This is a genomic window from Roseibium aggregatum IAM 12614, assembly GCF_000168975.1.
Classification (GTDB): domain Bacteria; phylum Pseudomonadota; class Alphaproteobacteria; order Rhizobiales; family Stappiaceae; genus Roseibium; species Roseibium aggregatum.
The window spans coordinates 111,438-167,261 of record NZ_AAUW01000016.1 but is presented as its reverse complement, the minus strand read 5'-3'; the positions used below and the strand labels follow the sequence as shown (position 1 = coordinate 167,261).

The 55,824-nt window shown below is 60.6% G+C and carries 55 protein-coding genes (2 of these 55 running past the window's edge); 28 read left to right on the top strand and 27 right to left on the bottom strand.

Annotated features, from left to right (window positions below; genetic code table 11):
- Together SIAM614_RS20980 and SIAM614_RS20975 are read right to left on the bottom strand one after the other, a co-directional pair.
- On the bottom strand, nt 1-913 hold the 5' portion of the coding sequence (locus tag SIAM614_RS20980; protein ID WP_006937685.1) for a DUF58 domain-containing protein. It extends 23 nt beyond the left edge of the window; 913 of the gene's 936 nt are visible here — the first part of the coding sequence; its start codon is at nt 911-913; its stop codon lies beyond the left edge, outside the window.
- Between the two features lie 34 nt (nt 914-947).
- Nucleotides 948-1,967: an AAA family ATPase gene (locus SIAM614_RS20975; protein ID WP_006937683.1), complete on the bottom strand. Its 1,020-nt coding sequence runs from the start codon at nt 1,965-1,967 to the stop codon at nt 948-950.
- Nucleotides 1,968-2,248: 281 nt separating this feature from the next.
- On the opposite strand from SIAM614_RS20975, the gene SIAM614_RS20970 reads away from it, so the two are divergent.
- The 5 genes from SIAM614_RS20970 (at nt 2,249) to SIAM614_RS20950 (ending at nt 6,276) form a co-directional block, all read left to right on the top strand.
- A complete protein-coding gene (locus tag SIAM614_RS20970; RefSeq protein ID WP_006937681.1) occupies nt 2,249-2,857 on the top strand; it encodes a DUF1285 domain-containing protein in 609 nt (202 codons plus the stop codon).
- A 39-nt stretch (nt 2,858-2,896) separates the two neighbouring features.
- Entirely contained in the window at nt 2,897-3,547 is a 651-nt protein-coding gene (locus SIAM614_RS20965; RefSeq protein WP_006937679.1) for a CoA pyrophosphatase, read from the top strand.
- On the top strand, nt 3,547-3,807 hold the full coding sequence (locus SIAM614_RS20960; RefSeq protein WP_006937677.1) for a DUF6111 family protein: 261 nt from the start codon (nt 3,547-3,549) through the stop codon (nt 3,805-3,807). Before SIAM614_RS20965 ends, SIAM614_RS20960 begins: the two co-directional genes overlap by 1 nt.
- 5 nt (nt 3,808-3,812) lie before the next feature.
- Nucleotides 3,813-5,057 carry a CCA tRNA nucleotidyltransferase gene (locus SIAM614_RS20955; protein WP_006937675.1) on the top strand — a complete coding sequence of 415 codons (1,245 nt, stop codon included), beginning with the start codon at nt 3,813-3,815 and terminating at the stop codon, nt 5,055-5,057.
- 109 nt (nt 5,058-5,166) lie between these two features.
- Complete coding sequence (locus SIAM614_RS20950) at nt 5,167-6,276, top strand: HD-GYP domain-containing protein (RefSeq protein ID WP_006937673.1); 1,110 nt, start codon at nt 5,167-5,169, stop codon at nt 6,274-6,276.
- Between the two features lie 9 nt (nt 6,277-6,285).
- Here SIAM614_RS20950 and hemF read toward each other — a convergent pair whose 3' ends face one another.
- Both hemF and SIAM614_RS20940 read right to left on the bottom strand, forming a co-directional pair.
- Nucleotides 6,286-7,212 carry an oxygen-dependent coproporphyrinogen oxidase gene (gene hemF, locus SIAM614_RS20945; protein ID WP_006937671.1) on the bottom strand — a complete coding sequence of 309 codons (927 nt, stop codon included), beginning with the start codon at nt 7,210-7,212 and terminating at the stop codon, nt 6,286-6,288.
- Between the two features lie 78 nt (nt 7,213-7,290).
- A complete protein-coding gene (locus SIAM614_RS20940; protein WP_006937669.1) occupies nt 7,291-7,764 on the bottom strand; it encodes a tRNA (cytidine(34)-2'-O)-methyltransferase in 474 nt (157 codons plus the stop codon).
- Between the two features lie 266 nt (nt 7,765-8,030).
- Here SIAM614_RS20940 and SIAM614_RS20935 point away from each other — a divergent pair, with 266 nt between their 5' ends.
- The 14 genes from SIAM614_RS20935 to SIAM614_RS20870 all read left to right on the top strand — a co-directional run bounded on the left by SIAM614_RS20935 (nt 8,031) and on the right by SIAM614_RS20870 (nt 22,992).
- Nucleotides 8,031-9,818: an ABC transporter ATP-binding protein gene (locus SIAM614_RS20935; RefSeq protein ID WP_006937667.1), complete on the top strand. Its 1,788-nt coding sequence runs from the start codon at nt 8,031-8,033 to the stop codon at nt 9,816-9,818.
- A gap of 103 nt (nt 9,819-9,921) precedes the next feature.
- Nucleotides 9,922-10,320 carry a DUF2177 family protein gene (locus SIAM614_RS20930; protein WP_006937665.1) on the top strand — a complete coding sequence of 133 codons (399 nt, stop codon included), beginning with the start codon at nt 9,922-9,924 and terminating at the stop codon, nt 10,318-10,320.
- 179 nt (nt 10,321-10,499) lie between these two features.
- The gene (locus SIAM614_RS20925) at nt 10,500-11,819 is read left to right on the top strand and encodes a methyl-accepting chemotaxis protein (protein WP_006937663.1); all 1,320 of its coding nucleotides are present in this window, start codon (nt 10,500-10,502) and stop codon (nt 11,817-11,819) included.
- 133 nt (nt 11,820-11,952) lie between these two features.
- Entirely contained in the window at nt 11,953-13,815 is a 1,863-nt protein-coding gene (locus SIAM614_RS20920) for a putative bifunctional diguanylate cyclase/phosphodiesterase (protein WP_006937661.1), read from the top strand.
- A 396-nt stretch (nt 13,816-14,211) separates the two neighbouring features.
- On the top strand, nt 14,212-14,640 hold the full coding sequence (locus tag SIAM614_RS20915) for a hypothetical protein (protein ID WP_157139992.1): 429 nt from the start codon (nt 14,212-14,214) through the stop codon (nt 14,638-14,640).
- Between the two features lie 2 nt (nt 14,641-14,642).
- Complete coding sequence (locus tag SIAM614_RS20910; protein ID WP_006937658.1) at nt 14,643-16,481, top strand: ABC transporter ATP-binding protein; 1,839 nt, start codon at nt 14,643-14,645, stop codon at nt 16,479-16,481.
- 307 nt (nt 16,482-16,788) lie between these two features.
- The gene (gene petA, locus SIAM614_RS20905; RefSeq protein WP_006937655.1) at nt 16,789-17,349 is read left to right on the top strand and encodes a ubiquinol-cytochrome c reductase iron-sulfur subunit; all 561 of its coding nucleotides are present in this window, start codon (nt 16,789-16,791) and stop codon (nt 17,347-17,349) included.
- Between the two features lie 25 nt (nt 17,350-17,374).
- Nucleotides 17,375-18,640 carry a cytochrome b gene (locus SIAM614_RS20900; protein ID WP_006937653.1) on the top strand — a complete coding sequence of 422 codons (1,266 nt, stop codon included), beginning with the start codon at nt 17,375-17,377 and terminating at the stop codon, nt 18,638-18,640.
- 30 nt (nt 18,641-18,670) lie between these two features.
- Nucleotides 18,671-19,555 (top strand): cytochrome c1, encoded by an 885-nt coding sequence (locus SIAM614_RS20895; RefSeq protein ID WP_006937652.1) that lies wholly within the window; start codon nt 18,671-18,673, stop codon nt 19,553-19,555.
- Between the two features lie 71 nt (nt 19,556-19,626).
- The gene (locus SIAM614_RS20890; RefSeq protein WP_006937651.1) at nt 19,627-20,118 is read left to right on the top strand and encodes a GlcG/HbpS family heme-binding protein; all 492 of its coding nucleotides are present in this window, start codon (nt 19,627-19,629) and stop codon (nt 20,116-20,118) included.
- Nucleotides 20,119-20,179: 61 nt separating this feature from the next.
- Complete coding sequence (locus SIAM614_RS20885; protein ID WP_006937648.1) at nt 20,180-21,058, top strand: S-methyl-5'-thioadenosine phosphorylase; 879 nt, start codon at nt 20,180-20,182, stop codon at nt 21,056-21,058.
- A gap of 118 nt (nt 21,059-21,176) precedes the next feature.
- Nucleotides 21,177-21,725: an adenine phosphoribosyltransferase gene (locus SIAM614_RS20880; RefSeq protein WP_006937647.1), complete on the top strand. Its 549-nt coding sequence runs from the start codon at nt 21,177-21,179 to the stop codon at nt 21,723-21,725.
- Nucleotides 21,726-21,732: 7 nt separating this feature from the next.
- Nucleotides 21,733-22,395, top strand: a complete 663-nt coding sequence (bluB, locus tag SIAM614_RS20875) for a 5,6-dimethylbenzimidazole synthase (protein ID WP_006937646.1) — start codon at nt 21,733-21,735, stop codon at nt 22,393-22,395.
- 117 nt (nt 22,396-22,512) lie between these two features.
- Nucleotides 22,513-22,992, top strand: coding sequence for a GNAT family N-acetyltransferase (locus tag SIAM614_RS20870; protein WP_006937645.1), 480 nt, complete (start codon nt 22,513-22,515; stop codon nt 22,990-22,992).
- A 75-nt stretch (nt 22,993-23,067) separates the two neighbouring features.
- Here SIAM614_RS20870 and SIAM614_RS20865 read toward each other — a convergent pair whose 3' ends face one another.
- A complete protein-coding gene (locus SIAM614_RS20865; RefSeq protein WP_040440747.1) occupies nt 23,068-23,964 on the bottom strand; it encodes an agmatinase in 897 nt (298 codons plus the stop codon).
- A 294-nt stretch (nt 23,965-24,258) separates the two neighbouring features.
- Between SIAM614_RS20865 and SIAM614_RS20860 the strand changes: the two genes are divergently transcribed.
- A complete protein-coding gene (locus tag SIAM614_RS20860; protein ID WP_006937642.1) occupies nt 24,259-25,281 on the top strand; it encodes a methyltransferase in 1,023 nt (340 codons plus the stop codon).
- Nucleotides 25,282-25,405: 124 nt separating this feature from the next.
- Nucleotides 25,406-25,648, top strand: a complete 243-nt coding sequence (locus tag SIAM614_RS20855) for a hypothetical protein (protein ID WP_006937641.1) — start codon at nt 25,406-25,408, stop codon at nt 25,646-25,648.
- Between the two features lie 113 nt (nt 25,649-25,761).
- Here SIAM614_RS20855 and SIAM614_RS20850 read toward each other — a convergent pair whose 3' ends face one another.
- From SIAM614_RS20850 to SIAM614_RS20835, 4 genes are all read right to left on the bottom strand, one after another.
- Nucleotides 25,762-26,241, bottom strand: a complete 480-nt coding sequence (locus tag SIAM614_RS20850; protein WP_006937637.1) for a MaoC family dehydratase — start codon at nt 26,239-26,241, stop codon at nt 25,762-25,764.
- Nucleotides 26,238-26,696: a MaoC family dehydratase gene (locus SIAM614_RS20845; RefSeq protein ID WP_006937635.1), complete on the bottom strand. Its 459-nt coding sequence runs from the start codon at nt 26,694-26,696 to the stop codon at nt 26,238-26,240. Before SIAM614_RS20845 ends, SIAM614_RS20850 begins: the two co-directional genes overlap by 4 nt.
- 72 nt (nt 26,697-26,768) lie before the next feature.
- Nucleotides 26,769-27,131, bottom strand: coding sequence for a hypothetical protein (locus SIAM614_RS20840; protein ID WP_006937634.1), 363 nt, complete (start codon nt 27,129-27,131; stop codon nt 26,769-26,771).
- A gap of 118 nt (nt 27,132-27,249) precedes the next feature.
- Nucleotides 27,250-28,149: an NAD-dependent epimerase/dehydratase family protein gene (locus tag SIAM614_RS20835; RefSeq protein WP_006937632.1), complete on the bottom strand. Its 900-nt coding sequence runs from the start codon at nt 28,147-28,149 to the stop codon at nt 27,250-27,252.
- A gap of 187 nt (nt 28,150-28,336) precedes the next feature.
- Between SIAM614_RS20835 and SIAM614_RS20830 the strand changes: the two genes are divergently transcribed.
- On the top strand, nt 28,337-29,236 hold the full coding sequence (locus SIAM614_RS20830) for an AraC family transcriptional regulator (RefSeq protein WP_006937631.1): 900 nt from the start codon (nt 28,337-28,339) through the stop codon (nt 29,234-29,236).
- An 8-nt stretch (nt 29,237-29,244) separates the two neighbouring features.
- On the opposite strand, the gene SIAM614_RS20825 is transcribed toward SIAM614_RS20830, so the two are convergent.
- From SIAM614_RS20825 to ychF, 4 genes are all read right to left on the bottom strand, one after another.
- On the bottom strand, nt 29,245-31,020 hold the full coding sequence (locus SIAM614_RS20825) for an SLC13 family permease (protein WP_040440746.1): 1,776 nt from the start codon (nt 31,018-31,020) through the stop codon (nt 29,245-29,247).
- Between the two features lie 246 nt (nt 31,021-31,266).
- Nucleotides 31,267-31,950: a fumarylacetoacetate hydrolase family protein gene (locus SIAM614_RS20820; protein WP_006937629.1), complete on the bottom strand. Its 684-nt coding sequence runs from the start codon at nt 31,948-31,950 to the stop codon at nt 31,267-31,269.
- A gap of 184 nt (nt 31,951-32,134) precedes the next feature.
- Complete coding sequence (locus tag SIAM614_RS20815; protein WP_006937628.1) at nt 32,135-33,412, bottom strand: MFS transporter; 1,278 nt, start codon at nt 33,410-33,412, stop codon at nt 32,135-32,137.
- A 163-nt stretch (nt 33,413-33,575) separates the two neighbouring features.
- Nucleotides 33,576-34,676 carry a redox-regulated ATPase YchF gene (gene ychF, locus SIAM614_RS20810; RefSeq protein WP_006937627.1) on the bottom strand — a complete coding sequence of 367 codons (1,101 nt, stop codon included), beginning with the start codon at nt 34,674-34,676 and terminating at the stop codon, nt 33,576-33,578.
- Between the two features lie 231 nt (nt 34,677-34,907).
- On the opposite strand from ychF, the gene SIAM614_RS20805 reads away from it, so the two are divergent.
- Both SIAM614_RS20805 and SIAM614_RS30745 read left to right on the top strand, forming a co-directional pair.
- On the top strand, nt 34,908-36,602 hold the full coding sequence (locus tag SIAM614_RS20805) for a DUF4384 domain-containing protein (protein WP_006937626.1): 1,695 nt from the start codon (nt 34,908-34,910) through the stop codon (nt 36,600-36,602).
- A 17-nt stretch (nt 36,603-36,619) separates the two neighbouring features.
- The gene (locus SIAM614_RS30745; protein WP_006937624.1) at nt 36,620-37,204 is read left to right on the top strand and encodes an OmpA family protein; all 585 of its coding nucleotides are present in this window, start codon (nt 36,620-36,622) and stop codon (nt 37,202-37,204) included.
- A gap of 51 nt (nt 37,205-37,255) precedes the next feature.
- Here the strand turns inward: SIAM614_RS30745 and pth are convergent, their stop codons facing one another.
- Both pth and SIAM614_RS20790 read right to left on the bottom strand, forming a co-directional pair.
- On the bottom strand, nt 37,256-38,059 hold the full coding sequence (pth, locus tag SIAM614_RS20795) for an aminoacyl-tRNA hydrolase (protein WP_040440703.1): 804 nt from the start codon (nt 38,057-38,059) through the stop codon (nt 37,256-37,258).
- Between the two features lie 160 nt (nt 38,060-38,219).
- Nucleotides 38,220-38,843, bottom strand: a complete 624-nt coding sequence (locus SIAM614_RS20790; protein ID WP_006937619.1) for a 50S ribosomal protein L25/general stress protein Ctc — start codon at nt 38,841-38,843, stop codon at nt 38,220-38,222.
- A gap of 346 nt (nt 38,844-39,189) precedes the next feature.
- Here SIAM614_RS20790 and SIAM614_RS20785 point away from each other — a divergent pair, with 346 nt between their 5' ends.
- Nucleotides 39,190-39,537, top strand: coding sequence for a hypothetical protein (locus SIAM614_RS20785; RefSeq protein ID WP_006937610.1), 348 nt, complete (start codon nt 39,190-39,192; stop codon nt 39,535-39,537).
- Between the two features lies 1 nt (nt 39,538).
- On the opposite strand, the gene SIAM614_RS20780 is transcribed toward SIAM614_RS20785, so the two are convergent.
- Both SIAM614_RS20780 and SIAM614_RS20775 read right to left on the bottom strand, forming a co-directional pair.
- Nucleotides 39,539-40,225 (bottom strand): MOSC domain-containing protein, encoded by a 687-nt coding sequence (locus SIAM614_RS20780; protein ID WP_006937608.1) that lies wholly within the window; start codon nt 40,223-40,225, stop codon nt 39,539-39,541.
- On the bottom strand, nt 40,222-40,788 hold the full coding sequence (locus SIAM614_RS20775) for a MarR family winged helix-turn-helix transcriptional regulator (RefSeq protein ID WP_006937607.1): 567 nt from the start codon (nt 40,786-40,788) through the stop codon (nt 40,222-40,224). The genes SIAM614_RS20780 and SIAM614_RS20775 overlap by 4 nt, the downstream gene beginning before the upstream one ends.
- Nucleotides 40,789-40,875: 87 nt before the next feature.
- Between SIAM614_RS20775 and SIAM614_RS20770 the strand changes: the two genes are divergently transcribed.
- Nucleotides 40,876-41,646 carry a hypothetical protein gene (locus SIAM614_RS20770; protein ID WP_006937606.1) on the top strand — a complete coding sequence of 257 codons (771 nt, stop codon included), beginning with the start codon at nt 40,876-40,878 and terminating at the stop codon, nt 41,644-41,646.
- An 832-nt stretch (nt 41,647-42,478) separates the two neighbouring features.
- Here the strand turns inward: SIAM614_RS20770 and SIAM614_RS20765 are convergent.
- The 5 genes from SIAM614_RS20765 to SIAM614_RS20745 all read right to left on the bottom strand — a co-directional run bounded on the left by SIAM614_RS20765 (nt 42,479) and on the right by SIAM614_RS20745 (nt 48,450).
- Nucleotides 42,479-43,771, bottom strand: a complete 1,293-nt coding sequence (locus tag SIAM614_RS20765) for an amidohydrolase family protein (protein WP_006937605.1) — start codon at nt 43,769-43,771, stop codon at nt 42,479-42,481.
- Between the two features lie 9 nt (nt 43,772-43,780).
- The gene (locus SIAM614_RS20760) at nt 43,781-44,725 is read right to left on the bottom strand and encodes an ABC transporter permease (protein WP_006937604.1); all 945 of its coding nucleotides are present in this window, start codon (nt 44,723-44,725) and stop codon (nt 43,781-43,783) included.
- The gene (locus tag SIAM614_RS20755; RefSeq protein ID WP_040440702.1) at nt 44,722-45,804 is read right to left on the bottom strand and encodes an ABC transporter permease; all 1,083 of its coding nucleotides are present in this window, start codon (nt 45,802-45,804) and stop codon (nt 44,722-44,724) included. The genes SIAM614_RS20760 and SIAM614_RS20755 overlap by 4 nt, the downstream gene beginning before the upstream one ends.
- Nucleotides 45,801-47,348 carry an ABC transporter ATP-binding protein gene (locus tag SIAM614_RS20750; protein WP_006937602.1) on the bottom strand — a complete coding sequence of 516 codons (1,548 nt, stop codon included), beginning with the start codon at nt 47,346-47,348 and terminating at the stop codon, nt 45,801-45,803. The genes SIAM614_RS20755 and SIAM614_RS20750 overlap by 4 nt, the downstream gene beginning before the upstream one ends.
- A gap of 94 nt (nt 47,349-47,442) precedes the next feature.
- Nucleotides 47,443-48,450 (bottom strand): BMP family protein, encoded by a 1,008-nt coding sequence (locus SIAM614_RS20745; protein ID WP_040440701.1) that lies wholly within the window; start codon nt 48,448-48,450, stop codon nt 47,443-47,445.
- 415 nt (nt 48,451-48,865) lie between these two features.
- On the opposite strand from SIAM614_RS20745, the gene SIAM614_RS20740 reads away from it, so the two are divergent.
- Both SIAM614_RS20740 and SIAM614_RS20735 read left to right on the top strand, forming a co-directional pair.
- A complete protein-coding gene (locus SIAM614_RS20740; RefSeq protein WP_040440740.1) occupies nt 48,866-49,435 on the top strand; it encodes a PDC sensor domain-containing protein in 570 nt (189 codons plus the stop codon).
- Between the two features lie 94 nt (nt 49,436-49,529).
- On the top strand, nt 49,530-51,656 hold the full coding sequence (locus tag SIAM614_RS20735; RefSeq protein ID WP_157139991.1) for a methyl-accepting chemotaxis protein: 2,127 nt from the start codon (nt 49,530-49,532) through the stop codon (nt 51,654-51,656).
- Between the two features lie 73 nt (nt 51,657-51,729).
- Here the strand turns inward: SIAM614_RS20735 and SIAM614_RS20730 are convergent, their stop codons facing one another.
- The 5 genes from SIAM614_RS20730 to SIAM614_RS20710 all read right to left on the bottom strand — a co-directional run.
- Nucleotides 51,730-52,662 (bottom strand): ribose-phosphate pyrophosphokinase, encoded by a 933-nt coding sequence (locus SIAM614_RS20730; protein ID WP_006937598.1) that lies wholly within the window; start codon nt 52,660-52,662, stop codon nt 51,730-51,732.
- A gap of 239 nt (nt 52,663-52,901) precedes the next feature.
- Entirely contained in the window at nt 52,902-53,423 is a 522-nt protein-coding gene (locus tag SIAM614_RS20725) for a hypothetical protein (protein ID WP_006937597.1), read from the bottom strand.
- A 92-nt stretch (nt 53,424-53,515) separates the two neighbouring features.
- Nucleotides 53,516-54,673 carry a M24 family metallopeptidase gene (locus SIAM614_RS20720; RefSeq protein ID WP_006937596.1) on the bottom strand — a complete coding sequence of 386 codons (1,158 nt, stop codon included), beginning with the start codon at nt 54,671-54,673 and terminating at the stop codon, nt 53,516-53,518.
- Between the two features lie 9 nt (nt 54,674-54,682).
- On the bottom strand, nt 54,683-55,447 hold the full coding sequence (gene pgeF, locus SIAM614_RS20715) for a peptidoglycan editing factor PgeF (RefSeq protein WP_006937595.1): 765 nt from the start codon (nt 55,445-55,447) through the stop codon (nt 54,683-54,685).
- A gap of 56 nt (nt 55,448-55,503) precedes the next feature.
- Nucleotides 55,504-55,824, bottom strand: the end of a protein-coding gene (locus SIAM614_RS20710) for a class I SAM-dependent methyltransferase (protein WP_006937594.1). The gene runs 768 nt beyond the window's last position; only the last 321 of its 1,089 coding nucleotides appear in the window; the start codon falls outside the window, past its right edge; it ends in the stop codon at nt 55,504-55,506.

Sequence of the window (55,824 nt, the reverse complement as noted above, 5' to 3'; positions counted from 1 at the left end):
CATCCAGCGCGCCGGACAGGGCGCTGTGAAGCACGAGCAAGGGTTCGGACGCCGGGCGGTCCGTGTGGTGCAGGACATAGGTCCAGCCGGCCCGCCTGGCGATGTCGCGAATTTCCGCCCGGTGAGCTTCCAGTCGGTTGCGGTAATCCTCTCGCCACTTTTCCGCACGCCCGGCCGTCAGCCTGACACCCTGTTCCGGATCCGTAAACTCCACCCTGCCGTCGAACGGGAAGGTTTCTTCGATGGGGTCAAGCACCTGCACCAGGTGACCGCGCGCACCTGTACCGGCAACACGGGCAACCCATGTCGCGATTTCCTCGATCGGATCGAGAAAGTCGGAAACCAGCACAATATCGGCAAAACGCTGCACGGCGATGGTGTCCGGATAGGCGATGGGCTTGGAAAGATGGGTGAGCGCATCTGCCAGTCGCTCGGCGGCGCGGCGGTCGGAAAAGGGCCGTGTCAGGCCGGGCAGTCCGATCCGCTCGCCGGTTTCCGCCAGCATGTCTGCAAGGGCCAGCATCACGACGATGGCCCGGTCACGCTTGGAAACACCTGCAAGGCGGGAGCGGAACACCATGGACGGCGACAGATCCGCCCAGAGCCAGACCGTGTGTGCGGCCTCCCATTCACGTTCGCGGACATAAAGATGGTCATCGCGCGCGGAGCGGCGCCAGTCGATGCGCTTTGCAGGTTCGCCCATGTTGAACGGGCGGAACTGCCAGAAGCTTTCGCCCGGGCCCGCGCGGCGTCTGCCATGCCAGCCGGCGATGACGGAACTGGCGACATGGCTCGCCTCGACCAGCAGGTCCGGCAGGGCATCCGCGACCGACCGTGCCTCGCCGATGACATTCGGCCAGTTGTCGGCATCGATGCCTGTCTGGTTGCTGCCCTGAGTGCTGCTTGAATCCATGCGGCCGGCTTCCTGGCTGGTTAGGGGGAGGGGGTCAGGCGATCAGGTCCTTGACCCGGCGAATGACGTCGCGAACGGTGTGTCCGTCCGCCCTTGCTGCAAACGTCAGCGCCATGCGGTGCTGCAGGACGGGTTCGGCAAGAGCCAGCACGTCATCCACGGAAGGTGCGAGACGGCCGTCGACCAGCGCGCGAGCCCTGACCGTCAGCATGAGCGCCTGACTGGCGCGCGGCCCGGGTCCCCAAGCGATCAGGCTGGTCACATCGGACGGCGCCGAGCTGTTGTCGGGGCGGGCGGACCGCACAAGCTTGAGGATGGCTTCCACCACGGATTCGCCAACCGGCATGCGCCGGACCAGTTGCTGATATTCCATCAGTTCTTCGGCACGCATGGCAACCTGGGCCGTGGCCTGATCGGCGCCGGTGGTCTCCAGCAGAATCCGGCGTTCGGCTTCAAGATCCGGATAGTGGACGTCAATCTGCATCAGGAACCGGTCGAGCTGGGCTTCCGGCAGCGGGTAGGTGCCTTCCTGCTCAAGCGGGTTCTGGGTGGCGAGCACGTGGAAGGGGCGCGGCAGATCGTGCGGGTGGCCGGCAACGGTCACATGGTATTCCTGCATGGCCTGCAGGAGCGCCGACTGGGTGCGAGGGCTGGCGCGGTTGATTTCGTCGGCCATCAGAAGCTGTGAGAACACGGGACCCGGAATGAAGCGGAAAGAGCGGCTGCCATCAGCGCCTTGTTCCATCACTTCGGCGCCCAGAATGTCGGACGGCATCAGGTCCGGCGTGAACTGGATGCGGCGGGCGTCGAGGCCCAGAACGGTGCCGAGCGTTTCCACCAGCTTGGTTTTGGCAAGGCCGGGCACGCCGACCAGAAGGCCGTGACCGCCCGCCAGAATGGTGACCAGCGATTGCTCCACCACATTTTCCTGACCGAAGATGATCCGGGCGATATCGACCTTGGCATCGCTGATGCGGCTGACGGCACGTTCTGCTTGCTCGGCGACGGCGGCGAGATCTTCTTCGCTTGGGCTGGAGGGAGAAATAACGCTCATGGATCACCTTTCCCGCAATCTGCGTTTCGACTGCCTGTCCGGCCCTCGGGCAAACTGCGCCCCTGACCTTTGTTGCTGCGACTCAAGCAGTCTGACACCATATAAATCAGTAGATAAGGCGCAATTGTGCGCCATACAGTGGAAAGGTCCAAGATTCTTTCCAACCTTTGGGGAAAAGGCCGGGTCCACAGACACCTTTGGCCGGGCGATCGATTTCCGTGCAGTGCCGGAATTGTCAAAAGTTCCGGTGCCTTGATGAAGAAAGCAAGGGCGAAATATCCATGGCGGAGACAACCGCAAAAACAGACGCGACATTACCGGAAGGTCTGAAGGCCCTGATCAGCCGGGCGGACACAGGCGGCAAGGGACCGCCGCCGGTGGAGAAGTGGAATCCGCCGTTTTGCGGGGATCTGGACATTCGCATCGCCCGCGATGGCACCTGGTATTATCTCGGATCGCCCATTGGCCGCATGCCATTGGTGAAGCTGTTTGCCTCGGTGCTGCGCAAAGACGAGGACGGCAGGCATTATCTGGTCACGCCGGTCGAAAAGATCGGTATCACCGTTGAAGATGCACCGCTTCTGGCTGTCGAAATGGCCGTCGAAGGCGTAGCGCAGGAGCAGCAGCTCACGCTGCGGACAAATCTCGGTGATCTGGTTGCCGTTGGACCAGATCATTTGCTGCGATTTGAAAAAGAACCGGACAGCGGCGGCCTGAAACCCTATGTTCACGTGAGAGGGCGCCTGGAGGCCTTGTTTACCAGAGCGCTTATGTATCAACTGGCGGATCTTATGGAAGAACGGGAAACAGATGACGGTACCCGGATAGGGGTCTGGAGTGGTGGCCGGTTCTTTCCGGTCGATCCTGCCTTCCTGAGCGTTCAGGACTGACCGAATGATCTGTTGCGCACGACTGGACACCCCGATTGCATGACTGCCTTCCCGACGAAATCCCTTGTCGATCCCGCGGACTGGCCAACCCTGTTCAGGACGCGGCTGGACGATGCGGCGATCCGAGGTTTCGAGCGCGAAACAGGCGACCACATCCTCAACCCCGATCTGGGCCCATATGCAAAATGGGAGGGGCCGCCACGCGATGCCGCGGTTCTTATCGGGATCGTGGAGCGTGGCGATGGCCCCAATGTGGTGCTGACACAGCGTACCGGGCATCTGAAGTCGCATGCCGGACAGGTGGCTCTTCCCGGTGGCAAGATCGATCCGACGGACAACGGGCCGGTCGAGGCGGCGCTGCGCGAGGCGGATGAGGAAATCGGCCTTGCACCTGAGCGCGTCGAGCTTATCGGCAATCTGGCACCCTATCTTACGGGGTCGGGATATCGGGTGGTGCCGGTGGTCGGCACCATTCAGGAGGGGGCGGTCTTCCGTCCCAATCCCGGCGAGGTTGAAAGTGTTTTCGAAGTGCCGTTGGGTTTTTTGATGGATCCCGCGAACCATCAGAAACTCAGCCGCGAGTGGCAGGGGAAACGCCGATACTTCTACGCAATGCCCTTTGGAGAACGTTATATCTGGGGCGTCACCGCGGGCATTATTCGCTCCTTATATGAAACGGTTTACCGCTGATGGTTCGTGTGTTCATTCTACATCTTCTGCTTTTCCTTCTGCCGTTCATCACCTACGGTTTATGGCTGTGGCTGAGCAAACGTAACACCGACCCCGGCCGTTGGTCCGCCAAGCCGTTGGCATGGCTCACGCTTGCCGGCCTGTTGCTGGTGATTGTCGGCCTGGTTGGCATGGCATCCTTCGACCATGCCCCGGAAGGGGCCAACTGGCGGCCGTCGGAAATGCGGGACGGCGTGTTTGTTCCCGGCCGGTACGAATAAACGTCATGAGCGCGACTGCGGATCAGATCCTTCAACAGGCCGATTGGTTGAAATCGCCGGGCATTCAGGCGGTGTTCGCGGCCATTGAGCAAGATGGCGACGAAGCCCGGGTCGTCGGCGGCGCCGTGCGCAACACCCTGCTCGGTCATCCTGTACCGGATGTCGATATCGCGACCACCGCATCGCCCGAAATGGTGATGAAGCGTGCGCGGGCGGCTGGTCTGAAGCCGATCGGAACCGGTATCGATCACGGCACGATCACCGTTGTCAGCAGCGGCTATCCTTATGAGGTTACGACGCTGCGGGAGGACGTGGAAACCTTCGGGCGTCAGGCACGGGTTGTCTTCGGGAGAAACTGGACGCGCGACGCCGAACGCCGGGATTTCACGCTCAACGCACTCTATGTGGACCGTCATGGCCGGTTGCACGATCCGCTTGGCGGATTGGATGATTGCCTCAACAGGCATGTGCGTTTCATCGGCGATCCGGATACGCGCATTCGCGAAGACTATTTGCGCATCCTGCGGTTCTTCCGGATTTATGCGGCCTATGGCGCTGGAGACATGGACGCGGACGGGCTCGGAGCGTGTCTGCGTCAGCGCGACGGCCTGCGGCATCTCTCCGCCGAACGTATCGGCCACGAGATGCGGCGGTTGTTGCGGGCGCCCCTGGCTGCGACGGCGCTGAAACTGTTGAACGATTGCGGTCTTTGGGAAATCGCGACCGGCGGGCTGGCCCGGATAGAAGATTACCTCGCCCTGCGCAGCCTGGAAGGCTCCGCCAGCGAGGTGACCGATCCGGAGCTGGGACTGGTGGTGCTGACCGGTTTTGTGCGCGAAGACGTGGAGCGCGTTTGTGACAGGCTGCGGCTGTCGAATGCAGAACGCGATCGAATGCGCACTGCCTGGGCAGCAATGAGATGTCTTCGCCAGGCGGACAAGCTGCCGGAAGCCGAGGACATGGTCTATCAGTTTGGCCGCCAGGGTGCGATCGACGGCCTACTGGGGCGCTGGGCGGGCTTGCGGGCACAGGGCAAGGATCCTGGCGATGCGTTTGCCGGTTTGCTGGACAGGTTGAGGGAGGTGCCGGTGCCGCAATTTCCCATCAAGGGGGCCGACCTCATTGCGGCCGGTCATGCCCCCGGCCGGGCGCTTGGCGACAGCCTCAAGGCCCTGGAAGCAGATTGGCGCGATAGCGGTTTTTCCCTCACGAGAGATGAGTTGCTTGTGCGTGCCGAGCAGGTGATTTAAGGAAATTTTAGGAGGCACTCCGTCACATCGTCATCGTGATTTCCTTTTGGAAAGGTCTTACGGCTAATCTGCCGTGAGAAAGCGTGTGCGGAAGACTGCGAGGCGGTGAATGGAAATTGTTCTGATATCAGACGGACCGCTTCCGCTTGATTCACCAGTCAGAAAACTTCCGTTTTTCTTTCCGGCGCGCCTGATCGACATGTCCAAGGTGTCTGCAAGGACGGTCGGGGATGGCCGGGCCGCCGTGGTGGAGTTGCTGGATGCGACCGACGCCGGGTTGACGGCTCTCAAGACATCATGGGCCAGCATTGCCGAGATTCCCGTCATCTGCCTGGCGTCCAAGAAAAACCGCCGCGAAGTCATTCAGGCATCCGCACTCGGCAAGACCGAAATCATGGACCGCGACACGCCGCTCGCGCTGCTGGTGCGCAAGCTCAAGCTGATCCTGCACGACGATCCCATTGCCAACGTACCTAGCGGACTTCCGGCAAAGACGCTGGAGGCCTACAAGAAAGGCAATGCCTTTCTGGAAAGCCTTGCGCTGTCTGCAACGGAAGGCTCTAACATTCAGATCAGCCTGATGAACGAAGGGGCGGCAGAAATTCTGTCGGCTCTGGCGCTCGATGGTCTCTCGCCGTGGCTGGACGCCGTGCAGTCACACCACAGCGGCACTTATTGTCATTCCCTGATGGTGGCCGGCATTGCCGGGTCTTTTGCGCAGTATCTCGGCTGGAGCAAGCAGGACTGTCAGGAAGCGATTGCCGGCGGATTGCTGCATGACGTCGGCAAGATGCGGATCCCGCTGACCATCCTCGACAAAGCCGACAAGCTGACGGACACCGAGCGCGCGATCATCGACAAACATCCCAATTTCGGCCGCGAGATCCTGAAGCCGCGGCTCGAGGTGTCTGTCGACATCAAGAAGATGGCCATCCAGCATCACGAGCTTCTGGATGGCTCGGGATATCCGGACGGACTAAAGGGGGAGAGGATCTCGCCCAAAGTCCGGCTGATGACCATTTGCGACATTTTCACCGCGCTTACCGAGAAACGGGCCTACAAGGAAGGCATGCCGGTTCGTGTCGCCATTGGCGTGATGCTGGACATGGGCCGGAAACTGGACCAGGCCATGCTGAAACAATTCGCGCACATGGTTCTGGACCGGGATATGGGAGAAGTCAGCCGGCCGCAGAAAGCGACCGGCACACAGGCCGTTTGAGCCCGCCTCCTAAGGCCACTTTACCACAGGCGGCATGGACGAGAGGATCGAGGCGACGTTGCCGCCGGTCTTCAGGCCGAAAATCGTGCCACGGTCATAAAGCAGATTGTATTCAACATATCGGCCCCGGCGAATGAGCTGTTCCTCACGCTCCGCGTCGCTCCAGGACTTCTGGAAGTTGCGCCGGACCAGTTCCGGATAAATATTGAGAAAAGCCAGGCCGACGTCCTTGGTGAAGGCAAAATCGTCTTCCCAGGTTCCGCTGTTCAGGTAATCGTAGAAAATGCCGCCGATGCCGCGCGCTTCGTTGCGATGCTTCAGGAAGAAGTAGTCGTCACACCAGGCCTTGTAGGCGTCATAGTCGGCAATGGCGTGTGCGTCGCAGGCAGACCGCATGGCCTCGTGAAAGGCAATGGTGTCGGGGTCGTCCTGTGTCCGCCGTGCATCAAGCACAGGCGTCAGGTCTGCGCCGCCGCCGAACCACTGGCGGGTGGTGACCACCATGCGGGTGTTCATGTGTACGGCGGGAACATGCGGGTTCTGCGGATGAACAATCAGACTGATGCCCGACGCCCAGAAGCGGGGATCTTCGCTGGCACCGGGAATCTGGCCGCGAAACTCGGGTGAGAATTCGCCATGAACGGTCGAGATGTGCACGCCGGCCTTCTCGAAGACACGGCCATGCATCATCGACATGACGCCGCCGCCACCTTTTGCGCCCGTGCTGTCGGTGCGCTCCCAGGGGGTGCGCTCGAACCGGCCGGCCGGTTGGTCCGCCAGAGGGCCGGACAGTTCGCCGATCTCGTCTTCCAGATCCTCGAAAGACTTGCAGATCCGGTCTCGCAGCTCCTTGAACCAGGCAGGTGCCGTTGCCTTCTTGTCCTCGATGCCGTCCGGAATGGGACCGCCGCGGTTTTCGGGTTTGGGTGCGTTCATGTGACTGCCTGGACTGGTTGGAGCCTGCCGGACCGGCGGGCACGTAACTGACTTCTATCTTTGGGTATACCCTATGGGTCAACACCCTAGGCTTTTAGGAAATGTGCCTGATTGCCGCAAGGCTTCACCCAGCACCATGCCAGTTGAAACGGCAACATTGAGTGAGCGCATGCCGTCGGCCATGGGGATGGTCAGCCGGGCATCTGCAAGCGCGTGCACGTCTTCCGGCACGCCCGAACTTTCCCGGCCCATCATGAGAATATCGTCGGTTTCGAAAGTGAAATCCGCATAAGGCAGGTCCGATTTCGTCGTCAGAAGGACCAGCCTGCGCCGCTCGGACCGCCGCCAGTCATCGAAAGCGGCAAACGAGATATGACGCACCATCGCAGCCCGTTCCAGATAGTCCATGCCCGCCCGCTTCAGCGCCGAGTCTGAGATTGGAAATCCCGCAGGCTCGATCAGATGCACGGTTACGCCCATGCAGGCAGCAAGACGCAGGATCGTGCCGGTGTTTTGCGGGATGTCCGGCTGGTAAAGGGCGATGTCTGGCATGTGTGTCCACGTTTGTTTCGAAGCAGCGGCTCAATAGCAGCAGGTGCGGCTTTTGTCACAGGATGGCGCAGTCTTGGGCCCGGCTGGAACCCTGAAGGCGCGGGCCGACTGCAAAATCGTCAGATATTTTTACTGGGCCAATTTCACGCCTGGCGCGTAGGATGCCATGAAGATTCGCTCCAGCTCCATGGAGACGCACCGTGTCCCCGCTCTTTCGCGTTTTTGAAACCTGGATAGATCCTTTCCGGGAGCCGCCCAGATCCGACATGCCCCGTGGCGGGTTTGCCTTCCTGATGTATTTTGTCACCCAGGTGCGTTGGCCGTTTTTTGCCATGCTCGCGCTCGGCGGTGCGGCCGCCTTTGTCGAAGTGACGATCTTCAACTTTCTCGGCCGGATTGTGGACCTACTGGAAGAAGGCAATCGAGCAACTTTCTTCTCCGACCATTTCTGGACCCTCATGACCATGGCCTTCGTGGTGCTGGTCGTGCGCACGCTAACAAACTCGCTGATGGCGCTGGTGGAAGAGCAGGCAATCGTCCCCGGGTTCTTCAATCTCGTGCGCTGGCAGTGCCACCAGCGGGTGATGCAGCAAAGCCTTTCCTATTTTCAGGACGACCTGGCCGGGCGCCTTTCGCAGAAGGTGATGCAATCGGGCATGTCGGCGGGCGATTTCATGACCAACCTCTTGCAGGTGGTCTGGTTTATCGTCGTCTACGCCATGACGACCCTGGTGCTGATCGCGGATCTGGATCTCTGGCTGGGGGCACTCGTCGCCGTCTGGCTGCTCTTTTTTACCGTAACGGCCGTTGTCTTCGTGCCAAGGGTTCGCGCCGCGGCCAAGGACACCGCCAATGCCTATTCCGGTGTGACGGGACGTCTGGTGGATACCTACACCAATATCCAGTCGGTCAAGCTGTTCGGCTCGTCGGAGGAAGAGAGCCGGGGGGCGCGGGCTTCGGTAGAGACGATGATCGCCAAGCTGCATGTCTTCACGAGGCTTCTGACCAGCATTCGCATGATCATGACGATGGTCAACGGCGTGATGATCGTCACCATCTCTGGCTTGGCACTGTCAATCTGGCAGGATGGCGGCATCAGTGCTGGTCATGTTGCCTTCACGCTCAGCCTGATTCTGCGCCTGAATATCCTGCTGAACCGCCTGTTCAACCAGCTCAACGGCCTGTTCCGCAACTTCGGTTCTCTTCAGGACAGCATGGAAACCATCGTCAAACCGGTGACCCTCACGGACAAGCCGGACGCGCCGGCGCTGAAGGTGACCGCCGGGGAGGTCCGGTTCGAGCATATCCGGTTCCACTACGGGAAGGCAGGAGGGGTAATCGATCATCTCGATCTGACGATCCGCCCCGGTGAGCGTGTCGGTATCGTGGGCCCGTCAGGGGCGGGCAAGACAACTCTGACAAGTCTCCTGCTGCGGTTCTTCGACGTGGAGGCGGGACGCGTTCTCATCGATGGACAGGATGTCAGGGATGTGAACCAGGAATCCCTGCGCCGGTCGGTCGGGATGGTAACCCAGGACCCCTCGTTGCTGCACCGGTCGATCCGAGAGAACATCCTCTATGGGCGGACCTCGGCCAGCGAAGAGGAACTGCTGGAAGCAACCCGCAAGGCCCATGCGTCCGGCTTCATCAGGAAGCTGGAAGACAGGCGCGGCCGCAAGGGGTTCGACGCCTTTGTCGGCGAACGCGGCGTCAAACTCTCCGGTGGCCAGCGCCAGCGTATCGCCATTGCAAGGGTGCTGCTGAAGGATGCGCCGATCCTTGTGCTGGACGAAGCAACCTCCGCGCTCGATTCGGAAGTCGAGGCAGCCATCCAGGAGAACCTGCAAGGGTTGATGACAGGAAAGACGGTGATCGCCATCGCCCACCGCCTGTCGACCATCGCGGCCATGGACCGGCTGATCGTGATGGACAGGGGCCGGATTGTTCAGCAGGGCACGCATGAGACGCTGCTGGAAGATGCTGACGGCCTTTATGCGCAGCTCTGGCACCGTCAGTCCGGCGGTTTCCTGGAGGCGGAAGACGCATTTGCCTGAGCGGGGGCGCCACAAGGCGCAGCCAATATTTTAGGGATGATCCATGGCGAGAGCGGCGTCGTAGATCAGTCAGGCAAATCAATGGCAAAGACAGGGGGCCATCTTGAAATACGTCACGGCATATATCGCAACAGTTCTCGTCTTTCTTGCCGTGGACTATGTCTGGCTAACCCAGGTGTCCACCCGGTTTTATGTCGACCGCATCGGCCACCTGATGATGGAACGGCCCAATATAGCCGCAGCCGGTGTTTTCTATCTGTTTTATGTCGCAGGCATCGTGATCTTTGCGGTTGCGCCCGCGCTGAAGGCCGACAGTCTGTCGACGGCCATCATCCTGGGCGGGCTGTTCGGACTGTTCACCTACGGCACTTATGACGTGACCAACTATGCGACCCTCCGGGACTGGCCGGTATCCGTTGTTGTGGTCGACGTTGCCTGGGGCACAGTGCTTTCGGCGGTTTCTGCGACCGCGGGCTATACCATCACACGGTTGATGTCCTGATCCGCCGCAAGCGGACTCAGGCAGGTGGTCGCATTGTAAGAAATGTCAATACTACGTATTTCCCCGAAGACTGGCCGTTACTGAATTTTTACGTGCAGAGCGATAGTATTGCCGCTTGCGAGAACGGCGCTGATGGAAGGCGGCGGTAAGCGGGATGAAAATACTGTCGGGGTTTCAACGTGACGCTTTCAATCAAGGGCCGGTTTGTCGCCATGGTTCTGACGGCTGCCGCCATCATGATGGCCGGTACCGCATTTGCTTTCTATACCTTCCGCCAGGCCTTCATGGAAAAGCTCGGCACGCCCGCTGGAGCGCAGGACTTTCTGACCGGAAATATCGCTGACAAGATCGATGGCCTGATCCTGGATCAGATGATCACCATCGGCCTTGTTGTTCTGCCTGTCGGGCTCGCCTTTCTGGCGTTTGCGGTCATTCTGGCCGTCGGTCTCGCGCGGCCCATGAACCGGCTGCAGGCCGGCCTCGACATGTTGTCGCAGGGCAATCTCGATATCCAGATCGACGGCGCCCAGCGAAGTGACGAGATCGGCGCCATCGCCCGGTCCGTGACCGCTTTCCGTGCCAATCTTGCCGAACGTGCGAAAGAGCAGGCAAGACAGGAACTGGCGCACCAGGAGGCGCTCAGCGAAGAACGCAAGGCGTTGATGCAGGACGTAGCGGACGACTTCGAAAAGTCCGTTATCGGTGTGGTGTCCGCGCTTTCGACAGCCGCCAATAGCGTTGCAGGCAATTCTGCCGATCTCAACAGGGCGGTGAATTCTTCCATTCAGGCCGTCCAGCAAGTCCATCAGGCGACGTCGGAAGCCAGCAGTTCCGTTGCTATCGTAACCAATTCGGCGGACCGCCTGTCCGGTTCGTTGAGCCGTGTGCGCGAAGATGTCGACCAGGCAACGGACATTGCCAGCACCGCGGTTGCGGAGGCCCGGAAAACCGACGAGATCGTCGGCAGGCTTGCCGAGACGGGCCGCGCCATCGGAGAAATCGTCGAATTGATCAGCCAGATCGCGAGCCAGACAAACCTGCTTGCGCTGAATGCGACCATAGAGGCCGCCCGTGCCGGTGAAGCGGGCCGCGGATTTGCCGTTGTCGCCAACGAGGTCAAGGCTCTGGCGGAGCAGACGACACGGGCCACCGAGGATATCTCGGCACAGGTGTCGGCCGTTCAGGAAGTTGCCGAACTCTCCGAAACGGCCATCCGCTCGATTGCGGAAACAATCGGCCGTGTCAGCGAGATTTCCGGAAAAATCCGCGAAGCGGTCGAAGAGCAGACAACGGCCACACAGGAAATCAGCAGCAATGCCCTGACGGCGCGTGCAAGTTCCGATCAGGTGGCCGGAAACGTCGATACCTTGAGTGACGTGATGGAGACCAGCCGGACGGCAACCGAGGAAATGACTGGTGCGGCCGATGAACTCGGACAATTGTCGAACAGCCTTCAGGAACAGGTCAGGCAATTCCTTCAAAGCGTGCGGGCTGCCTGACCGGGAAAGCCGGCTGATTGCAGCTATTGGTATAAATGCCAGTATATTGCTAAATTATATTGCGGTTTAGAGATTGATTCAGCTTTACTCTCGTAGAGTAAGTAAAATCAAATCTCTGAGCTGAAGACGGAATATGGCAGAATTCTTAGGGAATGTGCCGGGTCAACATCTACTGTTCGTTCTGGGAATCGCCTCGGCTCTCATTGCCGCGAGCTATTTTTGCGGGCGGCGGCGGGTCTCGAATTCGGTTTCGTCCGGCGTTTCCGGCTTCGGAAACGATGCTGCAATCCTTCAGCTTGTCGTGGAACACGCCCATGAAGGCCTGGTCATGCAGGATATCTATGGGCGCATCGAATGGACCAATCCTGCCTATTCCCGCATTACCGGATACAGCGCCGAGGAAGTTCGCGGCCGCCGACCTCAGGAATTCATCTTGCCACCGGCCAACCAGCTTTCGGCGGAGGAGGTTGAGACCTTCCGTTATGATCTGACGAGGTTCCGGTCGGGCACGGAAGAACTGATCCTCAACCGCCGGAAGGACGGAGAGCTTTTCTGGAACCAGCTCACGTTTGCGGTGGTCGAGGGAAAGACGCTGGAAGACACCAAGATCATTCTCATCTGCCGCGATGTGACCAGCCAGGTCGAGCATGTGAAGGAACTGGAAAACGCGCGGACGCGCTTGAAGCAGCAGGCGGAGCACGACGACCTGACCGGCGTTGCCAACCGGTCCAAGCTGAATTCCTATCTGATGGAGCGGATCGCTGAAGGGGTGGACGGAAGTGCCCGGATCGGCATCATTCATTTCGATCTGGATCACTTCAAGGACATCAACGACAGCCACGGCCATAGTGCCGGCGACACCGTGCTGCGCCATGTGGCCATGGTGATGAGCCGTGTTCTGGGCAACAGGGGACTGGTCGCGCGCATCGGTGGCGACGAGTTCGTCGCAGTGGTTTCCGACCCGCAAGGGCCGGAGGAAATGGAAGATCTGGGCACGCGAATTCTCGAGGGGCTGGCCAAGCCCGTCCGGGTGGATCGTCACGAGGTGCGGGTTGCGGGCAGCGTCGGGCTCGTGCTGGCTGATGCCGCGACTGCAAGCGCATCCGAACTGATAAATTGCGCGGATATCGCACTTTATGCCGCCAAGCGTTCAGGCCGCAGCCAGATTTCCTGGTACACGGATGCGCTTGGCGCAGCCCATCGCCACCGCCGCATGATCCTGGCCCAGCTCGATGAGGATCTTGAAAACGACGGCCTGTCGCTGATGCTGATACCGCAATACGACCTGGAGAGCCGGCGGATCATCGGTTACGAGGCGGCCGCCTGCTGGCTTCATCCGTCGGAAGGGCTTGTCGATCCGGTGAGCCTGCTGTCGGCGCAGGATGATGCGAGAAGGATCACGCAGATCGAGCGCTTTGCGCTGCGTGAAGGTCTTTGCGAGGTCAAGCGACTCCGGGAAGTGTCGAATTCGGCTTACTTCGTATCAGTGAACCTGAGCGGGGCCAGCCTGAAGGAGGCCGGTTTTTTGGTGCAACTTCGGCAAGCTGCCTGCGAAGCGGGGTTCAAAACCAGCGACATCGTTGTCGAGCTGGACGAAAAGATCATTCGTTTCGACGAGCCGGACGGTCTTGCCGGATCGGTCGACCTCTTGAAGGAGATCGGTTGCCGGGTTGCGCTGGACAAGTTCGGCAGCGGACATGGCGGTGCCGGTCAGCTCATCTATCTCAACGCGGATCAACTGAAGCTGTGCCCGATGCTCGTCGCCGGCCTGGAAGAGAGCAACGAAAAACGGCAACTGGTTCAGTCGATCATCAGACTTGCCGGCAATCTGGGGCTCACGATTTCGGCGGCGGGGGTGGATACGGCAAGGCAGGTCGATATGCTCAGGCAATTCGGCTGCACCATGGTCCAGGGCAAGGTTATCGCCGATCCGCTATCTGCGCATGAGGCGGAAATTCATATGCGCGAATTCGAGCTTCTGGAACATCAGGCGTAACTTTCGCAGCGCGGCGCAGCGAGGCCTGTCTGTGGCCAATGGGCAACAGATGGGCATTTCGTGCTCCAATTCGGTGCATTTCTGCTTTTCAAGTTCGACGAAAGCAGGTACCAAAACGACCAGTCAACTCATGGTGGTTGGCATTGTTTCCCCAGCAGCCGCCCGGCTGCGCAACCAGGAGGGCACCAAATGACAGATCGCTGCATGATCCACCCATATGCCGCTCTCCGGAGTTGCCAAGGCGTTGGTGTCCGCTTCCGCTAGGAAGCCACATCCCCCTTCTTCAATTTCCTTAGCTTATGCGGTGACCGGCTGAAGCCGTTCCCTTTGAGCTGCATGCGTTGCCGCGCATGTCTGCCGTCACCACGTTCATGATCCCATTTCGGAGATGATCCGATGTCATTTCATTTCACGCCGGACTTGTCCCCAGCGACGGGGCGTCCGGACATAGAAGTGTCTTTACCGGAAGAGCCGCGGCAGACCTTTTTCAGTCGTGCGATGCGCGCCGCTGTGGTTGCCGGCGTCTTTCTGGGAGCCACCTTCGCGGTTGCCGTTGTGTTCTTCATTCCGGTGATTGTCTTCAATGTGAGCCGGGTCGAGGCTCTGGAAATCGCCGGGCGTCATATGCCGGTGACACAGTTCGCCGATGAACTCGGCGCGCTTTTCTGGGGCACCCTCATCGTGGCTCTCGCCTTTACAAGTTTCATCGCCAGTCTGCTGCTGTTTGCGACTGGCAGCATCATTCGCCCGCATAGCAAGCCTGTGCACACAGACGATGCCCTGGTGCATCTCAACGTGCTACGGTTGAGCGGGGCCGAGAGGTAATCATGTTCGAGCGTTTCGAAAAACTCGTGGATCCCTTCGAGAAGACAGTTCTCGAAGTGCCCCCGAAGGGCTTTTGGGCCTTCTGTTGGTATTTCACCAAACCCGTGTGGCCGATCCTGGCCGGCGTCTCGCTTCTGGGGACGCTGGTCGCCATCGTGGAAGTGTATATCTTCACCTTCCTGGGCGATCTGGTCACCTGGCTGGAAAAATCCGATCCGCAGACTTTCGTCAGTGAGAACTGGCATACGCTTTTGCTCATGCTGGTGGTTCTTCTGGTGTTGCGTCCGCTGCTGGAGGTCGTCTGGCAGTTGCTGTTTCACCAGGGACTGATGGGCAACTATCCGATGTCCATCCGCTGGCGTGTCCATCGCTACCTGCTGCGCCAGAGCGTGTCGTTCTATCAGAACGATTTCGCGGGCCGGATCGCGACCAAGCTGATGCAGACCGCACTTGGCGTGCGCGAAGTCGTCTCGCGTATGGCCGATATCATGGTCTATGTCGCGGTCTATTTCACCGCCGCCGTGTTCGTGGTGGCGGGCGCCAATGTCTGGCTGAGCCTGCCGTTCCTTGTCTGGATCTGCGCGTATCTGATCACGATCCGCTTCTTCATTCCCAAACTGCGGGATGTTTCGAAGCAGCAGGCCGATGCGCGTTCGCTGATGACCGGGCACGTGGTTGATGCCTATACCAACATCACCACGGTGAAGCTGTTCTCCCATGCGGAGCGTGAAGAAGCCTATGCACGCAACTCCATGCTTGGCTTCCTCAAGACGGTCTTCCTGCAGATGCGGTTGGTGACAGGGCTGAATATTGTCCTGGTGTTCATCAACATGCTGCTGTTGACGTCCGTCGGCGGTCTTGCAATCGTTCTGTGGCAGGCCGGCACGGTTACCATCGGCGAAGTCACCATTGCCGTTGCCTTCGTGCTGCGTCTTCAGGGGATGTCCCACTGGATCCTGTGGGAGCTTGCGGGTCTGTTCGAGAACATCGGTACCGTGCAGGACGGTATCTCGACCATTTCGCGGGAACGCGAGGTGGTGGATGTCAAGGACGCCAAGGCGCTTGCGGTCAATCAGGGCGAGATCCGTTTCGAAGGCATCTGCTTCCATTATGGCAAGGAGGCCGGGGTCATCGAGGATCTGAGCCTGACGATCCAGCCGGGCGAGAAGATCGGTCTGATCGGTCGTTCGGGTGCAGGCAAGTCGACCCTGGTCAACCTGCTGCTGCGTTTCTACGACCTGGAGGGCGGGCGGATACTGATCGACGGGCAGGACATTGCCCATGTCCGCCAGGACGACATCCGGGCGAAGGTCGGTGTGGTGACGCAGGATACGTCGCTGCTGCACCGTTCGATCTTCGAAAACGTGGCCTATGGCCGTCCGGATGCAACGCGTGAACAGGTGCTGGCCGCTCTCGAAAAGGCGCACGCACTGTCCTTCGTCTACGACCTGGAGGACATGGAGGGCCGCAAGGGTCTCGATGCCCATGTCGGCGAGCGGGGTGTGAAGTTGTCCGGCGGGCAGCGTCAGCGCGTGGCCATCGCGCGGACCCTGCTCAAGGATGCGCCGATCCTGGCTCTGGACGAGGCAACATCCGCTCTCGACAGTGAGGTGGAGGTCGCCATTCAGGAGAGCCTGTTCGACCTGATGAGGGGCAAGACGGTGATTGCGATTGCCCACCGCCTGTCCACCATCGCGGCCATGGACAGGCTGATCGTGATGGACAAGGGTCGAATCATCGAGGAAGGCTCCCACCAGGAGCTTCTGGAGAGCGGCGGACTTTACGCACAGCTCTGGGATCACCAGTCGGGCGGCTTTCTTTCTTCGGTTGAGGCCGCCTAAATCCAAAGACCAATGGCAAGAGCGGGATTCAATCGATTTCCGCTCTTGCGCTCGTTCCCCAAAAAAGGGCAGAAAAGCGGCGCGGCAGTGGATTTGCCTGCGACATATGCGTTTTGAGGCGTTTGTTGAACTGGACAAGCGTTTCGAAGGGTGCAAAAAGACAAGCCGCTTGGCCGGTGCGGAATAGCCCGTACCCGGCCCCCGATAAGCCCGGCATGGTTCCGTTCCCTTCTTGGCCAAAAGTAGGGGCCTCGGACGTGATGCGGGCTTTCGGTACAGGTTGAACAGGTTTCGAGAGGACGCGACCTTGGCACATACGGATCAGGCGGAACCGACCCGCCGCGATTTCCTCTATATTGCGACCGGCGCCATGGGCGTCGTTGGCGCTGGCGCGCTGGCATGGCCGTTCATCGACCAGATGAACCCGGATGCCTCCGCATTGGCTCTGGCTTCCATCGAGGTTGATATCTCTGCTGTGGAAGAGGGGCAGTCGATTACAGTCAAATGGCGCGGTAAGCCGGTATTCATCCGCAACCGTACCGAAACGGAAGTGGAAGAAGCCAAGGCTGTTCCTGTGGCTGATCTTCCCGACCCGCTTGCACGAAATTCAAACCTGCCGGCGGACGCGGAAGCGTCTGACGCCAACCGCGGCGTCGAAGGCAACGAGAAGTGGCTTGTCCAGGTTGGTATCTGTACCCACCTCGGCTGCGTGCCGATCGGCAGCTCCGGCGACTTTGGCGGCTGGTTCTGCCCGTGCCATGGCTCTCACTACGACACCGCCGGCCGTATCCGTAAGGGCCCGGCTCCCGAGAATTTGCTGATTCCGCCGCTCGAGTTCGTCAGCGACTCGACGATCAAGATCGGCTAACGGCATAGATTTTTAGGAGACAGCCATGGCTGGACATTCAAACTATGTACCGCAGAGCGCTCCGGCGAAGTGGCTGGAAAGCCGCCTGCCGGTCATCTCGCTCGTACGCGGCTCTTTCGTTGATTTCCCGACGCCGAAGAACCTGAACTACTGGTGGACCTTCGGCGGCATCCTGTTCTTCGTGCTGATCGCGCAGATCATCACCGGCATCGTGCTGGTGATGCACTACACGCCGAGCACCACGGCAGCCTTCAACAGCGTCGAGCACATCATGCGCGACGTGAACTTCGGCTGGATGCTGCGTTACCTGCACGCAAACGGCGCGTCGATGTTCTTCATCGCCGTGTACATCCACATCTTCCGTGGTCTCTATTACGGCTCCTACAAGGCGCCGCGCGAGATCTCCTGGATCCTCGGCGTGATCATCTTCCTGATCATGATGGGCACTGCCTTCATGGGCTACGTGCTGCCGTGGGGCCAGATGTCCTTCTGGGGCGCAACGGTTATCACCAACCTGTTCTCGGCCATTCCGCTGGTCGGCGAGGAAATCCGCACCTGGCTGTGGGGTGGTTTTGCGGTCGACAACCCGACCCTGAACCGCTTCTTCTCGCTGCACTACCTGCTGCCGTTCATGATCTTCGGTGTCGTTATACTGCACGTGTGGGCCTTCCACACCACGGGCAACAACAACCCGACGGGCGTTCAGCCGAAGACCAAGCAGGACACGGTTCCGTTCCACCCGTACTACACGATCAAGGACCTGTTCGCGATCATCGTGTTCATGATCCTGTTCGCCTGGTTCGTCTTCTACGTGCCCAACTACATGGGTCACCCGGACAACTACATCGAGGCAAACCCGCTCGTGACCCCGGCGCACATCGTTCCGGAATGGTACTTCCTGCCGTTCTACGCGATCCTGCGTGCCATCCCGGACAAGCTCGGCGGTGTTGTCGCCATGTTCGGTGCCATTGCAGTGCTGTTCGTTCTGCCCTGGCTGGACACGTCCAAGGTTCGCTCCGGCGCCTATCGCCCGCTGTTCAAGCAGTTCTTCTGGATCTTCGCTGCCAACGCCGTTGCGCTTGGCTACCTTGGCGCCATGCCGGCCGAAGGCACCTACGTTCTGCTCGCCCGGGTCTGCACCGCCTACTACTTCGCCCACTTCCTGATCATCCTGCCGATGCTCGGGTTCCTGGAAAAACCGCGGCCTTTGCCGGCCTCGATTTCCGAAGCGGTTCTGAAGGGCGGAGCCGGCAAACCGGCTGGTGCCACTGCAGCACCGGACACGAAGTAACGCGGCCCGGATCAGGAGTTAATTGAGACAATGAGCACCATGATCAAAATGGTTCGTTCCTTCGCTGCGGTGGCGGCTGTCGCCATCGCGACCCCGGCCTTCGCGGCAGGCAACGCTCCGCACATCGAGCGGCAGCAGTGGTCCTTCTCGGGTCCCTTCGGTTTCTATGACCGTGGCCAGTTGCAGCGCGGCTTCAAGGTCTACCGGGAAGTCTGTTCTTCCTGTCATGGCCTGAAGCAGGTTGCTTTCCGCAACCTCGCCGATGAGGGTGGTCCGAGCTTCACCGAAGAACAGGCGAAGCAGATTGCGTCCGAGTACACCGTCGAAGACGGTCCGAACGATGACGGCGACATGTATGAGCGTCCGGGTATCCTGGCGGACAAGTTCCCGTCTCCGTTCCCGAACGAGCAGGCAGCGCGCGCATCGAACGGTGGCGCCTATCCTCCGGACTTCTCGCTACTGGCAAAGGCCCGTGCGGGGCACCGCGGTTTCCCGTGGTTCGTCTTCGATGCCTTCACCCAGTATCAGGAGCAGGGCCCGGATTACATCTATGCGCTTCTCACCAGCTATCCGGAAGAAAACCCGCAATGTCTGGGCGAGGACTTCTCCGGCTACTTCAACCCGGCATTCCTGGGTGGTTCGGTTACGGCTGAAGCCTGTGCACATGAGAACCTGACCGGTGGCCCGATCGGCATGGCTCCGCCGCTGTCCGACGAACTGGTGGAATACACCGACGGCACGCCGATGACGGTCGACCAGTACGCGCATGACGTTGCTGCTTTCATGATGTGGGCCGCTGAGCCGCACCTGGAAGAGCGCAAGAAGATCGGCTTCCGGGTCATGGTCTTCCTGATCGTCTTCGCTGGTTTGCTCTACTTCACCAAGAAGAAACTCTGGCGCAACGTTGAGCATTGATTGATTGCCGCCTAAGTGCATGATGAAAGCCGCCGGTTCTTCCGGCGGCTTTTTCTTTGAGGGGTAATGCAATGCGCCGTGCATTGATGTTTCTGGCAATTCTTCTGCTTCCGGTCCCCGCAATTTCCCAATCGGCCGCAACCCACGTGGTCGAGGTTCTGGACATGCATCTAGCCATGCGCGCAGCGCTGCGTGCGGTAGAGGTCTGCAACGAGGCAGGCTTTCAGGCCGGGGCGTCCGTGGTCGACCGCTTCGGTGTCGAGCAGGTGACCCTGCGCAGCAACATGGGCGGTGCGCATGTCGCTGAAACCGCCCGCCGCAAGGCCTGGACCGCCGCTTCGTTCAATCTGCCGAGTTCCGACCTTGGCCCGCTCACCGATGAAGGGGGAGAGGGAAATCTTGCTGCCATTCCGGGGGCATTGCCGCTCGGCGGTGGTCTGCCGATCGTCTCGAGGTCGGGCATGTTGCTGGGCGGCATCGGCGTTGCCGGAGGTGGCGGCGGAGAGAATGAGGCCAAATGCGCCAAGGCCGGGCTTGACGCCATCGCAGATCAATTGAAATAAACCATCGATGACGCGGGCTCTTGTCCCGCAGATTATTGTTTTGCACCTGTTTGGAGCGGTTATGGCAGACGCAGTATTGGGCATTATCGGCGGGTCCGGCATTTACGATCTTCCGGGGCTGGAAAACTCCGAATGGATTGCCGTCAACAGCCCCTGGGGCACGCCGTCCGACGAGGTGCGCATTGGCACCATCGACGGTCTCAAGGTGGTGTTCCTGCCGCGCCATGGGCGCGGACACGTCTATTCGCCGACCACGATCAACTACCGCGCCAACATCGACGTGATGAAGCGGTGCGGTGTCACCGATCTTCTGTCCGTCTCTGCCTGCGGATCGCTGAAGGAAGAGCACGCACCCGGCACTTTCGTGCTGGTGGACCAGTTCATCGACAGAACCTTTGCGCGGGAAAAGAGTTTCTTCGGCACGGGCTGCGTTGCCCATGTATCGATGGCGACCCCGGTCAGCCCGAAGCTGGTCGATGCGGTGGCAGCGGCCGCGGAAGCGGAAGGACTTTCGTATGCCAAGGGCGGCACTTATCTCGCCATGGAAGGTCCGCAGTTCTCGTCGCTGGCGGAAAGCCAGCTCTATCGCTCCTGGGGGTGCGATGTCATCGGCATGACCAACATGCCGGAAGCCAAACTGGCCCGGGAAGCCGAGATTTCCTATGCGACCATCGCGATGGTCACCGACTATGACAGCTGGCATCCGGACCATGGCGAAGTCGACATTCAGGCGATCATCAAGGTTCTGCACGAGAACGCGGAAAACGCTCAGCGGCTGGTTGCCCGTGTGGCGCGGGATCTGCCGCGCGAACATCAGTCATGCCCGGCCGGGTCCGACACCGCTCTGGAATTTGCGATGATGACGGCGCCTGATAAACGCGATCCGGCGCTGGTTGCCAAGCTGGATGCCGTCGCAGGGCGGATCCTGAACCGGAGCTAGGGTGTGGCCCGCATAACCCCTTGAGACAAAGCGAAATTGCTTCGACCGGCAGACCAAACTTGCTATAACCACCGGCCGGGGCAGATACCCGGATCCGTTTCAACAGAGAGATATCCCGATGACCGCACAGACCATTCAGGATGAACTTGTCGGTGCCATCCGCACGATCAAGGACTATCCGAAAGAGGGGATCCTGTTCCGGGATATCACGACGTTGCTCGGCGACGCCCGTGCGTTCCGCCGGGCGGTCGATGCTCTGGTGCAGCCCTGGGCGGGGTCGAAGGTCGACCAGATTGCCGGCATCGAGGCACGTGGATTCATCCTGGGAGGCGCGGTTGCCCATCAGTTGTCCGCCGGCTTCGTGCCGATCCGCAAGAAGGGCAAGCTGCCGCATGAAACCGTGCGGGTCGCCTATTCTCTGGAATACGGCCTCGATGAGATGGAAATGCACAAGGATGCGATCAAGCCGGGCGACCGTGTCATCCTGGTCGACGACCTGATTGCCACCGGGGGCACGGCCGAGGCTGCCTGCAAGCTGTTGCGGTCCATGGGGGCGAATATCGAGTCTGCGTGTTTCATCGTCGATCTCCCGGATCTCGGCGGGCGCAAGAAACTGGAAGCGATGAACGTTCCAGTGCGCACTCTTGTGGAATTTCCGGGTCACTAGGTCTGTCATGGCGGGAGGAGCCGAGGGCAGCAACGTGAAACCGGAATTTTCGGAAAAGTTTCAGAAGGATTTCGAAACGCTTCTGAAATGGCGCCGCGATGTGCGCCGTTTCAAACAGGCGCCTCTTCCGGAAGGCGCTCTCGATCATCTGCTGCACCTGGCGGATCTCGCGCCGTCCGTCGGCAACAGCCAGCCCTGGCGGATCGTTGTCGTTGACAGCGCCGAGGCGCGCGCCGGCATCATTGAAAGCTTCGAGGCCGAGAATGAAGAGGCCGCCCGGACCTACAGCGACGACAAGGCGCTTATCTACCGCCAGCTCAAGCTGGCAGGGCTGAAGGAAGCGCCCGTCCATCTGGCGATTTTCTGTGACGATGACCCCGAGCAGGGACATGGGCTCGGCCGGCTGACGATGCCGGAGACGCTGGCCTATTCCACGGTCAGCATGATCCACACCTTCTGGCTTGCTGCGCGCGCCGAAGGTATCGGTGTCGGCTGGGTGTCGATCCTCGATCCCGACGCGGTCGCCACGGCCCTTCAGGTTGACGCTGGCTGGCGCCTCGTGGCTTATCTATGCGTCGGTTATCCGGAAGAAGAGCATGTCGATCCGGAGCTGGAGCGAGCGCGTTGGCAGGCGCGCACGCCACTGGCTACCCGCATCATTCACCGATAGGGCATTCTGCGCTCCCCGGGGCGCAGACAAGAGGCCCGCAAAGTATGGAATCGATCAGCGACAGGCTGTTCAATCGGGTTCGATAGAAAAGCCGCTGATCTGGAGGCAGGGCAAACCATGAGCGTGATCATCCGACGGATCAACGAGGAAGACAAGGAAGCTGTGTTCCAGCTTCTGGCAGACAGATGGGCCGGCCCCGAAATGCTGCTGGACGGCGAGATCGTCGATGCATCGAGCCTGCCTGGCTATGTGGCCTATGCGGGCAACGAACTGGTGGGGCTCGTCACGCTGATCAAGCGGGACAGTGAATGGGAAATCCTGACACTCGACTCGCTGAGCCGCTGGAGCGGCACCGGAACGCTTCTACTGAACGCAGTGGTCGATGAGGCAAGGGCCAGCGGTATCCACCGTCTGACGGTGCGCACTTCCAACGACAACCTTGATGCCTTCCGCTTCTATCAGCGCCGCGGATTCCGCCTGGAACGGGTCGCACAAGGTGTCATCGATCTGGAGCGCGAGAAGAAGCCGGAGATTCCGCTGCGCGGCGATTACGGTATCGAAATTCGCGACGAAGTCCTGTTTGCCCGCAGCCTTTGAGCTGTGGGTGCCAATCCCTTTCTTTCAACGCCTTATCAGCTCCGATCAGCGGAACGGGGGATGATCCGTGTCTGGCTATTGCCGGACGATCGCGCCGATGGCATTGACTACGAGCCGTGAGGCGGTCAGCGCGGTCAGGCCGTTGATGTCGTTCGGCGGATAGAATTCGACCAGGTCGAACCCTGCAATTGTCGCCCGCCTGCCCACGCCCGCAATCAGATCGATCACCTGTGTGTAGGTGAGCCCGCCGGGTGTGCGTGCGGCTACGCCCGGCATGACAGCCGGGTCGATCCCGTCGCAGTCCAGTGTGACGACGCAGCGCGCGCCTTCCGGGATATGCTTCAGCGCGGCTGAGGCTCCTTTGGAGTGGATGTCGCGTGCCGTGACGAAGTGGCTGCCATAGCGGCGCGCAGCCTCGATTTCGCTGTTGCCGGCACTGCCGACGGCGCGCAGGCCGACCTGCACCATGCCTGCGACATGCGGCATTTCGCTGACGCGGCGCATCGGGCTGGAATAGCCGTAGCGCTCGCCGTCGACCTCGTCGCGCCAGTCAATATGGGCATCGATCTGAAGCAACCAGACGGGGGCCTGATCCGAAAAGGCGGCGAGGAAGGGGATTGGAAGAGAATCATCCCCGCCAAGCAGGATCGGTACGGAAGGCAGAGCCAGGATCGACCGCGTTTGTGCCTCGATCCGGGCGCGGTTGCCGGCGTTGTCATGCATCAGCGTGACGACATTGCCGATGTCAGTGCAACACGCGGGCTTGCTATCGAAAAGTGGGCCGCCAAGATCGAAGTCCCAATTGTCGACGAGGTCGGCGTCCTCCTGACTGGCCGCGCGGATGGCATCGGCTGCCCCGGTGTATCCGTTGCTGTCCCTGCCGGGATAGGTGCTGCCGTGCCCGGCACCGAAGATGACCGCACGTGGCGTCCGGTTTTCCGGAAGGTTTGCGGGAAAGTCGAGAAAAGGCACTCGGTCGGTCCTGTTCGGTTTCTTTCGGGGAATGGCAGCAGGCGGAAAGGGATGCTTTCGGCCTGTCTGGGAAAGCTTCTCGGGTGCCTGGCGGCGCCGGCTCCACCATACCTGAAGACCGGTTTCTGCCAAAGCTCCTGGAAAAAATACGGGTGCCGGCAGGCGGTTTCGGGTCGTAGGGCCGGAATTTGCATTGCGTCGCACAATAGTTATAATTGCTCATTCCCAAGTTCATTTTTCCTGATCGGAAAAATTTCGCACATTCGTGCTCAGAAATCCTGAGGAGGATAATTAATGCCTGTCGCCAGGTCCTTGGAAACGGCTGAGGAAATTTCAGATATTGCTTTTGGGTTCATGGGCTCGAAAGCCCTTTTTTCTGCACTTCATGTGGATTTGTTTTCACTTCTTTCCGAAAAGACCTTGTCTCCAGACGAAGTTTCTCGGAAAAGCGAACTTGATCTTGATCGCGCGACAACCTTGCTGACTGCTCTCGCCAGCCTTGGGCTGGTGCGCCGGGAGGGAACCGGCTTTACCAATTCTCCTGCGGCGGAAGCATTTCTGGTGAAGGGCCGGAAATATGATTTCGGCGACTATCTGCGGTTCCAGATCGACAAGCAGATGTATCCCTTCATGACGCAGCTCAACGATGCGCTGACCGACAGCCTGGAGGATGGACAGGTAGCCTCCTATGAGGACTGGTTCAGCGACCCGGAGGAAGCGCGGCTTTATTCAAGGTCCCAGCACGCTGGCTCGCTCGGGCCCGGGCGGGGGCTCGCCAAGCTTGTGGATCTGTCCGCTGCCAAGCAGTTGCTGGACGTCGGCGGCGGCACCGGGGCGTTCTCGATTTCGCTCTGCAAGGCTTATCCCGGATTGCGGTCAACCGTTCTGGACTTCCCCAATGTTGCCAAGGTGGGCGAGGAGTTCATTGCCGAGGAAGGCTTGCAGGATCGCATCCAGTATGCGCCGGGCAATGCCCTGAAGGACCCTTGGCCGGATAGCGCGGACGCGGTGCTGATGTCTTACCTCTTTTCCGGTGTGCCGGGCACGGCCATTCCGGGGCTTGTGCGCAAGGCGTTCGAGGTTCTGACACCGGGCGGCGATTTGATGGTCCATGACTTCATGGTCGACGAAAATCGCGACGGGCCGAAGCTGGCTGCACTGTGGCAATTGCAGCATACCGCCTTCAATCCGGAAGCCCGCTCGATCACGAGTTCCTATGTTGCCGGTTTGATGGAAGCTGCCGGCTTCATCGATATCGCGGTTGAGGTGATGATCCCGGGAATGACGATGCTGGTGCATGGCCGCAAGCCGGACTGACGTTCTTCGGCAAACATCGGCAGACTGCGGCAAATGGGCATGATGTCCGTTTGCCGCAGTGTCTGCAGCAGGCAAACGGATTAGGGAGACGGTCTACGTATTTTCCCTAAGATCCGGAGAAAAGATGTCTGCTTCATCTGCCCCCAAGGAAGTTCTGGTGCTACGGCTGCTTCTGGTCGTGCCGATCTTGAACCTGTTTCTCAAGGAAGCGCTTTATGGCGCGGAAGACGCCAAATACTGGTTCATCGCCAATCTGGCGATGATCTGGGCGGTGTCGATCTATGCCTTCGGGTACCCGGCCATTATCGTGCCCGCGCTGACCATGGTGCCGATGGCCTTCCTGTGGATCCTCGACGTCTGCCGCTGAGGCGGATGAGCGAGTGGGCCCGGGAGCGCAGGGCAGCCATATGAAAAGCGTGCTGCGGTCTTCAGGAAGGCAGCGCGCTTTTTGCTTTTGTACGCACTGGCCGACTGCCGCGATCAGCCCTTGCGGCGTTCGACAAACACCGTGCCCTTGAACGAGAACACCAGCGTGCCATCCTGATTGAAGGCTTGCATGTCGGAATGAACGAGGCCCCAGTCCGGGCGGGTGCGGCTTTCGGTTTTGCCGGTCACGACACGCCGGTAGCGCAACGTATCGCCGACGAAGACCGGTCTGATCCACTTGAGGTCTTCGAACCCGGGCGAGGGGCCGAGTTTGGCCGGTGTCTGTCCGGCGGCAAGCGCTTCTTCCTGAAGAGCCTGGTGACGCGTGACCCAGAGCTTCATGAACACGGCCGCGGTATGCCAGCCGGAGGCGCACAGGCGGCCGAAATGGGTCTGCGCGGCAGCTTCTTCGCTGAGGTGGAAAGCCTGCGGGTCGTATTTTTCCGCAAAACGCACGATATCTTCCCGGGCGAAGGTGTATTCGCCCAGTTCAAGCGTGTCGCCAACTTCAATATCTTCAAAAAAGGCACTCACCGGGCAACCTCCCGTCTTGCGAACAGGTTCGGGTTTTCCCAGACGAGCACTTCAATGCCCTTCTGGTTTCTGGCTGTCACGCGAATGTTGACGAGGCCAAGGTCCGGTTTCGAGCGCAAGTCTCTTGTGTCGAGTATTTCGACCCTGGCCGTCAGGCAATCACCTGGATGAACGGGGCGCTTCCACTGCAGCCTGGTGATGCCCGGCGAGCCGCGGCCGCTTGTCTTGTTCAGGAGGTTTTCAGCTAGCAGGCGCATCACCATTGCGCCGGTGTGCCAGCCGGAAGCGGCAAGACCACCCAGGATGGACGCCTTGCCGGCCTCTTCGTCGAGGTGGAACGGTTGCGGGTCAAACTCGGCGGCGAAATCGATGATTTCGTCCCTGCTGACAGTCAGGGAGCCTAGCTCGAAGACCTGACCAGGTTCGAAGTCTTCAAAATAAAGGAGATCGGTCATGAATTCCGGTGGGGTTGGCACTTCGCGGAAACGCGATGCGCCGCGTTTCCGCCTCGAGAAGGAAGGCTGAGATCAGTCGTAATAGATCTCGTTATCGTCCATATAGACGTTGCTGGCTTCGCAGATATCGATGTCGATGGGATCGTCCATCACTTCGGTGTCGTCGTCGGCCAGCCATCCGACCTGGAAGGTCTGCGCGCAGTGGCCGGTATCTGCCTCGAACTCGGCCCTTGCGCTTTCGCCGGGACCGAGCGGTCCGGACAGCCAGTTGTCCGACCAGCCGTTGCCGTCGTTGGTGTAGAAACCGACAACAACGTTCTCTTCGGTGTTGTTGTAGATCTGGAAGTACCCTTGCGAGCCGGTGCCCTGCGCGGCGGCTGCAGTCGCAGACGCCAGAACGGCAAGGCCGAAAGCGGCAGATTTCAGTAGCTTCATAGCACGTTTCCCAGGAGGGCAGCGCTGCTGCCCGACAGTGTTGCGACCCGAAGCTAGTCTCAGCCGGTTCGGAAGTAAAACTAAATCCGCCGGTCTTCGGCCTTGTCCGGAAAGCCGGTCAGACCTTCACGTATTTGCGCCAGTTGTGCTCTTCTTCAAAGCCCAGAACCTCGCGGATCTTGCGGTTGGAAAAGAGGGCTTCATGCTCTCCGAGTTCCCGGCTCAACGGCACATCGGGGAAGAAGCGCCTGAGGATTTCCGCGTTCGGAATATCGACGGAATTCGTGCCGTTGCCGGCGTTGAAGATCTGGAAGCCGAGGCCATCCTTTTCCAGGCAGCGGTCGACGATCTGTCCAAGGTCACGGGCGTCGATATAGCAGAAGATGTTTCTGCGGCGCTGTGCCGGATTTGCAAAGAAATCCGGGAACCGGTCATATTCGTGCGGCTCGATGACGTTGCCGATCCTGAGTGCATAAATGTCGAAGCCGGAGCGGCGCTGGAAGGCGCGGGCGGTCTTCTCGTTGACAACCTTGGAAAGACCGTAGCTGTCCATCGGGTCGACGTCGTAGTCCTCTTCCACGGGCAGCACCTTCGGGTCGACCACCCCATCGGCGAAACAGACGCCGTAAGTGGTTTCCGACGAGGCAATCACGATCTTGCGGATGCCGAGCTTCACGGCAGCTTCCACGACGTTGTATGTGCCCATCGTATTGACTTCGAACGTCCTGTTGTCCGGATGAATGAGAATGCGCGGTACCGCCGCGAAATGCACCACGGCATCGAAGGACGGTATGCCGTTGCCCGGCTCCAGTTCATCGAAGTTGGCGTAACTGGTCATGACGTTGAACATCTCACCCGACGAGGTGATGTCGGCAATGAGGTTGTCGACGCCGGGGTGGTCAAGCGGCTTCAGGTCGACGTTCACGACACGATGCCCCTGCGCCAGCAGGTATGGAATGACATGCCGCCCGGCCTTGCCGGAACCGCCGGTGAACAGAATGCGCTTTTTGGTGCTCATGGTTCGATTCCCCTGTTCTTGAGTTGCGTACATCATGGCCAAACCGGCACGGGAAACCAGTGCCGGTTTTGTTTTTCTGAAATAAAGACCTTTTTCGTTTCAAGCGGACCGGTGAGGCGAGGTCAAGTCAGCAAGATTTATCAGAAACCATGGTGCTAGGGTCCCTTCAATCGAACGGGGCCCGGACATGACCAATCACGAAAAGCTCAGACTTTCGCCGCGGGACAACGGCTATATCCGTCGCTTCACAAGGGTGATTGAATATATCTACGCCAATCTCGATGAGGATCCTGACCTTGCAACACTTGCCGAGGTTGCCGCCCTTTCTCCCTCACACTGGCACAGGATCTGGCAGGCGACCTATGGCGAATCCATCTTCGCGACGGTCAAACGCCTGCGTCTTCACAGGGCTGCGGGAGATCTCACCTATACCGACCTGGCGCTGCCCGTTGTCGCAAAGCGGGCCGGTTACGGCAGCCTGGAGGCCTTTTCGCGCAGCTTCAAACAGGCTTACGGCCAGGCGCCGGGCACTTATCGCACTTCCCTGACATCGCACCGCTTCCAGCCGGCCAATGGCGGTGCGCCTCTTCCCAAGCAGAAAGGACCTGCCCTAATGCATGACGTTGCCATCAAAACCCTGCCGTCCGAAACCCTGGCCGTGCTGCCTCATCGAGGGGCCTACATGGAAATCGGCAAGGCCTTCGAAAAGCTTTTCGGCATTCTGGTGAGCCGCCAGGTCATCGGTCAGATCGGTGCGATGAAGGCGCTCTATTATTCCGATCCGACCCATGTCGCTGAAGACGATCTGCAATCGGCTGCCGGAGCGGTTATCGGCGACGGCTTTCCGGTTGAGGCTCCGCTGGAGACGCGGGAAACGCGCGGGGGCGATTATGCGGTGCTGCGTTACAAGGGGCCCTATGCAGACATGAAATGGGCCTATGAATGGCTTTACGGCGAATGGCTGACGCAGTCGGGCCGCGAGCCGGACGATGCGCCCTGTCTGGAGGTCTATCTCAACAACCCGCGCGACACCGCGCCGGCTGATCTCCTGACCGACATCTGCCTGCCCTTGAAACCGGCTGCCTGAGTGTCACCTCAAAGCGGCCAGAACACCAGGATGGCCGGGATGCTGACCGCCAGTACAAGCAGTTCCAGCGGCAGGCCCATTCGCCAGTAATCGCCGAACCGATAGCCGCCCGGTCCCATGATGATGGTATTGTTCTTGTGGCCGATCGGCGTCAGGAAAGCACAGGACGATGCGACGGCCACCGCCATCAGGAAGGGATCGGAGTTCACGTCGAGCGAGTTGGCGATCTGAACAGAGATCGGCGCCGCGATCAGGCAGGTCGCGACGTTGTTCAGAAAGTCCGAAAGGGTCATCGTCACCACCATCAGGATGGCGAGGGTGACCCAGGCAGGGGCCGTTGACGTGAGGGCGAGAATTCCATCGGCGATAAGCTGCGCGTTGCCGGCCTCCTCGAAAGCCTGGCCGAGCGGGATCAGCGAGCCGAGCAGCACGATCACCTTCCACTCAACGGACTGGTAAACCTCCGCCCCGCTGATCAGGCCCGCAGCGGCATAGAAAATGACGCAAGCCGCCAGCGCGACCGGCAGATAGGCGAGCCCGGCAACGGCAGCGGCAATCGCAACGGCAAAGCCGGCAATCGCCAGCCACGCCTTGTTGCGCTGGATGACACCGGTCTTGCGCCCTTCAAGCGGCAGGACGCCAAGCCATGTAAAGGCATTTTCGAGCCGTTCCGGGGTGCCCAGCAGCAGAAGCACGTCACCCGGGCGTATCTGTTCGTGTCGGACGCGCTTTTGCACGCGGCGGCCCTGCCTGGAAATACCGAGCAACGTGACGCCGTGGCCATAGAGGAGACGCATGTCGAAACTGGACCGGCCGATGATACGGGCGTTGTCCGGTGCGATGGCCTCGACCAGCGACAGGGCGTCACTGTTGAGGCCGCCCTTGTGCTGTTCCGAGCCTGCGAATTCCAGTTTGGCAGCGCCCATGAAAGCCTCGATGGCCTTGGGATCGCCTTCAACGAACAGATAGTCACCGGACTTGATCGCTTCGCGGCGGGCAAAGCCGCGCACGCGCCGGCCGTTGCGGATAAGGCCGATGATGGCGACATCCTTCTCGTCGGCGACAGGGTAGAGGTCGCCAACAATCAGTGGCTTTTCTTCCGAAATCTCCCCGACCTTCAGTTCCGCCACATAGAGGCTTTCGGCAAATTCTTCTTCATTCGGCTTGTCGCGGAAATGGCGCGGCAGCAGGCGCCAGCCGAACAGGGTGACAAAGGCAATGCCGGTGACCGCGACCACGAGGCCGACGGGTGCAAAGTCGAACATGGAAAAGGGCGCACCGAACGCGTCCGAGCGGTATTGCGCGATGACGATGTTCGGCGGGGTGCCGATCAGGGTGATCATGCCGCCGAGAATGGTCGCAAAAGACAGCGGCATAAGAGAGAGGCCGGGAGACCGTTCCGCTTTCTTGGCTGCCTCCATATCGAGCGGCATGAGCAATGCCAGCGCGGCGACGTTGTTGATGATCGCCGACAGGCTGGCGCCGACCACGGCCATGAGGCCGATGTGGCGGGACAGGCCCCTCGATGCGGAGATCACGAAGCGTGCAATCAGTTCCACGGCGCCCGAGTTCGTCAGTCCGCGCGAGACGATCAGCACGAGGGCAATGATCATGACGGCGGAATGGCCGAAGCCGGAAAAGATTTCTTCGGACGGGATCAACCCCAGAAATGCGCCCAGGATAAGCGCACCGAAGGCAACAAGGTCGAAGCGGATGCGGCCCCAGACCAGCAAGGCGAAAACTGCGCCGAAGAGGACGAACAGGGCAATCTGGTCAAATGTCACGAACAGGCTCCGGCAAAGACTTGCAAATGCGGGTTCGACCTGAACATGGCCGCCCTGCAATCTCAAGACCGCTTAAAGGACTTGGGCCCAGTTTCCTTCGGCATTCCGGCAGTGGTGCTGGAGACCTTTTTTGCGGGAGTAACCGGGACCACAGCTTCTAAACACGGGAGGATGCCAAAAGGTTCCGCGGCATTCGGGATGCAGGATGAGCGCCGGCAGAAAGGACGATCAGGCCGGTCAGATCGCTCAGGCGACCTTGACGGTCAGTTCCGGCAGACCGTCAATCGTCGCCACCAGAAGATCGCCGCGCTCGACGGCGCCGACCCCTGCCGGAGTTCCTGTCAGGATGACGTCACCCGCGCCAAGTTGGAACAGCTCGGACAGCTTGGCGATGACTTCGGGGATTTTCCAGATCAACTGATTGAGGTCGCCTTCCTGCCGGACTTCGCCATTGACGGTCAGGGCAATTCGGCCCTGGTCGAGGAACCCGCTGTCTGCCACCGGCATAATGGGGCCGATGGGGGCGGAGCGTTCAAACGCCTTGGCGGCTTCCCACGGGCGGCCGGCTTTCTTGGCTTCCGCCTGCAAATCGCGGCGGGTCATGTCGAGGGCGACCGCGTAGCCGTAGACATGTTCCAGCGCACTGGCGGCCGGAATGTCGCGCGTGCCGGATTTCAGAACGACCGCGAGTTCGACTTCGTGATGCACATCGCTGGACAGGGGCGGATAGGGAAATTCGCCAGACGGGTCGAGGTTGTCCGGGTTCTTTTGAAAGAAGAATGGTGCTTCCCTGTCGGGATCGTGGCCCATCTCCACGGCATGGGCCGCATAGTTCCGCCCGACGCAGTAAACCCTGCGGACAGGAAATCCGTTCTGGCTTTCGCTGATGGGCAGGATGGTCGGCAAGGGAGCCGGAAACACGGTCGACATTGCTGAAACTTTCGAGGGTTGACGAAAACCTGCTTGTACAGGGTTCGGGAGCAACCTGTCGAGCGGGAGCTGCAAGACCGGCCTTCTCGCCGCCGGTCCCCCTGTTTTTTCTGGTGCTTCGATGGCAACACGTCTACCCCGAGGATGGCCCTCAGGCCTTGAGCTGTTTGGGCGCGGTTGCCAGCTAAGCTTCCTGACCGTTGTTTGTGTCGTTCGAGGGCATGAACCAGATCACCACGAAGGCAAGCAGTCCGGCAGCGATCATGTAGAACGCCGGAGCAAGCTGCAGGTGGGTCTTGTCGATCAGATAAGTGGCAACAAGCGGCGCGGTGCCGCCAAAGAGGGCCAGCGGGATGTTGTAGCCGATGGAATAGCCTGTCACGCGTACGGACACGGGGAACTGGCCGACCATGGCGGCCATGAGCGGGGCAAAAAAGGTAGACAGAATGACGGCCATGCCAAGCTGGCCGAGAACCACCATGACGGGATCCGGATGATGCACCAGCCAGAACATCGGAAGGGCGAAGACTGCAACACCGCCTGAGCCAACCAGCAGTACGGTTCTTCGGTCGATCTTGTCGGCCAGATAGCCGACAAGCGGCAGCAGCAGCATGAAGACGACCATGACGCTGGTGTTGATCGTCAGGGCCTGGCTTTCGGTGAACTTGACGTAGTCGACCAGGTAGGAGGTGAGATAGACGAAGGTCAGGTAGAAGCCGACACCGTTGAGGACGTTGCAGGCAATGGTTCGCAGCAGGGCAGGCCGGTGATTGCGAAGCACTTCGCCCACCGGAGCACTGACGGGATCGTGCGGGGACGGGGGCTGGTCCCTTTCTTCCGCCTTGTTGCCGCTGCGGATCATGAAACCGGTGAGGCCGACCAGCAGGCCGAAGCCGAAGGGAATGCGCCATCCCCAGCTTCCCAGGTCGTCCGCCGGCAGCAGGCCTGTCGCCAGTGCCGCCACGCCGGATCCGAGCAGAATGCCGAAGGTTGCCCCGACCAGGGCCCAGGAAACGGTGAAACACCGGCGCTGAGGCGGGGCGATTTCGTAGAGATAGACCGTCGATCCGGTGTATTCGCCGCCGACGGAAAGCCCCTGCAGCAGCCGGAGCAGCGTCAGGAGCACGGGCGCGGCAACACCAATCTGGTCATAGGTTGGCAAGAAGGCGATCAGCGTCGTTGGAATGGCCATCAGGGCGACGGACAACAGAAGAGCCCGGCTGCGGCCTGTCTTGTCGGCAATATGGCCGAGAAGCAGACTGCCGATGGGACGCATCAGGAAGCCTGCCGCAAAGACACCAAAGGTGCTGATCAGGCTGACGGTCGGATCGTCACTTGGGAAAAACTGTTGCGCAAGGATGGGGGCGAGATAGCCGTAGACGGCAAAATCGTACCATTCTAGCGTATTCCCCACCGTTCCGGCAATAATCTTGCGGATTCTGGTGTCGCTTCGTCCCGCCATATTGGCCCCTCCTGCAGGTCGAATTCCCGTTTGACCGGGTAAACCTAGAGGGCATGTCTTTAACTTCCGTTGCGATTCCGCGGCGGAAAGTGATGGCTGGGGCAGGTGGGAAGTTGGCGTGGGATCGCGCAGGCAGCTTCACGCTGCCTGCGCGCTGTGTTCGTCAGGTGTTGAACTTGAACAGCAGAACGTCGCCATCCTTGACGACATATTCCTTGCCTTCGTCGCGGGCCTTGCCGGCTTCCTTGGCTGCGGTTTCGCCGCCAAGGCCGACGTAATCGTCATAGGCGATGGTCTGCGCCCGGATGAAGCCGCGTTCGAAATCCGTATGGATGACGCCGGCAGCGCCCGGAGCCTTGGTGCCTTCGGTAATGGTCCAGGCGCGGGTTTCCTTCGGGCCTGCGGTGAAATAGGTGATCAGACCCAGCAGGCCGTAGCCTGCGCGGATCAGCCGGTCGAGGCCCGGTTCTTCAAGGCCGATGGTCTCCAGGAATTCTTCCTGCTCTTCCTTGTCGAGCTGGGAGATTTCGGCCTCGATGGCTGCGGAAATGACAACAGCGGCAGCGCCTTCCGCCTTCGCCTTTTCGGCGACCTTGGCGGAAAGGGCATTGCCTTCTCCCGCAGAGGCTTCATCGACGTTGCAGACGTAGAGCACCGGCTTTGCTGTGAGCAGGTTCAGGCCCTTGAGGATCTTTTCCTCATCCGGACCGGAGACTTCCAGTACACGGGCCGGTTTGCCGTCCTGCAGGAGCGCAAGCGCGGCTTCCATCACCGGCAGAACCGCCTTGGCTTCCTTGTCGCCGCCGGTGGCTTTCTTCTTCAGCGGTGCGATGCGGCGCTCAAGGCTTTCCATGTCGGCGACCATGAGTTCGGTTTCGACCGTTTCCGCATCGGCGATCGGGTCGACGGTGCCTTCCACATGGGTGATGTCATCGTCTTCAAAGCAGCGCAGCACGTGGGCGATGGCGTCGACTTCACGGATGTTGGCCAGAAACTGGTTGCCGAGGCCTTCCCCCTTGGACGCGCCGCGCACGAGACCGGCAATGTCGACAAAGGTGATGCGCGTCGGAATGACTTCCTTGGATCCGGCAACCTTGCGGATTTCATAAAGGCGCGGATCGGGAACGGCCACTTCGCCCGTGTTCGGTTCGATGGTGCAGAACGGATAGTTGGCAGCCTGTGCCGCCGCCGTCTTGGTGAGCGCGTTGAAGAGTGTGGACTTGCCGACATTCGGCAGTCCGACAATGCCGCACTGGAAACCCATGGGAGTTCGCTTTCGGTTGGTCTTGAGACTTTGCAGCGCTAAATGCCCGAGCCGGGTCACGAGGTCAAGGCTTTGGCGGGGGACAGGGGGTTGTTTGTCAAGAGCGTGTCAGGATGAAGCGCCAAAAGGAGAGTGCCTGGCGATGTAATCGGGCTGAAAGCTTCCCTCCGGTTGTTTATCGGCTATAGTCGGCCTGTTGTTTTGGGCGATTGTTTTGGGAATTGTGATGCGATGATATTCAGTCGCAAGAAACACGGCTTTTTGCCGGGATTATCTGGCCCCCTGTTTGCCGCTCTGGCAGCACTGACTGTCAGTGCCACTGTCCTGCAGTCGGGGCCGGCGGCGGCTCAAGGCTTCAATCCGAGTGACCTGACAGGCCTACTCGGCGATACACCCATCGATCCGGCGCTGCTGGACGGGGTCGGGCAGGTGGGCGTTACGCGGGCCTATATTCCCGATGCCATCGACCTGTCGCCGATGATGCCGCCACCCTTGCTGCAGACATATGGAAGCTGCGTTTCCTATGCCATCGGCTACGCCATGCGCGGCTATTACGCCGCGCTGGAAAACAACGTCGAACCGGGCAGCCGCACCTTTACGCCCAGTCCGGCGTTTCTCCATTCGCAGATCCGCAACCGGAACGAAGCCTGCGAAACCGCCGGAAGCCATGCGCTTCTGGCCATGGCCTACTTCAAGGGCAACGGCTCTCCCGATCAGGACGACATCCCGGACGCCGCCATGTGCTCGGAACGGGTGGAATATGCAACGACCGCCCCTGACAGGTTCCGGATACGCGACTTCATGTTCGTTTTCGACAAGGGCCGTCAGCGCCGCAACGCGACGGACAGGGACCTGGACGCCATCAAGCAGCAGCTTGCGGCAGGCAATCCCGTCGCAACCGGGTTTCTGATGGTCGGGGTGGTGCCGTCCGCACAGACGCCGGACGGCGTGACACTGCAATACCTGAAGTCGGGCGAGATCTACCAGGGATCGCTCGGGCGCCACAGCGGGGCGGCCGGAGGGCATCAAATGGTGTTCGTCGGCTACGACGAGCGCCGGCAGGCCTTTCTCGTCCAGAACTCCTGGGGTCCTTACTGGTCGGGCGACGGCTATGGCTGGATCAGCTACGAGGCAACGAAAGCCGACATGCATAATGCGTCTGTCATGCGCACGGCCATCGTGCCGCCACGGCCCGTGCCGGGGATGAGCAGGACCGACCGCGACAACGTGGTGGCCATTGCAGGGGATAGCTGCAGCAGCCTTTATGTCAGCGAAGACACGCCGGACGGCACGCCGCTGCTGGCCGGGTTCGTGAGTACGCAGGAAGCGCTTCGGAAACTGGAAGCGGAGTTTCCACCCGAGCAGTTGCGGAAGGTCGATGTCAGGCCCTGGCCTGTGTGCGAGGCGTTGAAGACCCTTGCCAGGCCCTTGGCGGAACCCTCGCGTCCCCGCATACGCCTTTTGGGAGGCAGTGCGGATCTGCGCTATGGCGACTCGCTGGCGTTCGAGGTGACCGCACCGGACTTCGCCTCGTTTCTCTATATCGTCTATCTGCAGGCGGACGGCACAGTGGTGAACCTCTTGCCGCGCCGTGGACCCGTGCGCCAGCAGGTTCAGTTCGGTGACCGGTTCGTCTTTGGTGATGGGCGGCAGGGGCGCCAGAAGTTCACGGTGCAGCCGCCGGCCGGGTCTGAAGCCATCATCGTGATTGCAGCCCGCAGCCCCATCATCCAGCTCGAAGAGCTGGAAAATGGCGGCTCAGGGCAGTTCTCCATGCCGGTGAGTGCTGAGGGCAGCGCCGGTACCGCAGACGACAGATATTTCCTGACGGCGTTGCGGGCCGGGCTGGCGGACCGGCCGGATGAAATGAGCCTGCCGCGCGAGATATCGGCGGCCGTCCTTCACATCACGATCCGGGAACAGTGACACTCAAAGGTTTCGATATGCGATTTCTTGCTGAATTTGCGACTGCCCGCCTGACCCTGGCAACCGTTCTGGCCCTGATGGTGGGACTGATGCTGCCCGTCGGTGTTTCCGCCCAGACCGTTACGCCGGATCAGATCATCAAGGCGCTTTTGCCAGACGGCGGGGCGCCGAAATCCCGGTCCATGCGCAAGCAGGAGCCGCATCCGTTTCGCGGGATCAGCATCGAAGGTCAATTGCCGCCGGAGGTCGTGCTGCCGCGCATCAATCTGACGGTCAACTTCGAGTTCGATTCCGCCTCGCTGACCAACGACGGCATTCTGACGTTGCAGGCGCTCGGCCAGGCCTTGCAGGATCCGCGCCTGAAAAACATGCGCTTCCAGATCGCCGGGCACACGGATCTGCGCGGAACGGCGGACTACAATCTGGACCTGTCGAAACGAAGGGCTTTCATGGTGGCGGAGTTTCTGGCGGCTTTCTACACGATCCCGCGCGGACAGCTCGTGCCCGTAGGCTATGGCGAGAGCCGGCCCGTCGACCCGGGCAATCCGTCGAGCGGCCGTAACAGGCGAGTGGAGATCATCAATGTTCAGCCGCTGTCTTGACCGCCAAAGGCGGGCAGCCCGGTTGCGATGGTGTTCTTGGAGGAACCGACCTCAGTCGCCGCCGCCGAGCAGTTTCTTCAGCATGTCGGCCATTGGGCCCGACTTTGGCAGGTTGACCTGCTTGCCTTGCCGCGCCTGGCGGATGTGGCTCTGGCCCTTGGGTTTGGCGGGCGCGGAGGTGCTGTCTTTTGAGGCAGTGGCCTTGGCGGCTCCGGGCGTGCCGTCCCCTGTCTTGCCGTCCTGGGTCTTGCCGTCCTGGGTTTTGCCCTTGCGCTGTGCCTTTTCCGGCTCCAGAGCGAGGGTCAGTTTGTTGGCGAACTGGCTGTCCTTGCCTTCGGCCAGCAGTCCGGCCTGATCGGCGACTTCCATCAGAAGCGGCTCGAGCCAGTCCCGGTCGGCCTTGGCAAAATCGCCCAGCACATAGTTCGACACCAGCTTCTTGTCGCCCGGGTGGCCAATGCCAAGGCGCAGGCGGCGGTAGCTTTCGCCGATATGGGCGGTGATCGATCTGAGGCCATTGTGGCCACCATGACCGCCGCCGACTTTCATGCGGAATTTCGCAGGCGGCAGATCGAGTTCGTCATAGATGACGACAATGTCTTCCGGCTCGATCTTGTAAAAGCGCATGGCTTCACCGACGGAGCGGCCGGATTCGTTCATGTAGGTACTGGGTTTCAGCAGCAGCACCTTTTCCGAACCGAGACGGCCTTCGGACACCTGTCCCTGAAAGCGGGCTTTCCAGGGCTGGAAGCCGGAATGGCGGCGATGGATTTCATCGACGGCCATGAAACCGATGTTGTGCCGGTTGCCTTCGTATCTGGCGCCCGGATTGCCCAGGCCGACGATCAATTTCATGGTGCGCCTTTCAAGGTACAGCAACCTGCATGAAGCGGACTGCAGGCCGGCTGGCTAATCCTGAAACGAAAAAGCAGCCGATTGCGGCTGCTCTGCAAGTTTCCCCGCGGGGGGAAGGGAGGCGGAGACCGCCTCCCGATTTTTAAAGCAAGGCTTCAGCTTATTCAGCTTCGCCTTCACCTGCTTCTTCATCAGCTTCGTCGTCGGTCTCTTTCATACCGGCCGGAGCAGCGATCGTGGCGATGGTGAAATCGCGATCGGTGATGGTCGGCTGGCAGCCTTCCGGCAGTTTGACTGCGGAAATGTGCAGGCTGTCGCCCGGCTGTGCCTTGGCCAGGTCGATTTCGAGAGCTTCCGGAATGTTGTCGGCCGGAACGTTCATTTCGACGGTGTGGCGAACGATGTTCAGGACGCCGCCCTTCTTGATGCCCGGGCAGGTTTCTTCGTTCAGGAAGTGCACCGGAACTTCAACGGTCAGCGTGGAGCCCTTGGAGACGCGCAGGAAGTCGACGTGCATGACGTCGTCGCGCACCGGGTGCAGCTGAAAATCCTTGGCAATAACCTGGTGCTTTTCGCCGTCGACATCGATCATGCCGATGTGCGTCAGGAAACCGCCCTTGTGCAGGGTAATGGTGGTTTCTTTCACCGGAATGGTGATCGGCAGTGCCGGTTTCTTGTCGCCGTAGATTACGGCGGGGAGAAGGCCTTCGCGACGCAGTGCCCGTGCGGCCCCCTTGCCCACCCGGTTCCGTGCCGACGCCTTCAGCTCATAGCTGGCAGCCATGGCAAAACTCCTTCGAGTGTATAGGTAACGGACCGGCGAACCACCGTGCCAGAAGACTCATGTTGTCCGGGATCGGTCCAGAAGCGCCTCCTCCAGGGGTGCAGGCGCGTGCGCGGATATACCCAAAGCGCAAGGAAAGTGCAAGTCCACAGTCGCTCGTTTGTCGCAGGGAACCGCGGAAATTTCAAGCTGACGACTTGCAACCCTGTCTCTCACGCAAAGTTGCTGAACCTTTTGGTTGATTGTCTGGCTGTTCCAGCGGACGCTGCAGGTCGCGTCCGGAATGTCATTCCGAGCCTGAAACAGCCCTTTTCCTGCCGACCTCAAGCCGAGAAGAACCGACGTCATGGCCATTGATGAAGACCTCAACGACCGCTTGCGCGAGGCGCTCGGCTATAGGGCAGGCGTCAGCGAAAAACGGATGATGGGCGCCATGTGCTTTCTGCTGCATGGCCATATGATCGCGGGGGCGGACCGCACCCGGGACGGAGAGCGGCGGTTCATCTTCCGCATTGGCAAGCCCAACCATACCACCGGCCTGGCACTGCCTGGCGCCGAGCCGATGGTGCAGGGGGAGCGCACGTTAAGCGGCCTGTTCTTCGTCGGCGAGGACGATTGCACGGACGAATTGCTTCAAACCTGGCTGGATCTGGCCATCACCAATGCGTTGACTTTGCCTCCTAAAGGCGCCTGACCTATCCGTTGAGCCTTTTCGATGTATCTTCGCGAAACGCCGGATCGGCTTTCTTGGCGAAGGAGACACGCCAGGGTTCGGCCAGTTCCTGAAGTTCCGACAAGGCCTTTGCCACGGCCGGGTCAAGCCGCGGATTGAACCGTGCCAGGATCACCTCGCGCAGGTTCCAGTCCGGGCAAGGGCGTTCGACCAGCGTCAATTCATCGCCGGCCTGGAAGGACCCTTCCTGCAGCACCCGGAAATACCAGCCGGTGCGGCCCGTTTTCTGGAAATGGGCTGCCTGGGCCGGGTTGCCCGTGTGCATGTTCAGCTTCCAGCAGGGCTGGCGGCCCTGGGAAATCTGCAGGCGGACGGTACCGGCTGACAGGATGTCGCCAATGCAAAGGTCTTCCTCGGTAAAGCCTTCGGAAGCGATGTTCTCGCCGAAGCCGCCGGGCTTGTAGATCTCCGCCATCTGCGGAAAGGCGTCACGCCAATGGGCGTAATGCTCCGATGGATAGATATGAAGTGCCTTCTCCGGTCCGCCATGAACGGAGAGGTCCGCCTGCTGGTCGCCGGTGATGCCGGTGGAGGTGACCTGCAGGACGCCGTCTGCGCGGCTTTTTCGAATCGCCGACGGTTCCTTGCCGTCCCAACGGTGTTCGGGTTCTCCGGTAAAAAGAGAGAGAATGCGGGCTTTGGCGGTCATGGCTGAAGGCTTTCGGCTGGTGTGTGTTCGTGGCAGAGCTGCGCGGCATCTGCAGGCGAGAGGGGGACATTCAGCAGGCGGCAATGGCCACCGGTTTCCGTCACCTCATGATGACAGCAGGTGCGGCACATGCCGAACGAACGGCCGCCGCGCTGATGCAGCATCGTCAGGACAAGCGCCTTCAGCGAGGACGCCAGGGACGCGGCGACCTCCGGCGACAGGGTGTCGATGACTTTTTCCAGAGACGAGGGGCCTTCCAGCATCTCCAGGCCGGCCGGGGTGACGTCATAGCGGATGCTGCGTTTGTCTTCGTCTGAACGGGTTTCGGCGATCAGGTCCTTGCGGGCAAGCGCCTTCAGGGTTTGCGAGGCCGTGCCGCGCGTCGTTGCCAGAAAATCGGCCACATGAGAGGGCGCGCGCGAAAACCGGTTTGCCCGCGCCAGATAGCCGAGCGCGGCAAACTGCGACGGGTTCAACGGCCCGTTCCACTCCTCGGCAGCAGCAAGGCGCGTCAACCGGTCGATCAGGTCGCGGATGGTCTGTGTGTCAGTCGGAGCAAACATGATCACTATGTAGCGAGTCGAAATTAAACTTGCAATAGTTTCGACTCGCTACTAATAAGGCTGCATCCTCAAACAAGGAGAAAGCCGATGTTGAAATCCATGTCCCGTTCCCTGCTGATCGCCGGTGTTTCCGCGATTGTCCTGCCCGCCGCCGCTTTGGCAGACAGCAGTCATGCACTCCATCAGCCGGGCGCCGTCCTGTCGCCGGAAAATCAGGAGATCGATCCGAACTACGACATTCTCGCCGCCCATGTGCACCGCAAGGGGCGTGTCGTGACCTTCCATATGACGACGAAAGGAACAGCCGGTGAGACGGTGCCGGAGGCAAATGGTGCACTCGCAGGCGCACCGGTTCAGTCCTACGTCTGGCCAACGTCGCTGAAGCCGGAAACGGTCGGTTTTGAAGGGGGAAACGGGATCCTGGCGCTGGTGGCGACCAGTCATCCGGATTTCGATGACACGCCGCTTTTCGATGAAGATAGCGACGGTGATCTTTTGAACGACGGCGCGAGATGGCATTCGCACTGGGTGGTGCTGACACCGAACGAAGCCTGCGGTGCCGGCGCTCTCTCCGTGCAGGACATCCCGGACGGGGCCAACCCGAAAATGCCGGCCACCTGGCCGGGCCTGCCGATCTACATCGACAGCCCAGGATATTCGCCCGTGCTGGAGGCCGAGGAAATCACCCTCAACGTGGCCTTTGCCGATGAAAGCGCCATTGATGGCCTCTCGTATGACGGCGTCACATCGGCGCTGCGGGTGAACCAGAACGTCCACGCCCCGCTGTTGTGCGTCGTCGACGTCTTCGACGTCGCCTCCGGCGATCTCAGTCTGCCGGGCAAGGTGGCCGAGAACTGAGCAGCATCCGGAGAAAGGATGCGTTGGTGTCCTTCCCTGCAACAGCTACTCCTCCGTCATTGCCGGGCTTGACCCGGCAATCCATGCCGTGACGGGGCCTTGATCCCAAGGACGTGACTGGGGCGGGGGAACGGCATGGATGCCATGGTCGAGCCATGGCATGACGGGGGAAGGGGCTTGATGCGACGGCGACGGCAATGCCACGAATGACCCGCGTGCCATCCCTTCTCTTGCAGTCACCTTCTCCCTGCACTCAATCCTCCCCATCGTCATTGCCGGGCTTGACCCGGCAATCCATGGCGTGACCGGGCCGGTTTCCAAGGATGTGACTGAGGCGGGGGAGCGGCATGGATGCCAAGGTCGAGCCATGGCATGACGGGGGAAGGGGCTTGATGCGACGGCGACGGCAATGCCACGAATGACCCGCGTGCCATCCCTTCTCTTGCAGTCACCTTCTCCCTGCACTCAATCCTCCCCATCGTCATTGCCGGGCTTGACCCGGCAATCCATGGCGTGACCGGGCCGGTTTCCAAGGACGTGACTGAGGCGGGGGAGCGGCATGGATGCCATGGTCGGCCATGGCATGACGGGGGAAGGGGCTTAAAGCGACGTAGACGGCTGTGTCGCGAATGACTCGCGGACTATGCTTCTCTTGCTGGCGCCTTCTCCCTGCACTCAATCCTCCCCATCGTCATTGCCGGGCTTGACCCGGCAATCCATGCCGTGACGGGGCCTGATCCCAAGGACGTGACTGGGACGGGGAGCGGCATGGATGCCATGGTCGGGCCATGGCATGACGGGGCAGTGGATTTGTCTGACGCCGGAAAGACCGTCAGCCCTCGTGCGGGGCGTAGGAGGCCGGGTCGACCTGTGCCGGGCGTCCGGGGAGGGTGAGCTGGGCCTGCCGGGCGGGTGTCGTTGCGATGACATGGCCGGATTTGATGACGGCAAGACGGGTCGCCTTCAGGCGGATCGCCTCGATCGTGTCGCGGGCCTGCAACAGCACGAAGTCGGCCTTGCAGCCTTTCTCGAGGCCGTAGCCTTCCAGGTTCATGGCCTTGGCCGGGTGCGCGGTGACGCAGTCGTAGCAGTAGCGGATGGCGTCGCGGCTGGTCATCTGGGCAACGTGAAGCCCCATGGAAGCCACTTCCAGCATGTCGCCGGAGCCCATCGAGTACCAGGGGTCCATCACGCAGTCGTGGCCGAAGGCGACATTGATGCCGTAGGACCGCATTTCCGGAACACGGGTCTGGCCGCGGCGCTTGGGATAAGTGTCGTGGCGGCCCTGAAGCGTGATGTTGATCAGCGGGTTCGCAATCGCATGAACCTCTGCTTCGGCGATCAGCGGCAACAGCTTGGAGACGTAGTAATTGTCCATTGAATGCATGGACGTCAGATGCGATCCGGCAACGCGGCCCTGCAGCCCGAGGCGCTGGGTCTCATAGGCGAGCGTCTCGATATGGCGTGACATCGGATCGTCGGTCTCGTCGCAGTGCATGTCGACCATGAGCCCGCGTTCGGCCGCGATCTCGCAGAGCCGCGCGACAGACCGGGCGCCGTCGTCCATGGTGCGTTCGAAATGCGGAATGCCGCCGACAATGTCGACGCCCATGTCCAGAGCCGTCAGAAGGTTCTTCTCGGCAGTGGCAGAGCGGAAGAGCCCGTCCTGGGGGAAGGCGACCAGTTGCAGGTCAATGTAATCCTTCACCTTCTCGCGCACTTCCAGGAGGCCTTTGACGCCGGTCAGCCTGTCGTCGCAGACGTCCACATGGGTGCGGATTGCCAGCAGCCCCTGCGAGACGGCCAGGTCGCAATATCTCAGCGCCCGCTCGACAACGGCCTCTACCGTCAGGATCTCCTTCAGTTCCCCCCACAGCGCGATGCCTTCCAGCAGCGTGCCGCTGCGGTTCATGCGCGGCAGGCCGAGCGACAGCGTCGCATCCATGTGGAAGTGACTGTCGACAAATGGCGGCGACACGAGGTGCCCGCCAGCATCGATCACCTGGCCGGCATCCGCCGTGATGCCGGCTTCCACAGCCTCGATGCGGCCGTTCCGGCAGGCAATGTCGATGCCATGACGGCCGTCGGGCAGGTTGGCGTTCTTGACGAGGAGATCGAAACTCATGGGACTGTCTCAGCGTTGACCACGGAAGTAGGGCACAAGAAGAGCCCTTGGATAGTCTGCCCGGCGGGCAACGACAATCAGCGCGGCGATGGAAAGCAGATACGGCATCATCAGGAACACCTGGCCGGGAATGAAACTGCCGACTTCGGTCTGGAGACGCACCTGGAAGGCATCAAATGCCCCGAAGAGCAGAGCGCCGATCAGCGCCTTGCCGGGGCGCCAGGAGGCGAACACCGTCAGCGCGATACAGATCCAGCCACGGCCGTTGACCATGCCGAAGAAGAAGGCGTCGAAGGCTGACATGGTCAGGAATGCGCCGCCGAGCGCCATGATGGCGGAGCCCGCAACCACCGTACCGATGCGGATCGCATAGACGGAGAGCCCTTGCGATTCCACGGCAGCCGGATTGTCGCCAACCGCCTGAATTGCAAGGCCGAGCGGGGTTCGGTAGAGCACATAGGCTGTGACCGCGACCAACAGCAGGGCGAGGAAGGTCAGAGGCGTTTGCTGGAACAGGGCTGGCCCGAGGAACGGCAGGTCGCTCAGGCCTGGAATGTCGAGCGGCTTGAAGGCCTCGATCCGGGGTGGGGAAGAGACATCCGGCAGGGCGGTTCGGTAGATGAAATAACTGAGCGACGTGGCAAACAGCGTCACGCCAATACCCGAGACGTGCTGGGAAAGACCGAGCGGCACGGTCAGGATCGCGTGGATCAGCCCGAAGAAGGCGCCAGCCATCGCGGCGACCAGAACGCCGCCCCACAGACCTGCGCCGAGCCAGACCGCCATCCAGCCGGCCATGGCACCGGCCGTGAAGATGCCTTCGATGCCGAGATTGAGGACACCGGCGCGTTCGCACACAAGCGCACCGATGACGCCGAAGATCAGAGGGGTCGCGATGCGGAGCGCGGCCGCCCAGAAGTTGGCGGAGATGAGAATGTCGAGGATATCGGTCATTCTGCCGCCTCCTGGTTGGTCTGGCTGCCGACGAAGCGGATCTTGAAGCGCAGGAACAGACCGGAGACGAGCACGCACAGCAGGGCCATGGCGACGATCAGGTCTGCCAGATAGTTGGAAACGCCGGTGGCACGGGACATGGAATCGGCCCCGACGAAGATGCTGGCGATGAAGAGAGCTGCCAGAACGACGCCGGCCGGGGAAAGCCCGGCGAGCATGGCCACGACGATGCCGGAATAGCCGAAGCCGGGCGAGAGATCGGCGGTCAGATAACCTTTCAGACCGGCAACTTCTCCGACGCCCGCAAGCCCTGCCAGCGCACCGGACAGAAGACCGACGCGAATGAAGGTTGCGGTGACCGGGATGCCGGCGTGGCGGGCTGCGGCGGCATTTTCGCCGACGGCACGGATTTCGAAGCCCCAGACGGTGCGTTTCAAGAGGAAATAGACGCCAAGCGACGCGACAAGGGCGATGACAAGACCCCAGTGAATGCGCATCCGGTCCATCAGCTTGGGCAGGGCGGCTGCGTCGAGAATGGGTTCGGACTGCGGCCAGCCCATGCCCATCGGGTCCTTCATCGGGCCTTCCAGCATCATCTGCACGAAAAGCAGGATGATGAAGTTCAGCAGCAAGGTCGTGACCACTTCATCAACGCCCAGACGGGTTTTTAGAAGGGTCGGGCCAAGCATGACAAGGCCGCCGGCCAATGCTCCGGCAACAATCACTATCGGGATGAGAACGTAAGGCGGCGCGGAAATGACGCCGGTGCCGACGGCAACCGCTGCAAGAGCGCCCGCATAAAGCTGACCTTCCGCGCCGATGTTCCACAGCTTGGCACGGAAGGCGACGGCAACCGCCAGACCGGTGAGGATCAGCGGTGTCGCCCTTGTCAGCATTTCGGTGAAGGCGAACAGCGAGCCGAAGGCGCCCTTCACCATCAGGCTGTAGCCTTCGAAAACCGACAGGCCGGCAAAGGCCATGGGGATGGCGGCAAGCAGCAGGGCGGCGACGGCAGCGGCAATCGAAACACCCAGCATTCGGGAAACGGAGGAGGGGCCACGCGGCTCGAAGCGGATCACGCTGCGTCCTCCGCGTTGTGACCGGCCATTCTGAGGCCGAGAGAGCCACGGTCCAGCGTGTCGCTGGGGTCTGCTTCGGACAGATGCCCGCGGTGGATCACGGCGATCCTGTCGGAAAGGCGCATGAGTTCGTCGAGATCCTCTGAAATCAGGATGACACCGGCGCCGCGGTCGCGGGCGGCGAGCAGCCGCTTGTGAACGTCGGACGTCGCGCCGACATCGAGCCCGCGCGAGGGCTGGGCGGCGAGCACGACCTTCGGAACGGTTTCAAGGGTTCTGGCCAGCACGATCTTCTGGATATTGCCGCCGGACAGAAGCCGGGCCGGGCTGTCCTCGCTCTGACAGCGGATGTCGTAGGCCTTGATCAGATTGCGGGCCCGCTCCCGCATGGCGGAAAACCGCAGCAGGCCGAGGCGCTGGTTTTCCGGCTTGCGGATGGATTCGATCGCCAGGTTTTCCGAAACGCTCATCGCTCCGACAATGCCGTCGTGATGGCGGTCTTCGGGAATGCGGGCAAGGCCGTTGTCGATCATCGCCCTTGCGCTGGCCTGGCCGATGGCCTTGCCTTCCAGTGTCATGGATCCGTGGGTGAGCGGTTCCAGACCGGAAATGACACGGGCAAGGGTTGTCTGGCCGTTGCCGGAAACGCCGGCAATGCCGAGGATTTCACCGGATCTGAGCGTCAGGTCGACATCGCGCAGGGCGTCGCGGCCATGCCCGGCGGACGCCTTGTTCAAGACGAACAGCGGTGCGCCCGGCGAGCCGGGGGACCGCATGGTCTCGACAATGGCATGGCCCACCATCAACTCGGCCAGCTTGCGCCGGTCGCATTCGGCTGTCGGCAGATCGGCCACCTTGCGGCCGCCGCGCAGCACCGCGACCCGGTGAGAGGAGGCCAGAACTTCCGCAAGCTTGTGCGAGATGAAGATGATGCCGAGACCATCGTCCGCCAGCTTTTTCAAGGTGGCGAACAGCGTGTCGGATTCCTGGGGCGTCAGCACCGCGGTCGGTTCGTCCAGCACCAGCACCCGGGCATCGCGGTAGAGCGCTTTCAGGATCTCCACCCGCTGCTTTTCGCCGACGGAAAGCTGGGAAATGCGGGCGTCGAGCGAAACCGTCAGGCCGGATCGGGCCATCAGCTCTTCCAGCTTGCGGCGGGCGGGTGCGCGGGAGGAGGAAAGCGCGGCCAGCCGTTCCGTGCCCAGCAGGATGTTGTCGAGGGCGCTCAGGTTCTCTGCAAGCGTGAAATGCTGATGCACCATGCCGATGCCGGCCTGAAGTGCGGCATGCGGGGAGCCTGGTTCCAGTTCGCTCAGGCCGGTTCCGTCCGGCGACACCATGACCCGGCCCTCATCGGCGACGTAATGCCCGAAGAGGATGTTCATCAAGGTGGTCTTGCCGGCGCCGTTTTCGCCCAGAAGGGCAAGGATCTCGCCGCGCTTCAAGTCGAGCGATACGTCGCCATTGGCAGTCAGAGCGCCGAAGCGCTTGGTGATGCCGTCCAATCGCAGCACGACGCCAGCGTCCTGTGCCAGACCTGCCATAGGATACCCCCGGAAAGAATGAGTGCCGCGCTTTTTCCCCGCGGCAGGGAATCGCCGGCGGCCATTGTGACCGCCGGACGTGGCAGGCGAAAGCCTACATGGTGGATTTCGGTTCAGTGTCGTTCACATTGACGCGGAACAGACCGTCGAGGATTTCCTGTTCCTTGGCCTTTGCCGCCGCAACCGCGTCGGCCGGGGCAAGGCTTTCATCGACGACGAAGCTGCCGCCGCCATAGGACATGAAGCTGTAGGGACCGAAATCGGCCGGTTCAAAGCTGTCGCTGGCAACCAGCTCGATGGCCTTGTCGATGGTCGGCTCCATGTGCCACAGCGCGGAGGACAGGATCGTGCCTGGATAATCACCCGCGGTGTCGATCACGTTGCCGATGGCCAGAATGCCCTTTTCCTTGGCTGCATCCGACACGCCGAAGCGCTCGGCGTAGAGAATGTCCGCACCCTTTTCGATCATCGCGAAGGCAGCTTCCTTGGCCTTGGGCGGATCGTACCAGGAGTTGATGAAGGTCACGAGGAACTTCACGTCCGGATTGACGGCGGTCGCACCTTCCATGAAGGCATTCATCAACCGGTTCACTTCCGGAATGGCGTAGCCGCCGACCATGCCAATGACGTTCGACTTGGTGGTAGCGCCGGCGATCATGCCGGAGAGATAGCTCGGCTCGTGGATCCAGTTGTCGAAAACACCGAAGTTCGGCTGAGCCGGTCCGAAGGACGATCCCATCAGGAACGCGGTGTCCGGATATTCGGCAGCCACCTTGCGAGCGGCGCGCTCGACGGCGAAAGCTTCGCCAACCACCAGATCCATGCCCTGTTCGGCATATTCGCGCATGACGCGCTCATAGTCGGTATTGGCGACGTTTTCGGAGAAGGTGTAGGTGATCTCGCCGCGTTCCTGTGCAGCTTTCAGCGCCTTGTCGATACGGCTGACCCACTGTTGTTCGACCGGAACGGTGTAGATTGCAGCGACCTTGACCGGGTCGGCGGCATTGGCGGAAGGAATGGACAGTCCCGCCGAAACTGTGACAGCCAGGGCGGCCGTCAGCATGGCCCTGCGGGCCCTGGAAAATGGTTTGGATGTGAGCATCTGGAATCCCCTGGAAAAGACCTTGTGCAGGCTTAGATGACCACAAAATATGCGTGCTCACAAGCTGAGCAGGATTGTTGGCGGCAAATTTTTTGAACAATTGGGAAAATTTCTGGAGGCGACTCCCGTTGATCCCATTTGCCTTGGCCTGAATTGCAGCTGGGCGTTGTGGTTCGGCCCTGAATGCTATCACGTAAACACTCTACTTTCTGGCGTTTTTTGAATTCATGTTATCTCAGGTAGTAAAAATTAACCCGATTCGTGAGTAATTCCGAATATATATTGTAATAAATAACACTATAAATTTCGCAGTATTTGCTGAAAGAGGATTTCAAAGAGATTATTCAGCGCAATAAATCATATTTTAATTTCAGTACTCGATCATTCCTCTTAGTAAATTTAATGGGAGTGAATGATGAAATATCTTGTTCGAACCGCTGCAGTCTTCTTTCTGCTCACCGGCAGTGCCATCGCTAATGAATTCGAGAGCGAGCTGAAGGGCCTGGCTGCCGGAAAGATCGCTGAAATTGCCGCAGCAGCGGAAGTCGTTTCGGCGGTGAAGGAGCAAAACGGTGTTACCGGCTCCTACGATCAGCCGAAAATCGATGAACTGGACACCAAATGGCGTGAGGAAGCCGAGGCCGTTGATCAACCGATGATCGACGAAGTGCTGGACAAGCCGCTCTCCGTCTATCTTTCGAACGTTCAGGAAGCGAGCGGCGGGCTTTTCACAGAAATTTTCGTCATGGACGCCAAGGGGCTCAATGTAGGCCAGAGCGATGTCACCTCAGATTACTGGCAAGGTGACGAAGCAAAGTGGCAGGAGACATTTCTTGCCGGCAAGGGGGCCGTTCACATCAGCGAGCTGGAGCAGGACGACAGCACGCAAACACTGCAGAGCCAGGTGAGCGTTCCCGTTCTCGATCCCGACAGCGGCGCAGTCATCGGCGCAGTGACCTTTGGCGTGAACGTCGACAGCCTCTAACAGGCAAGTACCGGCTTTGACGGTGAGGTACTGGCACTAAAACTTGAGAACTGGCGGGAAGGTTGAACCTTCCCGCGTCTTCCGGGGGGAAACCTTGAAAGTATCCGTAAAGCTTCCAGCACTCGTTCTCGGTATCGCACTTCTTTGTTCTGGAGGCGTCGGTATCGCAAGTTATGTCTCCGGAGCCAACACCGTGCGCGGTCAGGCGGAGCAGCGTCTCATGGCGCTGGTCGAGAGTCGCCGGGACAGCCTGCTGGAGTTTTACCGCAGCAAGGAACTGACGATCGGCGGGCACCTCAACGGTCAGGCCCTCCGATCCGCATATAGTGATTTCAATGCCGCCTGGGCAAAATACGAAGACAAGGCGGCTGAAACCCTGACCAAGATCTACATCACCGACAACCCGCATCCGCTTGAGGAAAGGGATCAGCTCGTCAAGGCAGGCCGCAAACCCTATGACAAGGTCCATGCGAAACATCACACCTCGCTCAGGGACTATGCCGACGCCAACGACCATCCGGACATTTTGCTGATCAACCTTGCTGGCGATGTGATCTACACAGCCCGCAAGCAATCGGATTTCGGCGTCAATCTCAAGGACGAAGCCTGGTCCCAGACACCTCTGGCGAATGCCTTCGAGCGGATTGTCTCCGGCAACGAGGAGACGCTTCTGGGATTCGATCCGGTCCATTATGCCGGCAAGGACGGCGCAGCGACGGGGTTCTGGGTCGCACCGGTGAAGGTGGGGTCCAAGACGATCGGCGCGGTTGCCTACGAGACTCCGTTAAGCAAGATCGATGCCCTGCTTGGCAACTACGCCGGCCTCGGGGAGACCGGCAATATTTATCTCGTCAACGAAACCGGACTGGTCGTCAACGACAGCCAGCGCACGGCTGATACGAATGAAATGCTCAGCGACGCTTTCGCGGCACCCGAAGTGATGTCGGTGATGAGCGGCGAGGCGACCTTCGAGCGTCTGCCGGACTATAACGGCCGGGACGTATTCGCGGCGATGATGCCCATCATGGCGCTCGGCAACAATTACACGCTCGTCGTGGTTCAGGACGCTGACGAAGTCCTGGCGCCCCTGACGTCGCTAAAGTTCTGGATCTTCGGTATTTCCCTCGCCTGTGCATTCGTCGCCGGCGTGATCGGTCTTCTGATGGCAAGAAGTCTCTCCGGCCGCATTACCCGGCTGGGGGCCGTGATGAGCAGGCTCGCCGGCGGAGATACGGCCGTGGAGGTGCCGCCACAGACTGCCTCTGACGAAATCTCCGATATGGCAGAAACGGTCTCTGTCTTCCGTGAAAACGCAATTTCCCGTGCCAGGCTCGAAGCCGAGCAGCATGATTCTGCTGCTGCCCGGGAGCGGCAGGCAGAGGCAACGACCCGGCTTATTTCGGCCTTCCGATCCGAAGTTACCGGCATGCTGGATGCGGTTCACAGCAACAGCGAACAGATGAGGCTGGCCGCGGAAGAGTTGAACGGCGTTGCCGACGAGACCGCCAGCGACGCCTCGAGTGCATCGTCGACTTCGGAAGAGGCCTCCACGAACGTGCAGACGGTTGCGTCTGCTGCCGAGGAACTGTCGGCCTCCATTCAGGAAATCCGCCGACAGGTGTTGTCGACGACCGAGATCGTTCGCGATGCTTCTCAAGCAGCCGTCGAGACCAACACCAAGATCGAAGGCCTTGCCGAAGCCGCGCAGCGGATCGGGGATGTCGTGAACCTCATTTCCGCCATCGCCGAACAGACCAATCTTCTGGCGCTGAATGCGACCATTGAAGCCGCGCGGGCGGGGGAAGCGGGACGTGGATTTGCGGTCGTTGCTTCTGAAGTGAAGGAGCTGGCAACGCAGACCGCAAAGGCAACGGAAGAAATCGAGGGGCAGATTGCCGAAGTGCAGGCCGCAACGAGGGACGCCGTGTCGGCAATCGCCGGGATTACCCAAACGATGAGCCAAGTCGACGAATACACAGGATCGATCGCCTCCGCTGTCGAGCAGCAAGGTGCGGCGACCAACGAGATTTCCGGCAACGTTCAGGAAGCGGCGAAGGGCACGCAGGAGGTTGCGCGCACGGTCGAGACCATTTCTCAAAAGACGCTGGTGACGAGCTCCTCCGCGGGACAGGTGCTGTCTGCATCGACGGATGTCAACAACCATACCAATGCGCTTAGGGAAACGGTCGATCGTTTCCTGGCTGCGGTCGCAGCCGCCTGATCCAGCGCCTGGTTCAATGAAAAACGCCTGGTCTTTCGGCCGGGCGTTTTTGATGTGTCTGCCGTCAGCCGGTTTAGCTGAACAGGCTGGAAACGGATTTTTCCAGAGCCGTGCGGTTGATTGCTTCGCCGATCAGCGGAGCAATCGAGATTGCACGGATGTTGGCAGCGGCCGTGATGGCGGCGGTCGGTTCGATGGAGTTGGTGATGACCAGTTCCTTCAGCTTGGAAGAGGTCACGCGGGCAACCGCACCACCGGACAGAACGCCGTGGGTGATATAGGCCGTCACCGACTGCGCGCCCTTGGCCAAAAGGGCTTCAGCGGCGTTGCAGAGCGTGCCGCCACTGTCGACGATGTCATCGACGAGGATGCAGTCGTAGCCTTTGACATCACCGATGATGTTCATGACTTCCGATTCCCCAGGCTTGTCGCGGCGCTTGTCGACGATGGAGAGCGGCGCCTCGATGCGCTTGGCAAGGGCACGGGCGCGCACCACGCCGCCGACGTCCGGAGACACGACCATGACATTGTCGGTCGCATAGCGTTCCTTGATGTCGCGGGTCATGACGGGAGCGGCGAACAGGTTGTCCGTCGGGATATCGAAAAAACCCTGGATCTGTCCGGCGTGGAGATCCAGGGTTAGAATGCGGTCTGCACCGGCTTCGGTGATCAGATTGGCCACCAGCTTTGCCGAGATCGGGGTTCGGCCGGAGGCACGGCGGTCCTGCCGGGCGTAGCCGAAATAGGGAATGACCGCGGTGATGCGGCGGGCAGAGGACCGGCGGAGCGCATCGATGATGATGAGCAGTTCCATCAGGTGGTCGTTTGCCGGGTAGCTGGTCGGCTGGACGACGAAAACATCTTCGCCGCGTACGTTTTCCTGGATTTCTACGAAGATTTCCTGGTCGGCAAACCGCCGGACCTGGCATTTGGCGAGAGGGGCATCCAGGTATTTGGAGATTTCCTCAGCCAGGGCTCGGTTGGAATTGCCCGCGACGATCTTCATGAGCCGCAAGTCCTTCTGGTGCGACGGCGGGTTTACAGACAGGTTGTGCCTTGCAAACACGCGGAAAGGCCTAGGTCTTAAGTCATGTGCCGGGTGCCGGGAGCCTCGCTCGGAAACCCTCGGCAGGCGGCGGCGTTGTAACAACCAAGCAACCGGACCACAACAGGCGTTGTCGCCTGACGCCCGCTTTTTTTTATTTTTTGTGACGCCACGCCGGAATTACCCGGCAAAGCGTTTCATTATCGGTTGAGCCAGGCCTTGATTTCCACCATCGAGCGATTGGCAATGCGCGACAGCGTACCGGAGCTGACCGCCTGCCACGGGTCGCCGGAGGCTCCGCCCGTATCTTCCGTTCCGGAGATTCGCTTCACGCGGCGGCCGGAGTTGTCGACAATGTCGAAAACGTAGAACACGGTGCCGTTGGAGGGCTGTCCGGTTGCCGACAGATAACCGTTGACCCGGTAGGTGGCCGACGCGCCGATGCGGCGCACAAGCGTGATGCCCTGCTTGCGGGCTTCGGCACCGATCATCTCGGACAGCTCGTCGGCAATATTTCCCGGTGCACCGGTGAACGGTTCAAACGCGAAGGTGACGCCCTCTTGCTGGTCGGCCTGACCGGCGATCGTCGGCGCGGTGACGGTGGTCGAGATCGGAGTGGGGGGCTGAGGAGCTGCCTGGCAGGCAGCAAGCCCGGCTCCAAGCAGAAGAACCGCCAGCAGGCGCCGGGAGGAAGAGGATCGTTGGGTGGTCATGTCTGTCATGGAGACGCTTGGCTCTCGCGGTCGATATCGTCGTGGCAGCGGCCCCTGCCGGAAACGCGAAACGCGAACCGGGCCGCAAGGTTGAAACTGGTTTAGCCTGACTTGACCGGCAGGTCGAGAGGCAGCTTGGACAAGCACTCGGGCGCCCCGGTCGTGGTCAGATAGGTCTGGCCGAGGGTCATGGCGGTTCCGGAGATGGAATCCATCAGGATCATGTGCATGAAGATGACCATGTCGGGCTTCACCTCGGCCGGGTTGGCCCGGTAGGCCATGGGCATGTCCATCCAGCTTGGCGTGAACCGGGCGCCCAGGGAATAACCGCAGGCATTCAGCCGGTGCGGCATGAGGCCATGGGCGTCGACACGTTCTGCATGGGCGTCGAAGACATCGCCGAAGGTCCTGCCAGGAACGAGCTGTGTTTCAACAGCCGCAAGTGCCTCGCGTGCGGCGGTGTACATTTCCATGTGCCGGTCCGTCGGTGTGCCGATCACCACCGTGCGCATCAGCGCAGCGTGGTAGTGGCGGTAGGCACCGGCCCATTCCAGCGTGAGCTGGTCCTGGTCGGACAGGTTCCTGCGGCCTGCCTTGTAACGGCACAGGAGCGCATCGCGGTCGGAGCCGATGATGAACTCGTTGCCGGGATAATCGCCGCCACCTTCGAAAATGGCTCCCTGCATCGCAGCCAGTATGCGGCCCTCGTCGGCTCCAGGGCGGATTTCATCCATCGCGGCATAAAAGGCCTTGTCGGCCAGCTCCGAGGCCTTGCGCACATAGACGATTTCCTCGGCGCTTTTCACCGCGCGAAGCTCGGGAATCAAGGGCGAGGCATCGCTGACGTCGGCGAAACTTGTGAGTTCCTCATTCAGCTTCAGGGCGATTTTACCGGTCATGCCTTGCGTGTCGTATTCGACACCCAGCCTGCTGCCGAGCAGGTCCATGTCGAACAGCATCTCCTTGAGCTGCAGCACAGGACTGGCGGAGCCGCGGTCGATCCAGATGCGGATGTCCTCGATGTTCGAGGTGTGCTTGGCCTGGCGTTCGTCGGCGGAGCGCGTCAGGAGCACCTTGCGGCCGTCCTTCGTCACGACGAGGCACTGGAAAAAGCAGAAGCCGAACGTGTCGTAGCCGGTCAGCCAGTACATGCTCTCCTGGGCAAAGAGCAGCATCGCATCCAGCTTCTGCGCCTCCATGGCGGCCTTCAGCTTGTCGAAGCGGCTTTCAAACTCGGCATCGGAAAAATGAAGTGCCATGTGTGGTCCTCACAAAAGTGCAATCGCGCTGATCTGGCGGCCGTAATCCGGCTCCTTGCGATGGGTTGTCCGGCGGTAGGAGAAGAAACGGTCCTCGTCGGCATAGGTGCACAGCGCCAGATCGGCGACGTCGCCCAGCCCAAGAGCCTCAAGCTTGTCGGTAATGAAAGCGGGCAGATCGAACATGAAATGCTGCGCGCGTTCGGAAGGTCTGAAATAGCGGGTGTTGTCCGGGTGCTCCTGAAGGAAGCGGTCCTTGAACTCGGGGCCGACCTCGTAAGCGGCCTGGGAAATCGTCGGTCCGAGCACCGCCGTTATGTTGCCCTTGGTCGCGCCGAGGGCCTCCATCGCCGCAACCGTGTTCTGCAAGATACCGGTAACGGCGCCTTTCCAGCCAGAGTGGGCCGCGCCGATGACGCCCGCCTTGGGATCCGCAAACAGCAGCGGGCCGCAATCGGCCGTCGCAATGCCGATGGCAAGGCCCGGTGTGGCGGTGACCAGTGCATCCGCCTTGCGGTCCGCATCCGGCGGGAAGGGTGCGCTGACGGTGATCACGTTGGGGGAGTGGATTTGATAGGGGGAGACCAGGCGGCCAGTGCTGATGCCGAGCTGGCCGGCAACGCGCTCGCGGTTTTCCAGAACGCTGCCGCGATCATCGTCCGAACCGAGGCCAATATTGAGACTGGCGTAAATGCCGCCGGAGACGCCGCCCTGGCGGGTGAAGAAGCCGTGCCGGATGCCATCCAGCTTCAAGACGTCTGCTTCAATTTTCATTCAAGGCTCCTGAAGGGGAGGGGATTCGTCACGCCAGCGTCTGATCCTTGGGGTGTTCAGGACGCGCTGTCAAACGGGGGAAAGGATATTCCAGAGTTCGTCACGGCCAGCACCTTGAAAAGATCGCCCATCTGACCTGGCGCGGCCAGCCGCTCGACGGCATCGCGGATCGCTTCCTGTTCGCTGTGGGACTTGCCAGCGCCAAGGGCTCCGGCCCGCTCCAGAAGGCCAGAGCGCAGCAGAAACTCGCCCTGGGTCAGGGGCGCAAGGGCTTGGGCACCTGCCCGGACTGTGGCGGCCGCCAGGGCTTCGAAATTGACATGCGCGGTCAGATCCGCTTCGCCCGGATGAGCCAGGACATCGTCATAGGCGTGTTT

What these genes read in the sequence shown, in the direction of transcription:
- SIAM614_RS20950 (WP_006937673.1), top strand. Translation starts at nt 5,167, where the DNA reads ATGGAAATTGTTCTGATATCAGACGGACCGCTTCCGCTTGATTCACCA.
- SIAM614_RS20770 (WP_006937606.1), top strand. Translation starts at nt 40,876, where the DNA reads ATGTTGAAATCCATGTCCCGTTCCCTGCTGATCGCCGGTGTTTCCGCG.
- SIAM614_RS20860 (WP_006937642.1), top strand. Translation starts at nt 24,259, where the DNA reads ATGCCTGTCGCCAGGTCCTTGGAAACGGCTGAGGAAATTTCAGATATT.
- pth (WP_040440703.1), bottom strand. Translation starts at nt 38,059, where the DNA reads ATGAAATTGATCGTCGGCCTGGGCAATCCGGGCGCCAGATACGAAGGC.
- SIAM614_RS20895 (WP_006937652.1), top strand. Translation starts at nt 18,671, where the DNA reads ATGAGCACCATGATCAAAATGGTTCGTTCCTTCGCTGCGGTGGCGGCT.
- SIAM614_RS20940 (WP_006937669.1), bottom strand. Translation starts at nt 7,764, where the DNA reads ATGCCAGACATCGCCCTTTACCAGCCGGACATCCCGCAAAACACCGGC.
- SIAM614_RS20885 (WP_006937648.1), top strand. Translation starts at nt 20,180, where the DNA reads ATGGCAGACGCAGTATTGGGCATTATCGGCGGGTCCGGCATTTACGAT.
- SIAM614_RS20840 (WP_006937634.1), bottom strand. Translation starts at nt 27,131, where the DNA reads ATGAAGCTACTGAAATCTGCCGCTTTCGGCCTTGCCGTTCTGGCGTCT.
- SIAM614_RS20830 (WP_006937631.1), top strand. Translation starts at nt 28,337, where the DNA reads ATGACCAATCACGAAAAGCTCAGACTTTCGCCGCGGGACAACGGCTAT.
- SIAM614_RS20820 (WP_006937629.1), bottom strand. Translation starts at nt 31,950, where the DNA reads ATGTCGACCGTGTTTCCGGCTCCCTTGCCGACCATCCTGCCCATCAGC.
- SIAM614_RS20745 (WP_040440701.1), bottom strand. Translation starts at nt 48,450, where the DNA reads ATGCTCACATCCAAACCATTTTCCAGGGCCCGCAGGGCCATGCTGACG.
- SIAM614_RS20730 (WP_006937598.1), bottom strand. Translation starts at nt 52,662, where the DNA reads ATGAAGATCGTCGCGGGCAATTCCAACCGAGCCCTGGCTGAGGAAATC.
- SIAM614_RS20725 (WP_006937597.1), bottom strand. Translation starts at nt 53,423, where the DNA reads ATGACAGACATGACCACCCAACGATCCTCTTCCTCCCGGCGCCTGCTG.
- SIAM614_RS20915 (WP_157139992.1), top strand. Translation starts at nt 14,212, where the DNA reads ATGTCATTTCATTTCACGCCGGACTTGTCCCCAGCGACGGGGCGTCCG.
- SIAM614_RS20970 (WP_006937681.1), top strand. Translation starts at nt 2,249, where the DNA reads ATGGCGGAGACAACCGCAAAAACAGACGCGACATTACCGGAAGGTCTG.
- SIAM614_RS20880 (WP_006937647.1), top strand. Translation starts at nt 21,177, where the DNA reads ATGACCGCACAGACCATTCAGGATGAACTTGTCGGTGCCATCCGCACG.
- SIAM614_RS20765 (WP_006937605.1), bottom strand. Translation starts at nt 43,771, where the DNA reads ATGAGTTTCGATCTCCTCGTCAAGAACGCCAACCTGCCCGACGGCCGT.
- SIAM614_RS20775 (WP_006937607.1), bottom strand. Translation starts at nt 40,788, where the DNA reads ATGTTTGCTCCGACTGACACACAGACCATCCGCGACCTGATCGACCGG.
- SIAM614_RS30745 (WP_006937624.1), top strand. Translation starts at nt 36,620, where the DNA reads ATGCGATTTCTTGCTGAATTTGCGACTGCCCGCCTGACCCTGGCAACC.
- SIAM614_RS20720 (WP_006937596.1), bottom strand. Translation starts at nt 54,673, where the DNA reads ATGGCACTTCATTTTTCCGATGCCGAGTTTGAAAGCCGCTTCGACAAG.
- SIAM614_RS20790 (WP_006937619.1), bottom strand. Translation starts at nt 38,843, where the DNA reads ATGGCTGCCAGCTATGAGCTGAAGGCGTCGGCACGGAACCGGGTGGGC.
- SIAM614_RS20975 (WP_006937683.1), bottom strand. Translation starts at nt 1,967, where the DNA reads ATGAGCGTTATTTCTCCCTCCAGCCCAAGCGAAGAAGATCTCGCCGCC.
- SIAM614_RS20965 (WP_006937679.1), top strand. Translation starts at nt 2,897, where the DNA reads ATGACTGCCTTCCCGACGAAATCCCTTGTCGATCCCGCGGACTGGCCA.
- SIAM614_RS20740 (WP_040440740.1), top strand. Translation starts at nt 48,866, where the DNA reads ATGAAATATCTTGTTCGAACCGCTGCAGTCTTCTTTCTGCTCACCGGC.
- SIAM614_RS20955 (WP_006937675.1), top strand. Translation starts at nt 3,813, where the DNA reads ATGAGCGCGACTGCGGATCAGATCCTTCAACAGGCCGATTGGTTGAAA.
- SIAM614_RS20960 (WP_006937677.1), top strand. Translation starts at nt 3,547, where the DNA reads ATGGTTCGTGTGTTCATTCTACATCTTCTGCTTTTCCTTCTGCCGTTC.
- SIAM614_RS20815 (WP_006937628.1), bottom strand. Translation starts at nt 33,412, where the DNA reads ATGGCGGGACGAAGCGACACCAGAATCCGCAAGATTATTGCCGGAACG.
- SIAM614_RS20900 (WP_006937653.1), top strand. Translation starts at nt 17,375, where the DNA reads ATGGCTGGACATTCAAACTATGTACCGCAGAGCGCTCCGGCGAAGTGG.
- ychF (WP_006937627.1), bottom strand. Translation starts at nt 34,676, where the DNA reads ATGGGTTTCCAGTGCGGCATTGTCGGACTGCCGAATGTCGGCAAGTCC.
- SIAM614_RS20785 (WP_006937610.1), top strand. Translation starts at nt 39,190, where the DNA reads ATGGCCATTGATGAAGACCTCAACGACCGCTTGCGCGAGGCGCTCGGC.
- SIAM614_RS20760 (WP_006937604.1), bottom strand. Translation starts at nt 44,725, where the DNA reads ATGACCGATATCCTCGACATTCTCATCTCCGCCAACTTCTGGGCGGCC.
- SIAM614_RS20835 (WP_006937632.1), bottom strand. Translation starts at nt 28,149, where the DNA reads ATGAGCACCAAAAAGCGCATTCTGTTCACCGGCGGTTCCGGCAAGGCC.
- SIAM614_RS20845 (WP_006937635.1), bottom strand. Translation starts at nt 26,696, where the DNA reads ATGACCGATCTCCTTTATTTTGAAGACTTCGAACCTGGTCAGGTCTTC.
- pgeF (WP_006937595.1), bottom strand. Translation starts at nt 55,447, where the DNA reads ATGAAAATTGAAGCAGACGTCTTGAAGCTGGATGGCATCCGGCACGGC.
- SIAM614_RS20780 (WP_006937608.1), bottom strand. Translation starts at nt 40,225, where the DNA reads ATGACCGCCAAAGCCCGCATTCTCTCTCTTTTTACCGGAGAACCCGAA.
- hemF (WP_006937671.1), bottom strand. Translation starts at nt 7,212, where the DNA reads ATGAACGCACCCAAACCCGAAAACCGCGGCGGTCCCATTCCGGACGGC.
- SIAM614_RS20870 (WP_006937645.1), top strand. Translation starts at nt 22,513, where the DNA reads ATGAGCGTGATCATCCGACGGATCAACGAGGAAGACAAGGAAGCTGTG.
- SIAM614_RS20750 (WP_006937602.1), bottom strand. Translation starts at nt 47,348, where the DNA reads ATGGCAGGTCTGGCACAGGACGCTGGCGTCGTGCTGCGATTGGACGGC.
- SIAM614_RS20920 (WP_006937661.1), top strand. Translation starts at nt 11,953, where the DNA reads ATGGCAGAATTCTTAGGGAATGTGCCGGGTCAACATCTACTGTTCGTT.
- SIAM614_RS20805 (WP_006937626.1), top strand. Translation starts at nt 34,908, where the DNA reads ATGATATTCAGTCGCAAGAAACACGGCTTTTTGCCGGGATTATCTGGC.
- bluB (WP_006937646.1), top strand. Translation starts at nt 21,733, where the DNA reads ATGGCGGGAGGAGCCGAGGGCAGCAACGTGAAACCGGAATTTTCGGAA.
- SIAM614_RS20910 (WP_006937658.1), top strand. Translation starts at nt 14,643, where the DNA reads ATGTTCGAGCGTTTCGAAAAACTCGTGGATCCCTTCGAGAAGACAGTT.
- SIAM614_RS20935 (WP_006937667.1), top strand. Translation starts at nt 8,031, where the DNA reads ATGCCCCGTGGCGGGTTTGCCTTCCTGATGTATTTTGTCACCCAGGTG.
- SIAM614_RS20855 (WP_006937641.1), top strand. Translation starts at nt 25,406, where the DNA reads ATGTCTGCTTCATCTGCCCCCAAGGAAGTTCTGGTGCTACGGCTGCTT.
- SIAM614_RS20890 (WP_006937651.1), top strand. Translation starts at nt 19,627, where the DNA reads ATGCGCCGTGCATTGATGTTTCTGGCAATTCTTCTGCTTCCGGTCCCC.